The organism is Denitrobacterium detoxificans, from assembly GCF_001643775.1.
Lineage (GTDB): Bacteria > Actinomycetota > Coriobacteriia > Coriobacteriales > Eggerthellaceae > Denitrobacterium > Denitrobacterium detoxificans.
In genome coordinates, this window is record NZ_CP011402.1 from 1 (window position 1) to 57,671 (window position 57,671).

Genomic DNA, 57,671 nt, shown 5'->3' on the forward strand with positions numbered 1-57,671 from the left:
AAAACTCAACACCGAGGTACTAATACAATATGCAAGGCGAAAACATCGATGCGGTGTGGCAATCGATCACAGCGCATATAAAGACATACGACAACATGGACTCATCGCAGATCGATGCGTTCTTCACCCGTTTGCAGCCCCAGGCATTCAGCGAGGGGTATCTGATGCTCACGGCGGATACCGATTTCATCCGCAAGTGGATCGAATCCCACTACATGCAAGTTATCAAGCAGGCGCTCGAGGAAATCTATCGTGTACCGTTCACCATTCAAATCGAAGTGGACCCCACGTCGAAGTCGCCCATCGTTCCCGCCGCAGCTCCTGCCGTGCCCGCCCCGGCTCCCGCTGCGCAGCCCGTGCAGCCCGCTCCCGCACCCGTGGCCGCCGCTCCCGTGGCGCAGCCAAGCGCACCCATGCAGGCAGAATCCGCACCGGCACAGCCCACTGCAAGCGACGGCATGTTCTCGGTCTCTTCGTACTTGTTCGATAACTTCGTACGCGGAACCTCGAATCGCATGGCCTATTCCATGGCCATCGCCGTTGCGGAAACCCCCGGCTCAAATCAGCTAAACCCCCTGTTCATCTATGGCAAATCCGGTTTGGGCAAAACGCACTTACTGCGCTCTATCCAAAACTACGTTCAGGGCAACTACCCTCACATGCGCTCGGTCTACGTAGACACGATGGAACTCGTCAACGATTACACCGACGCCGCTATCAGCAACAACCCGAAGGCATTCACCGAATTCAAACAGCGTTACGAAAACGCCGACGTGCTGCTCATCGACGACGTTCAGGGTCTGCAAGGCCGCAAGGAAACGCTGAACATGGTGTTCCAGATCATGAACCGCATGATCGACAGCGGAAAGCAAGTCGTCCTTTCGGCCGACCGCGCGCCGAAGAACATCGACATCGACGAACGCTACAAGAGCCGTTTCAACATGGGCGGCACGTGCGATATCCAGCCTCCCGAGCTGGAAACGAAGATGGGCATCATTCGCAAGTTCATCGAAGAATGCAAAATGGCGGGTGGCGGGAACTTCGACATTCCCAACGACGTGCAGGAGTACATCGCCAAAAACTCCAGTTCCAACGTTCGCGAGCTGAAAAGCGCCGTTACGAAGGTCCTCTTCGAGCTCCGCAACGGTGGATGCGAGGAAATCACCATCGAAGAAGCTTCGCGCTTGCTTTCCGACCATTTCAGCGGTGGCGCCATGAAAAAGCTCACCATTGGGGAAGTGCAGGCATGCGTCGAGCGGTTCTACAACGTAAGCCATTCCGATTTGGTGGGCAAGAAGCGTTCCGCGAACATCACGCATGCACGCCAGATAGCCATTTACCTATGCAGAACCATGATTGACATCCCATTCAAGACCATTGGCGAGGAATTCAACCGCGATCACTCCACGATCATGTACTCGTACCGTTGCGTCGACGAGAAGGTAAAGGAAAGCCGCCCGGTTAACGAAGAGCTCGAATTGCTCCGCCAAATGATCCTTGATCAGTAGGTGGGAAACCGCGACGAAAGCCGTGGGAAACGTAGTGGAAAACAAAGGATGAAAAAGGAAAGATAACGTAATCAATAAAATATGGGGAAAACGATAGCAGGTTATCAACGATGGATTTGAAATAATTTCTAGCGCTTGACCTGGTATTTCCCGAGTTATCCACCAATCCACCGTGCTTATTACTATTATTAGTATTAATTAAATATATAAAAGAGGAAGGGAAGAGAACGTGAAGCTAAGCATCAACAAGAACGAACTCCAAACTGCATTGGGAGTCGTTGCAAAAGGCGCTACTACGCGCTCAACGCTTCCCATCCTCTCAGGCATTCTCCTGAAGGCATACGAAGATACGCTTACGCTGGAAGCAACCAACATGGAACTATCCGTGCGTTGCTCTTTGCCGGCACTCATTGAAGAAGAGGGTTCTACCGTTATCCCCTCTAAGCTTATTACCGACGTCGTAAAGAGCCTTCCCGATTCAGCGGTGCATATCGAAACGAAGGAAGACACGGAAGAGGCGAAGGTTCTCTGCGATACGTCCTCCTTCTCCATCAAGACGCTCAACGCAGAAGACTTCCCTGGCTTCCCAGAGGTAAACGGCGAAGATCGCATTACCATTCCCTTTTCCACGTTCTCTCATATGGTGCGTCGCGTGGCACGTATCGTCTCGAAGGATGAATCGCGTGCCATTCTTACGGGCGTGCTTATCGAAGCGGGGGATAACATTCTGCGCATGGTGGCAACCGACTCGTATCGTCTTGCCGTAACCGATACCGACTTCGAGGGGATTGTCGATTTCAATGCCGTCATTGCAAGTTCGTTCCTTTCGGAGCTTGCATCGCTGCCCGAAGGCAACGAAACCATCGACCTCGCGCTCGCCGAGAATCAGATCATTGCCACGTATGGCAATACGACATTCGTGAATCGCCGTATCGAAGGCAACTTCCCGCGTTACAACCAGCTCATTCCCGATACGCACGAAACGCGTGCGGTATACGACACCAAGCAGCTCATGGAAGCCGTTAAGCGCACGTCGGTACTTAGCAATAAGACGGCTCCGGTGAAGTTCGACCTCAATGGCGCTTCCCAGACCACGCAGATTTCCACGGCAAGCAAGGACATTGGCGCGGCAAGTGAGACCATTGTTTCCTCCATGGAGGGTGGCGACGCCGTTATCGCCTTCAACTTTGGCTATGTTATCGATGGTCTGTCGAGCGTGGAAACCGACAAGGTGTACTTGGAATTGCAGGGCTCCCAGAGGCCCGGCATCTTCAAGTCGGAGGAAACCGAGCGTTTCCTGTACCTCATCATGCCCGTTCGCCTGTAGGTAACGCATGGCGCAAGCCGAATACTCCCCATCGCAAACGCCTGGCATGAGGCTGAGCTGTCTTTCCCTGCGCGATTTCAGGAACTATCGTTCCTTCGAGCTTTCCAACATTGGGGCTCTTACCATCTTGGTGGGCCCCAATGCAGTGGGGAAGACAAGTGCCGTGGAAGGAATCAGCCTGCTTACGGCATGCTCGTCTTTCCGTACGACGCAGGCCGCCCAAATGATCAAGTGGGGTTGCGAAACCGCACAGCTGGAAGCGAAGTTTCAAAGCTCTTCGCGCGAAGTCGACATGGGCCTTACCATTTCCGCTGGTCGCCGTTCATATCGCATGAATGGAAAGCCGCGCAAGGCTGCGGATGTGCGGGGGCTTGTGCCTGCCGTATCCTTCACGCCCGATGACTTGCATCTTGCGAAGGGTGCCGCTTCCGCGCGCCGTGACGCCATCGACAGCGTGGGCGTTCAGCTCTCTAGGAACTTCTACAGCGTGTGTGTGGACTATCGCAAGCTCGTGAAGCAAAAGAACCAGGCACTGAAGGACGAGCTTCCCGATGCGTATATTGAAAGTCTGAATGATGTGCTCGTACGTGTGGGCGTGCAGGTGCTCATTCACCGACTGCAGGTGCTCGACCGTCTGCGCCCTCATTTCCAGTCGTACTATCGCGAGATAACGGGTGGGGGAGAGGAAGCGAGCGTTCTGTATGCCCCTTGCTGGGCGAAGGATGCTCCTCTGGAGCCCGGGTCTCTTACGCGCGATGATGCCCTTGCTCAGCTAACGTCCTACATGGGCTCCCGCGCCATTGCCGAACGCGCTCGCAAGCGTTGTCTGGTGGGCCCGCATGCCGATGCCGTCACGTTTACGGTGGATGGCCACGATGCGGCGCATTTTGCCAGCCAGGGGCAGCAGCGTTCAATCGTGCTTGCGTGGAAGCTTGCTGAGGCGGCGGTGATAGCTGCGGCAACTGGCAATGCTCCCTTGCTGCTGCTCGACGATGTCATGAGCGAACTCGACGATGCACGCCGCTCGTACTTCATGAATTTCATTGCGGGCGACATGCAGGCGTTCATCACCACCACGCATACCGACTATTTCACGGATGACATGCTCGCCCGAGCCGATATCATTACATTGGATGGATCCGAAGCGTTTGTGGGAGGTGCCCGTGAAGATTAATTCCGGCAGCAGGGGTTCCGCTCCCTATCGTGGTGGGATGTCGGGGTTCCTTTCTAACATCCCCGAATTTGACGAGGGCGAAATCCGCAAGGCCCAGCGCATCGCACAGGTGCGCGACATGTGGAAGGACCTCGTGGAGCCCATCATTCTCCAGCACACCAACAACGTGTACGTGTTCACCAAGGACGGCCGTCGCGAAATGCACGTGTATGTGGACGAAAGCATTTATGCCGCCGAGCTGAACAACCGTCGCGAATTGCTGAAGTGGCAATGCCGCGAGAAGTTTGGCGAGGAAATCGATCTCTTCGACATTCACATTTCGCATGGGCGCAGCAAGCGGAACCATCCCTATGCCGAGGACGCCGATGTGCAGCGTGCCGCGAAGGCTGCTGCGCCTGTGGTGCCCCTTACGGAAGAAGAACGCCAGCGCGTAGAAGAGGCCTGCGCCTCCATTCCCGACCCCGTGCTGAAAGAGAAATTCAAAAAGGCGATGATTTCCGATTTGGAGTGGAAGAAGTCGGAGTAACGGGATTTTTCCCAAAAAAGAGGCAAGATAGGGCTGAGACGCGCTCTGAATGCCCTTAAATCGTACAAATCGCTCTATTCCCATATATGTATGGTAGAATTCTACTGTTTACCGCAAGGTTGCTCCATCCAAAATCGTTGTGCAAAGGAGAAGAGCGTGGCAGATAACAAACCATCGCATTACGATGGAAAAGATATTCAGGTTCTGGAGGGTCTTGAGCCTGTTCGCAAGCGCCCTGGCATGTACATTGGCTCCACGAGCGTCCGCGGCCTCCATCACCTGGTATACGAGGTTGTCGACAATGCCGTCGACGAGGCACTTGCCGGATATTGTACCGACATTCAGGTCTGGATCTGCGAAGATGGCAGCGTGAAGGTGCGCGACAACGGTCGTGGCATTCCCGTCGACGAGCATCCGAAGGAAAAGATCCCCACGGTCGAAGTTGTTCTTACCATCCTGCATGCAGGCGGTAAGTTCGGCGGTGACGGCTATAAGGTATCCGGCGGTCTTCATGGCGTAGGCGTCTCGGTTGTAAACGCCCTTTCCACCAAGATGATCGTGCAGGTTTGCCGCGATGGCAAGGAATACGAAATCTCGTTCAGCCGCGGCAAGACCGTCGAGAAGCTTCACGAGATCGGAACTGCCGACCAAACCGGTACTACCGTGCAGTTCTGGCCCGATGCCGAAATCTTCACCGAGACCACCGTCTTCAGCTACACCACGCTTTCCGATCGCTTCCGCGAGATGGCCTTTCTGAATAAGGGTCTGAAGATCACGCTGCACGACGAACGTGAAAAGGATGCTGATGGCAACATGTTGGAAGAGACGTTCCAGTATGCCGACGGAATCAAGGACTTCGTGCGTTACCTGAACGAGGGCAAGAGCGAGATCATGAACCCGCAGCCCATCTACTTCGACGCGCAGGGTCCTGCCGGCGAAGTGGAAATCGCCATGCAGTGGACGGGTTCCTATTCCGCTAACTCGGTATTCTCGTTCGCCAATAACATCAACACCATCGAAGGTGGTACGCACCTCGACGGCTTCAAGCAGGCCGTCACGCGTACGCTGAACGACTACGCCCGCGCAAAGGGCTTGCTGAAGGAGAAGGACAGCAACCTCACCGGCGACGACTGCCGTGAGGGTCTGGCTGCCGTCATTTCCGTTAAGCTGCACGAGCCCCAGTTCGAGGGCCAGACAAAGACCAAGCTCGGCAATTCCGAGATGCGCGCTCTGGTGAGCAATGCCGTCACCAAGGGCCTGGGTGAATACCTGGAGGAAAACCCGGGGCCGGGCAAGCAGATCATCAACAAGGCTTCTCAGGCTCTGAAAGCCCGCGAAGCGGCCCGCAAGGCTCGCGAGATGACGCGCCGCAAAGGCGTTCTGGAATCCTTCGCCCTGCCTGGCAAGCTGGCCGACTGTAGCAGCAAGGATGCTGCCGAGTGCGAAATGTTCATTGTGGAGGGCGATTCCGCAGGTGGTTCGGCCAAGCAGGCCCGCGATCGCAAGTACCAGGCAATCCTTCCGCTGCGCGGCAAGATCCTGAACGTGGAACGTGCCGGCCTTCATCGTGCGCTTTCCAGCGACACCATTTCCTCGCTCATTACCGCCATTGGCACGAACATCGGCGAGGAGTTCGACGCTGAAAAGGCCCGTTACCATCGCATCATCATCATGACCGATGCTGATGTCGACGGTGCGCACATTCAGATTCTGCTGCTCACGTTCTTCTATCGCTACATGCCCGAGCTCATCAATCGTGGCTACATCTACATTGCCATGCCTCCGCTGTATGGCATCAAGGATGGCAAGAAGAAGATTCGCTACTGCTACAACGATGACGCTCTCGCCGAGGCCATGAAGGATTACCCGGCAGACAAGAAGCCTACCGTTCAGCGTTACAAGGGTCTGGGCGAAATGGACCCCGATCAGCTGTGGGAAACCACCATGGAACCCAATCTGCGCATGCTGAAGCAGGTGAGCATCGAGGATGCCGCCGCTGCCGAACGCGCGGTCAGCGAGCTCATGGGTGACCAGGTAGAGCCCCGCAAGGAATACATCCAGCGTCACGCCAAGGACGTGCGCTTCCTGGATATCTAAGCCCCGAACGCAGCTAATCTGAAAAAGGAGTTACACGGTGGCAGACGAAACCAAAGACACCGCCTCGAACGAGGAAGAGAATAACGAAGCAACCGAAACCGAGGTAGCGGAAGAAGACCGCTCCGCCGAGGAAATTGCCATGGCGGCCCAGGTTGTTCCCGCCGATCTGAGCGAGCAGATGCGCCAGTCGTTTATCGAGTATTCGATGAGCGTTATCGTGGCGCGCGCCCTGCCCGACGTTCGCGACGGCCTGAAGCCCGTTCATCGTCGTATTCTGTACGCCATGAACGAAAGCGGCATTTTGCCCACGCGTCCGCATGCCAAGTCGGCTCGTACCGTCGGTGACGTTATCGGTAAGTACCATCCCCACGGCGACTCTGCCGTATATGACACCATGGTGCGCTTGGCTCAGCCGTTCTCGATGAGCGTCCCGCTGGTCGATGGCCATGGCAACTTCGGTTCCATCGACGGTGACAGCGCCGCTGCCATGCGTTATACGGAAGCCCGTCTGGCTAAGCCGGCTATGGAGCTGCTGCGCGACCTCGATAAGGAAACGGTCGATTGGCAGCCCAACTACGACGAGAGCCTGCGTGAGCCGAAGGTTCTGCCTTCGCGTTTCCCCAACCTGCTGGTAAACGGCAGCCAGGGCATCGCCGTAGGCATGGCTACGAACATTCCGCCGCATAACCTGGGCGAAGTCATCGACGCGACGAACCTCATGATGGAAAACCCCGATGTCACCACCGAGGACCTCATGAAGGTCATGCCCGGCCCCGATTTCCCCACGGGTGCTGTCATCATGGGTCGCAAGGGCATTCGCGATGCGTATGAAACGGGTCGTGGCTCGCTGACGCTGCGCGCGAAGTGCGAGTTCGACGAAAAGAAGAATGGCCGCCAGATGATCATCGTGAAGGAAATTCCCTACATGGTGAACCGCGCCAAGCTTCTGCAGAAGATCGGCGAGCTCATTCGCGACAAGAAGCTTCCCGAAATCTCGAACGTGCACGATGGCGCCGACCGCCATGGCATCGACATCATCATCGAGCTGAAGAAGGATGCCATTCCTCAAGTGGTGCTGAACAAGCTGTTCAAGCACACCCAGCTGCAGACTACGTTTGGCGTGAACATGCTGGCCCTGGTCGATGACGTGCCGCATACCCTTTCCCTGAAGGAAGTGCTGCACTACTACATCGAGCACCAGATGGACGTCATCACTCGTCGTACGCGCTACGACCTGCAGAAGGCCGAAGAGCGTGCCCACATCGTGCGCGGCCTGCTCATCGCCCTCGACCACATCGACGAGGTCATCAAGACCATTCGCTCTTCCAAGACCGACAAGGAAGCGCGCGAACGCTTGATCGAGCAGTTCGGCCTCGACGAGATTCAGGCTAACGCCATCTTGGAGATGCGCCTGCGTCGTCTGACCGGCTTGGAATACGAAAAGCTCCAGGATGAGTTGAACGAACTGGAAGAGAAGATTGCCTACTACAAGCGCGTTCTCGAGGATGAAAACCTGGTGAAGGAAATCATCCGTGACGAGCTTCTGGAGATCAAGAAGAAATACAACACCGAGCGCAAGACGGTTATCACGGCTTCTTCCTCCACCGACATCAATGTGGAAGACCTCATCGCCGACGAGGACATGGTCGTTACGCTTACCAAGGGCGGCTACATCAAGCGCATTCCGCTTGCCACGTATCGCCAGCAGAAGCGTGGCGGCAAGGGCATGTCGGGTGTGAACCTGAAGGATGACGACTTCGTCGAGCACTTGTTCGTGGCCAGCACCCATGCGTACATGCTGTTCTTCAGCTCGCGCGGTAGGGTGTATCGCCTGAAGGTGTACGAGATTCCCGAGGCTGGCCGCCATGCGCGCGGTACCGCCATCGTGAACCTGCTGCAGCTCGACAGGCAGGCAGGCGAGACCGTGGCCAGTGTTATCGCTACGAAGGACTTCCCCGAAGAGGAATATCTGATGTTCGCCACCGCTCAAGGCATGGTGAAGAAGACTTCGATGAGCCTGTACGACCGTACGCGTCGCGACGGCCTGATTGCCATCAACCTGAAGGAGGAAGACGAGCTCATCGACGTGAAGCGCGTGGCTCCTGGCCAGAGCGTCGTCATGGTTTCCAGCGCCGGTAAGGCTATCTGCTGGGATGAGGGCGAGGTTCGCGCCATGGGTCGCGACACCATGGGCGTGCGCGGCATGACGCTTGCCGACGGTGCCCGCTTGCTGAGCATGTCGATCGTGCGCGGTGAGAGCGACCTGTTCGTCATCACCGAGCGTGGCTATGGTAAGCGTACTCCCATGAGCGAGTATCCGAATCACCACCGTGGCGGTCAGGGCGTGTTCACCATCGCTATGACCGACAAGAAGGGCCAGCTTGCTGCTGCCAAGGTCGTGAACGAGGAAGAGGAAGTCATCATCATCACCGAAGAGGGCATCCTCGTGCGTACCGCCGTTGCGGGCATCTCGCAGCTCGGCCGCAATACGCAGGGCGTGCGCGTCATGGACGTTGCCGAAAAGGACAAGGTAACGGCCGTGGGCATTGCGGACGATTCCGAGGAACGTCATCAGCAGCTCGCTGGCGGGGAAGAAGATGGCGAAGGTATAAGCCAGGAAGCTGTCAAAAGCCAGGAATCCGCTGAGCCGGTTACCGAGGAAGGCGCTGAGGAATAGCCTCTAACCCCGGTGTTTCACATGAAACATTAAGGAGCCGGCTTCGTGCCGGCTCCTTTTCTATGCGCTGTTGGATTGTCTGATTGAGAGCTTGCTATTCGAGGAAATCGTCGGGGTGAAGGTTCTTCACGAACGAGTGGAATTCCTTGATTTCCTCTTGGTCGTCTTTATCGCTGTGGAAGAGGAAGGGGAACGACGTCTTCTGCAGAACGTCCTCGTCCATGAAAATGGGCGCGCCTTGGCGTACCGCGAGCGAGATGGCATCGCTGGGGCGCGCATCGAGTTCGATGGTGCGATCCCCCTGATGCAGGATAAGGTGGGCGTAGAAGGTCTGTTCCTTCTGCGCTACGATTTCTACCCGCAAAATAGTTGCATCCAAGCTTGTGAGTGCGTTCATCATGAGGTCATGCGTCATGGGGCGTGCGAAATGTGCATTCTCCAAAGACATGCCAAGCTGCGATGCTTCCACTACGCCCAACCAAATGGGGACAATGCGGCAGTCGCGATGCTTCTCGAAATCTTCAGTGGGACAGAGGACCAAAATCGAAGGATTTGGAGCGTTCGTAACCACTAAAGTCTGTACAGACATCTGAATCATTACGGTTTACCCCCTCATAATCCCAGCATGTTATAATCAATTGTGAACTTTCTCCATACTATCAGATTTATCTTGCACAAAAGGGGTGGGGAGGGTATTCTAATCAAGCGCGTTTTCGCGGGCCCGTAGCTCAGTTGGTTAGAGCGCACGCCTGATAAGCGTGAGGTCGCTGGTTCAAATCCATTCGGGCCCACCATTTTGTCGATAAACGCTCCACCGTGAGCCGAGTTTGCCGGTGGAGCGTTTATTAATATCTAGCAGCGAAAACGACTTACATATTTGGGGCATTAGCTCAGCTGGGAGAGCGCGGGCTTTGCAAGCCTGAGGTCAGGGGTTCGATCCCCCTATGCTCCACCAAATTTATTAGGTCCAGAAATGGGCCTTTTTCTTTTATCTTCCTGGTTGCGATTAGGAGCATAGGGGGATCGAACCCCGAGAGGGCGAAAGCCGTTAAGCATTCGCCCCAGTGGGGCGAATGTAGGCTTTCGGGCGGAGCGCGTAAGCGCGGAGCCGGGATGCTGCGCCGCAGGCGCAGCATGCGCATCCCCCTATGCTCCACCAACCATTTAAAAGAGGCCATAGGCCTCTTTTTCATTATTCTGCACAGTGCACCCCATCTAGTCCCTTGTGCTCGGCCTTACGTAGCGTTAGTACGCTACGGCCTCGCGGCGGGGCTATCTGGGGCACCCTGAGCAGAATTAGGCTGAGGGGATCGAACCCCGAGAGGGGGCGAACAGTCCAGTGGACGTTTCGCAAAGGAGCGCGAAGCGCGACGTCCGCAGACGCAAGCGAAGCGCCGCGGCTGCCGCATCCCCCTATGCTCCACCAACCACCCAAGGGGTCCTTTGGGTGTGAATCTTCGGACGCATCCGTGCTCCTTGTCGAATTCCATGCCAACGATGAAGGGTACATCATCGATGATGACGTCTTTTAGCCTTCATTCCCAGATTCCTCCTCGCGGATGCGTCTTGACCTCACCTTGGGTTCAGGTTGCAAAATGAGCGTAGACTGGATGGTGGGGTAGCTAGACGGCTGGCTCTTGTGGCGTTGAGCGCATTAGGGCGGTCCGAGGAAAAGAGTGTGACATGGCTGAGAGTTTCTATGAAGACGGCAGCGAATTGACGTCCGATCAGATTTCTTACTTTCTGGAGTGCATGAATTCGGGTGAGGAAGTCGAGGCGGGAAGCGAAGTACATCGCCTCATGACGGCTGCGTCAGAACGAGCGATGCGCATTACATCGCGTATGAATGCGCAATTCACCAGTTTGTCCCATGTGCGAGAACAGCTCGAGGAGCTGTGGATGTGTGACCTGCCTGAAAGCATGGGATTGTTCCCGCCCTTTACAACTGACTGTGGGCTTAATACGCACGTAGGCGAAGGTGTATTTATCAACGCGGGATGTCGCTTTCAGGATCAGGGCGGTATCTACATCGGAGATCGCGCGCTCATTGGGCACAACTGCGTTATCACCACGCTTAACCACAATATGGATCCGGCTCTCCGTGCAAATTTGCTGCCAGCGCCTGTGCATATCGAAGCAGATGCATGGCTGGGCGCGAATGTCACGGTGCTTCCGGGTGTAACTATTGGCGAAGGCGCCGTGGTTGCCGCTGGTGCGGTTGTGACGAAAGACGTCCCCGCACGCACGGTTGTGGGTGGCGTTCCTGCAAAGGTAATTAAAGAGCTCGCGTAGCGGAGGCCATCCACCACGCATCTGCTCGGCGTGAACAAGCTTCCGTCCCTTGTTCATGGGGCTTGTCGCAGTATCGTTACGACTTGCTCGTGGTCATTGTGCGCCGTATGCGAACCCGAAATAATAATAGGCAATCGCTTTGTTCCACTTCGAATCATGCGAAGGAGCGGGCCATGGATGCTATCAAGGCGCCTAAGAGGGATTTCCTTTGGATAGTCCTGTTCCTCGTTGTGCTCATCAATGGCTTCGAAGCGGGCGGCTATCAGGCCAGCATCTGGCACATCGGAGAAGAGTTCGACCTTTCCCTTACGTCAATGGGGCTCTTCGCTGCCATGGAGCTCTTCGCCACCATGCTCGCGCCCATTCTGCTGGGCAAGTGGGCGGATAGCGTACGGAAGTCTACGAGCATCACCATTATGCTGGGCATACAGATTGCCGCCGCCCTTATTGCCGTCTTTGCGGCGTCTGACGCATTCTTCCTCTTCAGCATCTTCTTCTTGGGGCTCACGACAAGTGCCTTGCAATTCATCTCCATCGCCGCCGTCGCGGATGCGTATCCTGTTACCGGCGGAAGAAAGGTGGCGTATATCACGATGATGTACGCCCTTGGGGCCTTGCTTGCCCCCTTGGTGGTCGATTTCTATCTTCAGCAAGGTCTTGATTGGCGTACGCTGTTCGGCATTCTTGCCGTTGGCAGTGTGTGCGTGTTGGTGGGAATTGTTCGTTGCGGTGGGGAGCCGCGCGAGGCAAGGCCCGCGCAGGCTGAAGGCAAGGGGTTTGCGGGGCGCTTCGTGCTGTCGGCAATCCTCTTGCTGAGCGTCATCATGTGCATTTACGTGGGCTTCGAAAATGGATTCACCTATTTCGTCGACACGCTGTTCACCGATGTATTGCAGTCGTCAAACGGGAAGATTGCCCTGTCGATCTTCTGGGCGGTCATGATTCCATCGCGCTTCCTGGTTGGGCGATTCGATAAGCACGCGAAGAAGATTCTCATCGCCGCCATCATCACCATCCCATGCGCGATGCTGCTGCTCTCGGCGAGCACCAATCCGGCGATGGTCATGTTCATGTGCGTCCCTCTGGGGTTTGCAAGTGGCGCGATCTATCCTTGCGTGCTTACCATCATGCTTCCGTTCGCCGGGAAGCAAACAGCCACCGCAACGGGTATTATCACGGCTGCTACAGGCATTGGCGGCGTGGCATTTACGGCCCTGATGGGGTTCATGGCCGATTCGCTGGGCGTGCAAAATGCAATGCTTGCGTTGGTGAGTTTCTTCATCCTGTCGCTTGTATCGGCGCTCATCGTCATCAAGCGGAGTAACGACGTCGAGTCCGCGTAGCTCCGTATAGCCTGATTTTCCTTCATATGCCTGAAGCGAAGTGGACCTTTAGCCTGTTTGGGGCTCATTTCCGTAAATCCTTTTCGGTACAATAGGGGCGCAGGGATACGGAGGGCAACCCATGGACCAGGCTCTTATTCGACAATACAAGCTTATTTCGTCGATTCAGTCGCAGATATCGAAGTCGTCTACGCTCGAAGAGGCCTTGCATGGGGCAATGCGCCTTATTCGGGAAGCCACGAATGTCGAGTCGATTGTTATTTGGTGCGTGGACCAATTGGATGAAACGCGGCTTCGACCGCTGTTCTGGATTGCCGATCGCGATATCTCTGCTCAGGTTTGCGAAGTGGGGCAGGGCGTTGTCGGTAAGGTGTATGAGCAACAGCAGGCGGCTCGTTATCTCGATTATTCGGGTGAATTCGCTGCTTCCCACCCCCTAGCCGAATCTGATTCGTTGGGCTTCGACGTTCGATCGATGGTGGTCGTTCCCTTTTCAAGCATACGCAGCGATTTGGGCTGCATTCAATTTATCGGCCAATCGGATGGAGCCCTGTTTTCTGAAGATGATGCCGATACATTTGAGATTGCCGTTACGCTGGCATCTCTTTCGATTGACCAGAATCAGGAAATAGCCGCGCAGGAGTGGAAGCCTGGCAAGAAGCTGCTTTCCCTGCAGGGTATTACGCGCGAATTCCAGAATGGCGATACCATCACGCACGTTTTGAATGGCGTCAACTTGGATGTATACGAAGGGGAATTTCTGGCGCTTCTTGGTGAGAGTGGCTGCGGAAAAACGACGTTGCTCAACATCGTGGGAGGATTGGATACCGCAACCTCGGGAAAGGTCTTTTTTGGCGAGCAGGACCTTACGGGTGCTTCACGCCGTAAGCTCACCGCTTATCGTAGAGAGAACTTGGGGTTTGTTTTTCAGGCGTACAACCTTATGCCGAACCTTACGGCGTTGCAAAACGTGCAGCTCATCGCGGAATTGGTTGATGACCCCATGGACCCCGAAGAGGCGCTAGCCATGGTTGGGCTTTCTGAGCGCCTGCATAATTATCCGTCGCAGCTTTCTGGCGGCCAGCAACAACGCGTGTCCATTGCTCGTGCGTTGGTGAAACGCCCGCGACTTATTCTTGCAGACGAACCAACGGCGGCGCTTGACTACGCCACGAGTATCGAGGTTTTGCAGGTGTTTGAGCGAGTGATTGCAAACGGAACCACGCTCGTCATGGTGACTCACAATGAGGAAATCGCGCGCATGGCCGATCGCATTGTGCGCCTGCGCGTTGGAAAGACGTACGAAGTCACCATTAATAGGCATCGTGCCCAGGCTGCTGACCTCGTGTGGTAGGTGCCATGAAACGCGCGCGGCTCATAGATTTGCTAACTACCATTCGTTCGACCATTGTGTCGTTCGTCTCTATCGTCATCTTCGTGGCGTTGGCGGTTGCGGTCTTTTTGGGCATTGGCTGGTCTGGCGAAGCTCTTAAGCATGCCGCACAAGAGGAATTCAATAGCAATTCTCTCTACGACCTGGAAATTGAGTTTCCCTATGGACTTACCGAAAGCGACATTGATGCTCTGCGCTCGCTTGAGGGCGTAACCGATGTGGAAGCGGGGCAGGTTGCCTACCAGTTCGTCAAACATGGCGATACGACGTACCTCACGCGCATTGCCTCATGTGGCGAGCGCATTGATACGTTCACGCTCGTTTCCGGTTCGCTGCCCACAGGCGATAAAGAGATTGCTCTTGAGGCGCATGCCGCCGCTCAAAGAGGTATATCTGTCGGCGATACCGTTCACGTGCAAGTTGAGGAGGACAAGGGATATCTGAGGGAAAGCGATTTTACCGTCACGGCCCTCGTTGAATGTCCTGCGGAAATCTCGATCATGTCTACTACGTGGGGTTCCGCTCCTATTGGGGATGGCTCCATTGACTTGCTCGCCTGGGTTCCTTACGAAGCGTTCTCGTCGGATGCGTATCACGATGGGAGCACGGTCGTGAAGGTGCGTTCGAATGCCCTACGCATGGACAATGAGTTTTCCGAAGACTACACCACCGCATCCAAGGAACTGCAGACGCAGGTGGAGGAACTAGGTTCCAGGCTGGCGAAGGACCGTCATCAGAGTCTTGTTGACGAGGGTCAGTCGAAGGTGGACGAAGGCCAGCGTGCGCTTGATGATGGGTACGCCAAAATCGCAGAAGGCGAGCAGGCCATAGCGGATGCCGAGGCTCAGCTCGCAAGCGGTCAGCAACGCATCTCCAGCGGGGAAGCACAACTGGTGAGCGCAAAATCTCTGTATGCAGCCAAAAAGAGCTCGGGACGCGCTGAGTTGGATGAGGCTGCTGAAAAGCTCGATGCAGGCTGGGGCGAGTACGAGAAAAAGGCAGGGGAATTAGACGAAGCCTTCGAGGCGCGTGATGCGCTTGCCGCCCTAGTGGAGTCTATGGAAGAGGAAATAGATTCATCCGACCCGGATTATCAGGAAGAGCTCATCGAGCTGGCTGCGATGAAGGAGCAGCTAGCTGCCATGGACGAGGGGATTGACGAGGCTTCTTCGCAGTTGGACGCGGCACTTCTCGAATTAGAGGAGGGGGAGCAGCAGTACCAGGCGGGCGAAGAGGAATATGCGTCTCAAATTGCGGCGGCTCAATCCAAGATCGACTCTTCGACCGCGCAGTTGGAAAGCGGCCGTTCCGAGCTTGCCTCGGGTCAAGCTGAGCTCGACCAGAAGAAGGCCGAGCTTGAAGACGCGAAATCTCAGGTTGCCGAAAAGGATGCAGAGCTTTCCTCGGCGAAGGAGAAGCTGCAAGACCTGAAGGATGCCGAATACGATTGGGTCGTGCTTACGCGTTCGGCAAACGGAGGCGTCATATCAATTCGCGAATACGTCGACATAGTCGGTAGGCTCCGCATCAGCATGGCGCTTCTCTTTGTTTTCGTGGGCTTGTTCGTTTGTTATTCAGCCATTTCGCGCTTGGTGCTGGAAACGACGCGCCAGATTGGCGTGAAAAAGGCAATGGGCATGACATCGCGCGAGATCACCATGATGATTCTCATGTACGCGGTGTTCTCCGTTGCCATCGGCATCACGCTGGGCATTGTGCTCGCTGCCTTTGTCGTTGAAGAAATCGTGCTTCCTACGCTTACCTCGACGTTTTACGTTACGGCCGAAAGGTGGTGGTCTCCGTGGGGAGCCACCTTGTTTGGCCTGGGAGAGCTATTACTCATCGTATTTTCTGCTTGGGCTGCCTGTCGCTTCGTGCTGAAGCATGATGCCGTTCATCTGTTGAATGACTCCCTTACCAGCAGGACGTCGCGCCTGTCGATTCTGTTGAGGCACGTTGTGGGCAAGCTGCCTATTTACACCCAGATTTCCGTGAATAATCTCCTTCACGATAGCAGGCGCGTGCTAGGTACCATTGTGGGCGTTGCGGGATGCACGGCGCTGGTGGTGTGTGCTGTTACGTTGAATAATGACGTCGGCGCCGGCATTGGAATTCAGTATCGCGATATCTATCACTTCAACGAGATTGTCACGCTCGACACCTCGAAAGATAATGCGGTCCAGGATATCCAGCGGCAGGTGAACGACTGTGGATGCGATACGTCGGTTCCCGTATTTCGAAGGGCGTTGTTGTTTCGCTGTCTGATGGTACGTCCTCTTCGGCAAACATTATGGTTCCAACCGAGCCTCAGTCCTTTGGCAGTGCGGTAACGCTCTATTCCACATCAGGTGATACCAAGGGGCAGCAATTAGACCTGGGGAGTGGGGGAGCGTGGGTCTCGTGCTCGTATCAGGAACATTACGGCGCCCAAGTGGGCGATGTCATAAGCGTTGTCGCTGGCGATGGGTCATCGTTTGATATCCCCATTGCCGGTTTCTTCCGTCATTATCTGATCGGCTACCAGATCATCATGGACGCCGAAACGTACGAATCGGTTTTCGGCGAAGAGGTCGTATCGAATGCGTTGCTCGTGCAGGCTCAGGGAGAAGTGCGGGAAAGCGTGAATTCCCTGCAACATGACGAGCGCGTATTTTCGATTGTGGATGATAGGGGTAGCCAGCAGGAGCAATTCGATTCCTTCCGGCAAGTTTCGCGAATCGTCGTATTGGTATACCTGGCGCTTTCTATTGCCATGTCAATCGTGGTATTGCTCAATCTGAACATCATGTTCGTGGAGGAGAAGAAGCGCGATCTTATCACGCTCATGGTATGCGGCTATTCGCTGGGCGATGCGAAGCGCTACATCTGGCGCGATAACGTGCTGCTTACCGTCATTGGCATCGTGTTCGGTGTTGCGCTGGGCGTCGTCACGGGCGTTATGTCCGTAATCGCAACCGAGGTTTCCTACGTGAGCCTGGTGAAGACACCCGATCTTGTGGCTTGCGTTTGCGGTATTGCCGTGAGCTCCATACTCTCTGCGGTCATGACCATCGTTGCCTTGCGCAGGGTTGGCACTCTGCAGCTTTCTGACATCAATAGGACGTAACCCGGGCTTACTCCTTACGCCCTGTTTCGCCATGCGTATCGACCTGCGCCGCGCTCCTTGTGTTCCATGCGTGTGCTCACTCGTGCGGAACGTGTGGGACACCATACGATACACACGGACGCGTGGTACGATAACGCGCGTTATTTTCTAGGCTTTTCGAAAGGGGTGTGCATTGTGAATCGCGCTGAAGCGCTGCGTTTGCTCGGGCTCGATGACGATGCCACTCTGGACGAGATAAAGACCGCCTACAAGGAAACGGCTCAGATTCTGCATCCCGATAAGTTCGCGGGAAACCGCAAGCTGCAGAAGCGAGCGGAAGAGCAATTCAAGAACCTGCAGGAAGCCTACGAGGTGCTTTCGCGTGGGGGCTCGGGTTCGAAAGCGCGCAGTTCGGCGCGATCCTCTTCCCGTTCGCGCGTGGTGGAGCTGGAATCCAAGCTGCGTGGCATCGCCGCTGCGCGCGTTCAGCTGCAGCAGCAACGCGATTCCTTCATCGACCGCAGGCGCACGGGGCTCATGCTGCTCATTGGCGGAGCCGTGGCCGCGCTCTTCGCGCGCTGGCGCATTCCCTGGCTCGCTGGCCTGGGTGGCGCCGTTGCATTCTGGGGTGGCTTCGATGCCTTTACCGCGCATCGCAGCGTAGGCGACCTAACCAAGCAAATCAACAACCTCAACAACGAGAAGAAGCAGATACTGGCAGAGCTCGAAGAGCTTGAGTAAGCAAGGATTGGCAGAGGCATGAAACAGGAACACATCCGCAACGTTGCCATCATCGCGCACGTTGACCACGGTAAAACGACCCTGGTCGACCAGCTGATGAAGGCAACCAACGTCTTCCGCGAGAATCAGCAGGTGGAAGACCGCGTGCTCGACAGCAACGATCAGGAGCGCGAGCGCGGCATCACGATTCTCTCGAAGAACATCTCCATCACGTACAACGATACGAAGATCAACGTCATCGACACGCCGGGCCATGCCGACTTCGGCGGCGAGGTTGAGCGCGTGCTCAACATGGCCGATGGCGCGCTGCTCATCGTGGATGCATTCGAAGGCCCCATGCCTCAGACGCGTTTCGTGCTGCGTCATGCGCTCGACCTGGGTCTGCGCATCGTCGTGGTCGTAAACAAGATCGACCGTCCCGGCGCTCGTCCCGAAGAGGTCGTCGACGAAGTGTTCGACCTCATGGTTGAGCTTGAAGCATCCGACGAGCAGCTCGACTTCCCCGTGGTGTATGCAAGCGCCATGAACGGCTACGCCCGCTACGAGGCAACCGACGACAACGACAACATGATTCCGCTGCTCGACACCATCCTGAAGGAGATTCCGGCTCCCGACTGCGAGCCCGAAGGCCCCGTGGCCCTGCAGGTGTGCACGGTCGACCACTCCAGCTTCGTTGGCCGCATTGGCGTTGGTCGTCTGTACAGCGGTACGCTGCACAAGAACGACCAGATGCTCGTCATCAAGCGCGACGGCGTGCGTTACAACGCCAACATCAAGCAGGTCTTCACGTTCGACAAGCTGGGTAAGGTGGAAGTTCCCGAAGCTCATGCTGGCGACATCATCGCTGTGGTTGGCGTGGAAGATGCCGACATCGGAGATATGGTCACGAGCATCGACCATCCCATCGAGCTCGACCCCATCAAGATTGACGAGCCTACCATGGCCGTTGTGTTCCAGCCTTCCGACAGCCCCCTGGTGGGCGCCGATGGCGACATCGTTGGCGCACGTCAGCTGAACGAGCGCCTGGAAGCGGAAGCCGAAAGCAACGTGACCATGCGCATTCAGCCGCTGGAAGACAAGAGCGGCATCGAAGTTGCCGGTCGCGGCATTCTGCAGATCTCCGTCCTCATCGAGACCATGCGCCGCGAGGGCTTCGAGCTGCAGGTTGGCCGTCCCCGCGTGCTCATCAAGACCGATGAGAACGGACACAAGCTCGAGCCCATCGAGGAAGCAACGGTGGAAACACCCAGCGAATACGCAGGCAAGTGCATCGAGGTCTTCGGCAATGCCGGCGGCGAGATGCTCGACATGGCCAGCAAGGGCGACCAGACGCAGCTGGTGTTCCGCATTCCCACGCGCGGCACCATGGGTCTGCGCACGAAGCTGCTGAACGCTACGCGCGGCGAGGCAAACATGTTCCATCGCTTCATGGAATACGGTGCCTATCGTGGCGAGTATGCTGGCCGTAAGAACGGCGGCATGATTTCCATGAGCACCGAAAAAGCCGTTGCCTACGCTCTTGATACGCTGCAGCAGCGTGGCACGCTGTTCGTGTCTCCGGGCGACGATTGCTACGAGGGCATGATCGTGGGCGAAAGCGCCAAGGAAGGCGATATGGTCGTGAACATCGCGAAGACCAAGAACCTGGGCAACCAGCGTTCGTCTTCCGCTGACAAGGCTATTCAGCTCACTCCCCCCGTGCGCTTCACGCTGGAAGAGGCTTTGGAGTACATTCAGGACGACGAGCTGGTTGAGGTTACGCCCAAGAACATCCGCCTGCGCAAGCGCATTCTGGATACCACGGCTCGCAAGAAGGCTAACAAGAATAAGTAGCCGCATGTAACATGCTCCCAGATGGGACCCTCCTAATCACTTAGTGATTAGGAGGGTTTTTCGTTGCAATACTCCCTTTCGTGTCTCCTGCGCCCCGCGCAAAACCCCTACGTTTCACTCAGCGGACGTCAGGAGGGCGTCCGAAGGTGAAAGGGAGGATTCTTATGGGAATCGAAAACAAGTCTCCGGAAACGACGATGGGGCGCAGGGGCTTCCTGAAGGGCGCGGCACTTGCCGGTGCCGCAGCCGTCGCGGCAGCTGCCATGCCGGGTTGCTCATCGCCTAAGTCGCAGAGCCAGAGCGCCGAAGCCACCCAGGCATCGACGCATCCTTCGGGGTATATGTGCTCGGAAGATTGGCTGGGCGAGGCTCCCGCAATTGACGAGAGCAAGATCAGCGATGTCGTTAAGGCAGATGTGGTGGTATGTGGCAGTGGCCATTCCGGAACGCAGGCTGCCCTTGCCGCTGCGGAGGAAGGCGCAAGCGTCGTTGTGCTCGAGGCACGTAACGTTGACTCCGACACGGGCTACCTGCATTACTATGGCCAGGAATTTGGGCATTTCAACAGCCAGTGGCTCATCAACCAGGGATATGGTCCGTATGACACGGGCGAAATCGTGACTGAGTTCTGCCGTCGAGGTGGTAATCGTGTGAGCCCCGCGATCATCCGCGCGTTCGTGGATAACTGTGGCGAAGCATTCGACCATTTCATCGGCCTGATTCCTTCTGACAATCATATGCTTGAAATGGGCCCGAAGGGCGAGTTGGGCCTGCATATTGCCTACGGCCGCAACCCTGAGGACTATCCCATCGAAATGGGTGGGTATAAGACCTGGGTTGGCGATGCCATGTTCTGGGGCAAGTACAGCGATGAGCCGGTGAATGGCGTTGGCGCCATGTCCAATATCAGCGAGGCGGAGAGCTTCCAGGTTGCCGAGGCCGAGCGCCTGGGTGCCAAGTGGTACTACGGAACCACCGCGGTCGTCTGCACGCAGAATAGCGACGGGGACGTGACGGGCGTTATCGCCAAGGCTGACGATGGTTCGTACATCAAGTTCGAGGCCGCCAAGGGCGTCATTCTGGCTACGGGTGACATGGGCCAGAACGGCGAGATGATCTGGAACCTCATTACGGAAGTTCCCGAATGGTGCGAGCGTCAGGGCGTGGAAGCGGGTAGCGTAACCGCCATGACCATGAATGACGGCAGTGGCCTGAAGATGGGCTGCTGGGCTGGTGGCTATATCGAGCCGGGCCCGCGTCCCACGATGAGCATGGGTGGCGGTGGCGGCGGTCCATGGGGTACCGCTCCGTTCCTGTGGGTGAATGCCGAGGGTAAGCGCTACATGAACGAGGCCGTTACGGTTGGTGCGTTTTCCGCCACCCTTAGGCAGCCCATTGGCACTATCGCCACGATTACCGACTCGAAGTGGCTCACTACCGTTCAGCGCGCGAGCATCGACCATGGTGCCCCGAACTATACGCGTCCGCAGTACTACGACGACCTGGTAACCGACATGTCAACTGTGGTTGCGGCGGGAGCGCAGGGTGGATTGGTCCGTACGTGCACCATTGCCGAGCGCATGCAGTCGACGGTCTATGGCGCCGACGATCTGGAAACGGCTTTGAAGTACGCTGGCTACGAGGGCGATGCACTGAAGGAGGCGCTGGCAACCGTCGCGCGTTACAACGAGCTGTGCTATGCCGGGTCCGATGCCGACTTCGGCAAGGATGCGGAAGTGATGATTCCCATCGACGAGCCGCCCTTCTACGTGGCGCCTTCCTCCAATAGCGGTAAGGGCGTAGCGGGCTTGGTTACCCTTGCCGGCTTGATGACTGACGAGAACCTGAATGTCATTCGCCCTGACTACACGCGCATCAAGGGCCTGTATGCCGTTGGCAATTGCCTTGGCCAGCGCTTCGGCAATGCATATAGCACGCCTACGGCTGGCGTCTCCATCGGCATGGCGATGACCCATGGTCGCGTCTGCGGTAAGACGGTGGCTAACCTGTAAATTCGAAGCACTTAGGCTCGACGACACCCTCCCCGTCGAGCATCGCTCGAGTGCCCCGCTTGCGTCATACATGCAAGCGGGGCATTTGCGTTGATGCTATTCGTTTTCGATGAGGTCGATGATTTCCTGCCGCGAGCCAATCCCCAGCTTTTCGTGGATGTGGCGGGTGTGGGTTTTCACGGTGTGGGGCGATATGCAGAGCGTGTCGGCTATGTACGTGGACGATCTGCCGCGCGCAATGTAGGACAGCACTTCGCCTTCTCGGGGCGTGAGATTGTACTGCTGTGCGATGGCGAGGCAATGCTCTTCGATTCCGGCATTGAATGCCGCTGGTTGGCTTGCGGTGGGGCGCAAGACGAGGATTGCGTAGTTGGCAAGCAAGAACAGCATGGTGCAGAGGGGTGCGACATTGCGGGCGATGTCGTCTCCCAGATACGTGAAGGTCGCAAACCCCAACGGCACGCTGATGAGGATGGCGGCAAGCGTTATGCCGCAAAGGGGTATGGCCAAATCGCGTTCCGCACGAATGGCGGTGGTCACGTAGAGCCACGATGTAATCATGCAGCTGCTAAAGCATGCTCCACCGCCAAAGGCGAAGAAGGCGTTTGCCGGCGTGCTGCCACTTTGGGGGAAGAGCATCCAGGGGAGCAGCAAAAGCGCAGCTCCAGCGGGTAAGACGGCTTGCAGGATGATATTCAGGCTGAATTGCCGAGGCGGATGCAGGGCAAGCAAAATGGGCGGAATGGCGCAGACGGCTCGAAACGTGATTTCCAGGAGGCTGTGGTTTGCGGAAACGATCGGCGTATCAACGAATTGGGATGCTCGGGCCGAACCAGTGATGAGATAGAAGATGAACAGGCCCGCAATGGGGAAAGCGATGTCGGCGATGGCCGTAATGATGCGGGGCAGTGTGTCATGCGCGTTTGCGGGCGCAATGGCGCTTTCCTTCGGCGTCTCGTCGTTGCTCGCGAGGATGGGAAAGCAGCCAACGACGAATAGGAGCGATGTATAGGCGAAGAGCAGAGCTTCGGGGATGGCGAATGCGATGAGCTCCAGGCAGGAAGAAGTGATAACGCCAATGGATATCCCGACCGCAGCGTCTTGAAAGTCGTGTCGAGCGTATTTGGCGGCCCATTTGCATATGCTTGGGAAGAAGGCAATGGCGCAGCCTACGGCGGTGATGATGGTGATAGGCGTGGTGGTGGGCGCAAAGTGCGAGATGGCAAGGCAACAGGGAAGCAGTATCACGGGTGCGATGGGGGATGCCTTCGTAATCGCGGATGGTGCGAGATGCCACAGTGCGATCGCCGCGCACGATACGAGGACGAGCGCGCAAATGAAGGCGAAGGAGAACGAAAGCGAGGCTCCTCGTAATTCGGGCAGGTAATCAATGATGGTGAGAAAGGACGCCAGGAACGCGCCCCAGAGCAGATGCTCTGCGGCAAAAGCGGTCTTTTCGCGAGATAGTATGCGCATCCAACACCCCTATAGCAATTGATGGCCCGCACGATTATACGTTAGAAACCGTGCGGGGCATCGATTAGGAGGATGCTATCTGGTGATTGTCGACTGCTAGTCGATGGATGTCAGGTTGGAAAGCTCTGCTGCTTCCTGCGCCTGTCGCTGCATCTTCATGATCGTTACGATAACGCGATTGAGCTGGGTGAATGTAATCATGTGTCCTTCGCCCAGCCTATCCCAGAAGAACTTTGACCCGGCATAGTTGATGATATTCACCACGCGCAGAGCTTCGCGCTCGCCCCGTTCGGTAAGGGCGATGTATACCGCCTTGTTGTCGTGGGGATGCGCAAGCCGCTGGATGAGCCCCTTTTCATGCAGGGCCTTCGTAGTGCGCGTGGCCGTTGCGTTCGTGAGCATGAGCTGATTGGCCACAACGCCAATGCGCATGGGCATATGCGTTTCGTAGAGGCGCTGCATGACTCGGCATTCGGGGATGGGGTAGCCGCTTTGGGTCTTCGTCTCCTCTTCAATGGGGCGTGCGATGGATTCCAGCGCAGCAATGAGATGCGTGGTTGGGTGCGTCGCCGAAATCACGGGCGGGATGTTCTTGTCGATGGAGTGGCCTACGTGGGTAATGGCCCGAAAGAGTCGCTGGTAATTCTCGTTGCGTGGTGGCCAGGTGATCCTGAATTGCGTGACGAGCGTCTTCTCGCTTTCGTTGACGTAGGCGATCCCCTGCGGCGTGATGGCGGCAATGCGTGCGCGCGCATCTTGCTCGCTTTCTCGGCGATGCGTGAACATGAGCGTGTCGAGTTGGGGGAACGCGTTTGCTATCACGTTTGGTTTCACGTGAAGCAGCGTGCTGAGCTCCGATTGGGGAATGGTTCCCGGATGCGCGAAGAAGAGCTCGATGAGCATGCGATACTGCGTTGCGCTCAGTACGCCTTCGGCTTCCAAAACCTGGCGTAGCGCATTGCGCTCCATGGAAAACGGGATGAAATACGTTGATGTAAATGCCGCCTGTTCGGCCTGCTGAGCCATTGCTGCGTGTGCCATGCTGATACCCCTACCCGTCGTTCAGCTATGCAAGTATTTTATTGCGGGGGCATAGCATGGGCGCACGTCATTCAGGTATTGTTGATGTTTGGAAACTAAATGTAACCGTTCTGGTGTCTTTTGAATTTCGCGACTTCCTTGCGGCTAAATTGACGCATGCTCACACATTTTTACTAATTCGTCACATCGGAGTGGGGGAACAGGGCTACACTGTTAGCAAAGAGGAAGGACACGCCAAATCGAAAGGAGCACGGTATGTGCCAGAATGGTGTCAACACGGGTCAGTACAAGATGATGCTCGAGCAGATCGACGACCAGATCGCTTTGAATCGCAGGTGGGCTCACAAGCTGGGTCATGTTGCCGGTGATGCGGGCTACGAAAAGACCTGCGAGCTGATGCATCAGGTGCAGCATCTGCTCGATGACGCCCGTGCGCTTATCACCGACGCTCAGGATGCTTTGGAAGAAGACGCCGAAGCCGTGGCCAACGTTTCGGTTAAGCTTGTATAGATTCGCTAGTTGGTAAGAAAGAGGCGTTATGTCCAACGATCTCATGCGCTTTTCAGTGGCTATGCCGGAAGATCTGCTGATTGAGTTCGATCAGCTGGTGGCGCGCCGTGGCTTGGCAAAGAATCGCAGCGAGGTAATACGCGATTTGGTGCGCGAGGCGCTGATTAGCGAGCAATGCGGCACGTTGGGCATGGAAGTCATGGGGACGCTTACCATCGTGTACGATCACCATGTAAACGACCTGCGTGACAAGATCGACGGCGTACAGCATGAGTACCTGGAGAACGTTATCTCGAGCACTCATGTGCATATCGATCACCATGCCTGCCTGGAGGTAATCATCATTCGGGGAGAGACGGGCTTGGTGCAAGGCATCGCCGACCTCATTTTGGGGTTGAAGGGCGTGCAGACGGGGCGCCTGGTTCTCACGTCAACAGGTGGGCGCATCTACTAGCTTCTAGCGCCGGCAACTATACATATATATGTAAGGCGCCGCACAGGCGCCTTATTTGCGAAAGGGAACACTATGGACGAAAAGGTCCTGCTAGGTCATGGTAGCGGCGGCACGATGATGCGCCGCATTATCGACGAGGTATTCTTCGATGCCTATGGTGGGGAAGAGCTTGCAGCTGGCAATGATGCGGCCGATTTGCCGCTTCCCGCAGAGGGCGAACGCCTGGCGTATTCTACCGACAGCTTCGTGGTGACCCCTCATTTCTTCCCGGGCGGCGATATCGGGCATTTGGCCGTGTGCGGTACCGTGAACGATGTGGCTACCAGTGGCGCCGCGCCGAAGTACCTTTCGTGCGGCTTCATTTTGGAAGAAGGCTTCCCCATGGAAGACCTGAAGCGCATTTGCCAAAGCATGGCGGATGTAGCCAAGGAAGCTGGCGTGCGCATCGTAACGGGCGACACGAAGGTCGTAAATCGCGGCCATGGCGATGGCGTGTACATCAACACGAGCGGTGTGGGCTTCATTCCCGCCGGACGAGTGCTCGGCGGTCAGTACTGCAAGCCGGGCGATAAGGTGCTTGTGTCGGGTACGTTGGGCGATCATGGCATCACGATTATGAGCTGTCGAGAGGAGCTGAGCTTCCGCGCCGACCTGAAAAGCGATGCCGCTCCCTTGAACCATTTGATCGCGGAAGTGCTCGAAGCGGCGCCTCATACGCGTTGCTTCCGCGACCCCACGCGCGGTGGTTTGGCAAGCACGCTCAATGAACTTGCGGAGCAGAGTGGCGTCGATATGGTTGTCGACGAAATGAACGTTCCGGTGAAGGATGCCGTTCGTGGTGCGTGCGAAATGTTGGGCTACGATGTCTTCCAGGTTGCCAATGAGGGCAAGATGGTTTGCGTGGTTCCCGCGGAAGAATCTGAACTTGCGTTGGAAGCCATGCGTGCGAATGAGTACGGAACCGATGCGGCGATTATCGGAGAGGTTCTTCCGTGTCCCGACGACCGTTCGCCGCGCGTGAGCATTAGAACCGGGTTCGGAAGCATGCGCATCCTCGATATGTTGGTGGGGGAGCAGCTCCCTCGTATCTGCTAAATAATAAACTCTGGCGGTCGCACGAGCGCGAAAAGAGAACCATGGGAGCCCTCGCGGCTTGAACCCATAGGGCTGAAGATTTCGTGAAAGTTGAACCGCGAGCGTGAAAAATGAACGCGGCAATGGATGAGATTTCGTTGCCGCAAGGGTATGGAGGAGTCGCGTCTGCGGGCGCGGCTCCTTTCGCTTTGGCGTTGCTGTCGAATCGTGTGTAAGGCTGCTTTGGATGGCTTGGTGGATGGCCGTCGATGGGCGCGGCGGGCACCGCGCGAAGGATGCCTGGAGCGTCCTCGGCGCCGAGGGCTCATCTTCGCCACATCGCTCCGTCTGACTATCCTTGGACGGATGCTTTGGCGTGCATTCGAAAGCGACTCGGATGCGCGACGGATGTGACGGCCGCGCGACCGATGATTCCTTGGGTGCCATCGATGGAGAGCACGGTTGGATTGCGCTCATTTCGGTGGGCGATTCACGCGACGTAGAGCTTGCGCATGCGCGCTTGGGGTGCACAAGATATAGGGTCTCGCTACATTATTCACCGTGAGGGGCAATTGCTCCTTCGCGTATCTTTTCGCATACGAACAGGGATTATGACCCCAAGGTAACGCATGTAGACTGTTTGGAGAAAGGGTATAGCGGAAGTTGCAAATAGCTGATAGTATCAAGTGATACCAGGAGTGTAGCAATGGGTGAATTATGCGCTGCGCGCCTGGAGGGCATCAACTTGAGCGGGCCAAGTATCGCGGATAGTACCGTATTCTCACTTGACCTGGCAATTCAAGGGTATGTTGCCCGGGGGTTGTTATACGAGGAGTGCGTTTGCAGTGGAGTGCGCTACTGCAAATATGCGATTCGCTGGGGTCGAGAGGAAAACCTCCGCTAAGGTAGCGGTGGCTCTTGTCCTTGTGACGCTGTGCGCCTTCCTGGCTTTCGCCGCCCCCAATCTGGCATTCGCCGCAGATATCGAATCCAATACGCAAGACGATGCCGCAGCTACGGTATCCGCCCAGGTCGTGAACGACGACGAGGCTGTAGTCGAGGAAACCAACAATCCCCTTTCCTCCGATGAGCCCGCCGCCGTTTCTTCTGTGCAGGAAATCGCAGATGAGGCTGTGGAACTTGAAGGCGTCGAAACCCCCGTGGAGGGGGATGACGCGAATGCATCCGCAACGGAGGTTACCGACGAGCAGGCCCTCGAAAGCGAGGAGCCTACCGAGGAGGAAGCTTCCGACGAAGCGGATGATCCCGCCGAAACTGACGGCGTTTCCGATACCGCGTCATATGACGAAGACCTTCCGCAAGGGGAGGGAATCGAACAGGATGCGCCCTCGGTCGAGCAGACCGATAGCGGTCAAGACGACACCTCCGCAGAGACCATTGAGGCTCGCTCGGCATCCGCCGCAGCGAGCTCGTTCGTTTCGGAAAGCAACGAAGGAGCGACTACTTATATAAGTAATAGTGTAGAGGGCAGCGACGCGCAGAGCATCTGTGGCGTCACCGCCACCGCCGCCGCGAACGCCTTCGGCATGAACGCTCAGGGCGCCACCGACGAAGCCGCGGCCGCCGATGCCTCCGCTACGCTTTCCGATGCGAGCGAAAACGAAACCGAACTCTCCACCCTCGGTGCCGACGATGCAACCGCCGCCGCTGCCGAAAATGGAACGAACGAAAATGAAACCGCCGCCGCTTCCGAAAACGGAACCGACGGAGTGGATGCTCCCGGCAACGAAAATGGAACCAACGCCGTCGACGCTTCCGGTTCTGAAAATGGAACCGCGGACGCCAATCCTTCCGCTGCCGAAAATGGAACCGATGGTTCGAATTCTTCCGATGGTGAAAACGGAACCGAAAACGAAACCAACGGCTCCGACGAAAATGGCTCCGCCGAAAACGGAACCGCGACGGATGCCGACGGCTCCGCGACGGAAAACGGAACCGCTTCGACGGTTGCCGAAAACGGAACTAACGCCGCAACCGGAACCGACTCCTCCGCGAAGCAGAATGAAACTCGCGGTGCTCAGTCCGACCGCGCGGCAGGCATGGGAATTGCATCCGACGACGGCATAACCGGTTTGATTCCGATGGCCACGAGTGGCAGCTTCAGTGGAACCGGCAGCGATGTTTATTGGAGCGTTTCCGGAACCACGCTGACCCTCACCGCTTCCGGCACGGGCAATTGGACGGTCGTGGAATTCGGTACCTCGCTTCCGTGGAAGAGCTCCTACGGCAAGAGCTCCATCACGCGCGTGGTCATCGACTCCCGCATCGTTCCCACTAATTTCAAGGAATGGTTCCTTGGCTACGATCAGTTGGTGTCGGTGGAAATCGTCACCAACGGCAACGTCTCCTTCAATGTCTCGGGCGTCTCGAGCTTCGAGAGCATGTTTAGCGGATGCACCAACCTGACCACGATCACGGGAACGAATGGTTGGGCAACGAGCGCTACCGCTACCTATACTAATATGTTCTACAACTGCTCGAGCCTGCGCGCGCTGGACATGACCGGCTGGAGCATCTACGAGACGACGGCACGCGGCGGCATGTTTAATGGTCTTTCCTCCATCGTGCAGCTGATCGTTCCCAAGAGCGTGGTGCTCGATGGCACCGGCCTTACGGTTGCCCCCAGCCGCGGCACCACCGCCGGTACGTGGTCGGGCGGCAGCTTCAGCGGAAGCACTCAGGATCTGGTCGACCTCTACACGACGGCGACCACCGCCACGACGGACACCACTACATATAACTTCGCCTACACGTCTTACTTCGCGAGCAACGCCGACCACAATGTTATTTGGAGCTTCGACTCCAGCACGGGCGCGCTTACGCTTTCCGTGCTTGACGCGAGCAAGAGCACGACGGTTACCGAAACGGCTGCCGCTCTTCCGTGGCTCGCCTCCGTAGACTACAAGGCGATCACCACCGTGACCGTGGATGGCAGCGTTGCCAAGATTGCCCCCGCCACCCTGGAAGCTTGGTTTAAGGATTACGTCGACCTGACCGCATTCGACGGCTCGGGCTTCAACGTTTCCTCCACCACGAGCTTCGCGAGCTTGTTCGAGGGAGCCACCTATCTGGCCAACGTGAATCTGACTGGCTGGGAGATGCCTGCCAGCTCTGCTCGTACCTATATGTTCGCGGGTTGCTCGGGTCTGGCGCGCCTCGTACTTACTAATAAAGTAATCCTGGCGAATACCTCGCTGGGCAACACGCTTACCAAGCACGCCGCAAGCGCTGGCTCGTGGGATGTCGAAAATGGCGTGTGGTTCGGCACCACCGACAACGTGGTTACGCGCTATCCCGCCGACACTACCTTCGATGCCGAATTGGGCACCGACCCCATTACCTACGTCTGGCACGCCAATCAAATTGGCGGCCGCTTCGCCAACGACAACGCATGGTGGAAGTTCGCGGATAATACGCTCACCCTGGGCGTGGATGACGCCACGGGCACCGTGACGGTTACCGAGCTTGCGGCCGAGCAGCCGTGGCAGAAGGATGCAAGCGGCACGACCATCGTAACCAAGAGCAAGATTCGCTACGTGGTTACCACCAACGGCATCGCTCCCACCAATCTGGAAGATTGGTTCTATGGCTACACCAACCTGATTAGCTTCGATGGCTCGGGTATGGACGTCTCGCATGTTACGACCTTCGCGGGCATGTTCCGCAGCCTTACCCAATTCACCACCATGAATCTGACCGATTGGGAAATGCCTGATGTGACGCGTGGCAACATGTTCTATGGCTGCAGTGGCTTGGCAACGCTTACGCTCACTGATGGCGTTATTCTCGCTGGCACGGGGTTTGACGACACGCTTGCTGCTCATACGACGAGCAACGGCTCGTGGCAAACCTCCGATAGTATGTGGTTCGGCAGCACCGCAAACCTTGCGGCGCGCTACCCTGCCAGCTCGGCCACCTCGGGCAATGCGACCGGTACGTTCGTGTACGTCTGGTCCACGGGATTGAAGTCGGGCCGCTTCATTTCCAACGACAATGCCTGGTGGAAATTTAACGCCGACGATGGCACGCTGACGATTGGCGTTACCACCACGGCTGAGAATTCCAGCAAGGTAGTGACCGAGGTGGCCACGCTGCCAGCCAGCGGTGACCGCACGAAGCTGCTTCCCTGGCTCAACGTGCTCTCCTCGGTAACGAGCGTGCAGAAGGTCATCGTCCTGGGTGGCTTGCAGCCCACCAATCCCGAGGGCTGGTTCGCGGGCTACTCCAAGATGACGTCCTTCCAGAGCGCCGACTCCATCAACGCTGATGGCACGCTGAATGATGGCCTTGGCCTGGACGTGAGCGCTGCGACTGCCAATCAGTCGCTGGCCAACTTCTTCAAGGGCTGCTCCATCCTGGGTTCCGTGAAGGGTCTGGAATACTGGGATGTGAAGGACATCACCTCGCTGGCCTACTTCTTCTACAACTGCCCGCTGCTGCTGCTCGTTCCCGAGGTGCAGAATTGGGATACGGGCGAGGTGGAAGACTTCAGCTTCATGTTCTACAACACCCCCGACCTCACCGACATTTCCGCCTTGGCGAATTGGAATGTCACGAAGGCGACCACCTTCGAGAGCATGTTCGACAATGCGCGCTACGTGGTTACGCTCGACTTGAGCGGTTGGCAGATGCCTGCTGATGCGGTGCGCACGAACATGATGCACGAAATGGGCTCGCTGCGTACGCTCATCATTGGCCCGGGCGTGATTCTGGAAGACGCCGATTTTGAAAACGTGAGCTCCCGAGCCGCCGTTTCCGGCAGCTGGGATCGTACCGATGGGGGAGAGGCCGACCCGTGGTTCGGCACAACGAAGAATGTGGTTGATCGTTATCCCGCGGCGGGCAATTCCCTTCCCGGCACGGTGCACACCTATGTGTGGGCCGACGGTAGCCAGCGCGGTCGATTCCCCAGCAACGACAATGCGTGGTGGACCTACGACAGCACTACCAAGCAGCTGCTTATTGGCACGACGTTCCAGGATGCATCGCATAGCACCACGGTAACCGAGACCGCATACACTGCCTTCTTGGATGAGGTGCCCGAAGGCACCACCGAGCAGCCGTGGCTGGATGTCATCGAAGGTGGCAATGGCCGCTTCAACGTGAAGTCGATCGTGGTGAAGGCGGGCTCGAACTTCTACGCGACTAACCTTTATAAGTGGTTCCACCACTATGAGGCAGTTACCTCCATTACCGTGACGGGCCTGAAGCTGGCGGGAACCGAAAATCTGGAGAGCCTGTTCGAGGGATGCTACGAGCTGACGAGCATCAGTGGTCTTGCCAGTTTGGACGTTTCGGGCGCGACGAGCCTTGCCCGCATGTTCGCCGAGGATCGTAAGCTCACCGAGATTACGGGCGTGGGCGCATGGGATACGAGCTCGGTAACCGACCTTTCCGACCTGTGCTACAACGACTACAGCATGCTGCGCTTGGTGGATCTGGGCAACTGGAATACGTCCGCAGTGACTGACTTCTCGAATGCCTTCTACAACAACAGCAGCCTAACCACCCTGGACTTGCATAACTGGGATATGCGCGCGAGCGTCGAGCCGGCATCGCCGGCGGCGGGCGTAACCTATTCGCGCGCCCACATGCTGAAGCTGTGCGATGGCTCTTCGTTCACCACCGTTGCGCTGACGAGCCTGAAGCTTGGCCCGAACGCCATTCTGGCGGATACCGATTTCGACGACACGTTGCTCACGCGCAAGCCCACCGATGGATCGTGGGATGCTAGCGATGGCGTGTGGTTCGGCACCACGAGCAACATCAATTGCCGCTACCCCGCGGATAAGTCGGGTACGGTCAATGGCGTTGCCGGTGCCACGCTTCCGTCGGCTGAGCTCGAGTACACGTGGGCTGCGGGCCTGCTGCGCGGTCGCTTCCTGAACGATAACGCCTGGTGGACGTTCACCTGGACGAATAGCAACAAGGCTGGCACGCTTACCATTGGCGCCGACGGTGGCACCAACAAGCTGATTACGGAAGTCGAAGATATCACGGATCGCTCGATGCCGTGGCTGCCCGTCATTGGCGGACAGGCCAAGGTGACCAAGGTCGAGACCGACGCCTCGTACATGTTCCAGGCGCAGGACCCGACGGCGTGGTTCGCCGGCTATACCGCCCTTGCGAGCTTCAATGGCGTGGGCATGGACACCTCGAATCTGACCAGCTTGGCAAACATGTTCCAGAATTGCGCCGCCCTGCAGACGTTCACGGGCGTGGATGCCTGGGATGTCACGGGCGTGACCACCTTGGCTGAGATGTTCAGCGGTTGCGAGAACCTGGTCACGGTAAGCGGCACCAATAGCTGGGATACCCAGTCGCTGGAAAGCCTGTACCGCACCTTCTATCATTGCTACAAGCTGCAGACGCTCACTTCGGTTTCCGCGTGGGATACGTCTGAAGTCACCGACTTCCGCGAGACGTTCGCCGACGACTATCGCCTGGCCACGTTGAGCCTGGAAGAGTGGGACATGACCGCCGATAGTGCTGTATACACCAACATGCTCGCCGGCGATTACGCGTTGGCAACCGTGACCTTCGGTCCGATGGTGGTGCTGGATGGCACGGGCTTCGACAATACGCTGCAGCATGGCAATTCGTACACGCGCGAGGCAGCCGATGGCTCTTGGAATGCCGACACGGGTTGGTTCGGCAGCACGAACAACATCGCCTGCCGTTATCCTACGAGCAAGGCTGGCACGGTGAATGACATTCCCAACGCCACGCTTCCCGCGCAGGCCATTACCTACACCTGGGCGCAGGGCCAGCTAGCCGGGCGCTTCATCAACGACAACACCTGGTGGAGCTATTCGAATTACGCGCTTACCATCGGCGCCGATGATGGCGTGAACAAGATTGTGTACGAGACGGCAGCCGAGCTTCCGTGGAGCAGCAGCCTTTCCGGCGATGCCCACGTGGCCATTCCCACGCTGTACAACAGCGGCAGGGTTTCCAGCGGTGCCGCGCTGCGTGCGTACTTCAATATTCGCTCGATCTACACGCAGAATGGCGTCGCCCCGCAGACGCTCGAGGGCTGGTTCCAGAATTACAAGATGCTCGGCTACGGCACGGGCAATTCCTCGTCGAATTACGGACGCTTCGACGGTACGGGCATGGATGTCTCGGCTACGACGAGCTTCGAAAACCTCTTCAATGGCGATGACTACCTGCGCATCGTGGATATCTCCACGTGGCAGATGCCCGAGGCTTCGAGCCGCGAGGGCATGTTCGCGGGATGCGTCAACCTGGGCGACCCCACGGTTGGCAGTCTGACGCTGGGCCAGGGCGTGGTGCTGGAAGGCAGCGGCATCGACGGCCTGTCCACGCGCGGCATTACGCAGGGCCGTTGGCTGCTGATGGACGGCGAAGACGAGCTGTGGTTCGACTCTTCCGCCGAGCTGGAGAATCGCTATGGCACCATCGCCACGGTTACCGCGCGTTACGTAGACAACGCCATTACGACGCGCCCCGCCGATACCTATACCTATGTATGGGATAGCTCGAAGTTGGGCGGACGCTTCTATAGCAACCAGGATGCCTGGTGGACGTTTACTCCCACGTCGGGTAACGTTGCCACGCTTACCACGAAGGGCACGCTGGCCATTGGCGCCGACGTCGCCGGTGCCGAGGTAACCGAGGATGCCACCACGGCAAGCCCCTACGTGCTTCCGTGGATTGCGCCCCTGGGTGGCAGCAACTACCTGAATCGCGTGACGGCCGTGACCACGACGGGGCGCCTTGCTCCGACCACGCTGCATGGCTGGTTCCAGGATATGACCTCGCTGGTGAGCTTCGACGGCAATGGCCTGAATCCCACCAACGCGACGTCCATGGAAAAGCTCTTCTACAACTGCACGAGCCTTACCACGATCACGCATATCGACTTCGACACGAGTAGCGTCGAGAGCTTCGCGTATGCCTTCGCGAACTGCAAGTCGCTTTCCAGCCTGGACCTTTCCAAGTGGGATGTTTCCGCGGCCAGCGACTTCAGCCACATGTTCAGCATGAGCGACGCATACAAGGACAACAACAGTCTGACCTCCATCACGCTGGCTTCCACCACCAATTCCTGGAACATGCGCACCAACGCCAAGCGCGGCACGCCCACCTTGACGGGCATGTTCGAGAACCTGCGTTACCTGACCACGCTGGTGCTGCACGATAACGTGGTGCTCATTGGCTCGGGCATTGACAACGACATGTACTACCACAAGCCAAACGCCGGTTCCTGGGGCATTGGCTCCTCCGATAACCTGGTGGGTAACACGCTCAGCTTGGCCAACCGCTATGCCGACGACGACATCGGCCAGTATTGGCGCACCACCTACACCTGGTTCCCCGGCGTGTTCGTGGGTAACTTCGCCAGCAACCCGAATGCGTGGTGGCGCTATGACAACGGCCTGATCACTGTTGGCCTTACCGACAAGACGGGCGAGGCTCACGTGAGCGAATTCGAGGGTACGTACAACGGTGTCGAGTCGTCGCTGCCGTGGCGCGACCTTATCGTCGACCCGAATACGGCAACGGGCGAGGGCGCCACGCCGGTGTACACCTTCAGCTCCTCCGTGGATGACGGCGTGCTCATTCCCACGAATCTGCTGGGATGGTTTAAGGACTACACCGAGCTCACCACATTCGTGGGCGACGGCTTGAATTTCAGCGAAGCGGTTACGCTGGAGAACATGTTCTACAACTGCCAGAAGCTGGAATCGGTAACGGGCATTGGCACTTCGGGTGCCCCTTCCGCCACGAACACCAGCCTGGCGGGCATGTTCTACAACAACCTGCTGCTGGAGACGCTCACCGACCTGACTACGTGGAACACCACCAACGTGGGCGATTACACGGGCATGTTCCAGAACGATGAAACGTTGGCCAGCCTGGATCTTTCTAGCTGGAATATGCAGAAGGTCTCGAGCGACCTTTCGAAGGTATCCAACATGCTGGCTGGCTGCACGGGCCTGCGTTCCATGACGCTCGATGACGGCGTGATCCTGGTGAGCACGGGCTTCAACAACACGCTTACGAGCCTGACGGACACCGATGGCATGTGGCTGAACGTGAATGCCAGCGGTGACGAGGTGTGGTTCGATACCACTACGAATCTTGCGAAGCTGTACGATCCGGCCAATCCCACGCGTGCTGGACCCACGGGCCATCAGCTATGGACCTGGGACGATAGCCGCCTGGGTGGACGCTTCCCCAGCAATCCGAATGCTTGGTGGAAGTATACGAAGGACCCCGAGAGCGAAAACTTCGGCCTGCTCGAGCTGGGCGCCGATGGTGGTGCTTCGGGCGACAAGTGGGTGTACGAGACCGCTGCTGGCGGGTATGTGCATGATGGCGAGACGTGGGGCACGCTGCCTTGGCGTTCGGTCATCCTGAAGACGAACGGTACCTTCGACAATACGGCTATCACCGACGTTACCTCCATGGGCCACATTTCCCCCGTGGACCTTTCCCAGTGGTTTATCAACCATACTGCTCTGGAGACCTTCGCTGGTGCGGGCTTCGATACCGACAACGTGACCAGCATGGCGCGTATGTTCGAGGGTTGCTCGTCGCTTTCCAGCGTAACGGGCACCACCAGCTGGAACACTTCCAACGTGACCAGCTTGGCCAGCATGTTCAAGGGGTGCTCGAGCATCGTGACGCTGCCGAGCTTCTCCAACTTCGACGTTTCGAAGGTCACCGATTTCAGCAGCATGTTCGAAGGTGCGTCGAGCCTGACGTATGCCACGGGCATCTCTGGCTGGACGACTACGGCTGGCACCACCTTCAAGAATATGTTCAAGGATGCGCGCAGCTTGCTGTCGCTCGACTTCAGCAACTGGAATATGCGCGCTGATGAGCGCACCTACGGCGGAGTCCTCGCCAATGATTATGCGCAGGATATGATGTTTGGCTGCAGCAGTCTGCAGACTGTGGTGCTGGGTGCCAAGTTCGGCAATTCCACGTTGGACAATAGCAAGGAAGCTCCCGACGAGGCGGCTCCCACGCGTAAGCTCGAGTACGACAGTGGCTATTACACGTACGCCGACAATAAATATGCCAACAAGGAATACGAATTCTACGCTCCGGGCTCTACCTATCTTACGTTTGTGTTCGACAGCGAGATGTACCTGGGCTATCACGGCGGTATTTCCTATTACCATGGCGCGCATTCTGACACGCTGACGCTCTACAATGGCGCTGGCCAGGTGCTCAAGGCGTATAACGATGCGGGCCAGGAAGTCGAGCTTGCATGGGGCAATATGCGCAATGCTCATGTGACCTCGAACGATGGTTTCCTGCGTATCGTTATTAATTGGTGCGACTCTGGCTCGGGCTATCATTCGGGCAACATCAAGGGCATTGCCTACAGCGATAGCCCCATCTACTTCCTGGGTCGTTCTTCCGCAGATGCGGCAACGGCCTCGACGGGCGTGCAGAGTTCGGGCTATTGGACGCGCGCAACCGATGGTTGGCTGGGCTCGTGGGAAGAGCTCATGGCGAGCTACGACGAATTCGGTGGCGCTAGCATGGCGGGCACCTACACCTGGAGCGCTGGATCGTTCGGTGGCCGTTTCCCGAGCAACCTGAAGACGTGGTGGACCTACGACACGGGCGAGCTGGGTCTTCATGGTACGGGCGTTGCCGCTAACAGTCGCGTAACCGAAACCGCGAATACCAATCTGATTGATGCTGCCGATCGGGTTGCTGGCACCGAAATCTTCCCGTTTGAGTTCCTGCGTTTGTGGGTGACTCGCAGCTACGGAGGCCAGACGTACATCGATTCCATCGTTACCGATGGCAACATCGCCCCCGAGAATATGGAGAGCTGGTTTAACGGCTACGGCCTGCTTACTAGCTTCGACGGCAGTGGCATCGACACCAGCTATGCGACGCGCTTCAAGAACCTGTTCGCGAATAATGGTGAAGTGAAGAGCGGCAATACGGTTACGCATACCGGCCTTACCAGCGTGACGGGCATCTCCAATTGGGACACCGATAGCGTGGTAACCTTCGAGCGCTGCTTCTATGGCGATTCCGGCTTGGATACCATCACATCGCTTTCCGGTTGGGACGTGGAGGCTTCCACCTCGTTCGCCCATATGTTCTACAACGTGGATGGCCTTACCAGCTTGGATGACCTGCAGTTGTGGACCATCAACACTACCGACGACGTGGATATGCAGTACATGTTCTACGGCACGCGTTTCACGTCGCTTGACCGCATCGCCGGTTGGGATACCTCGAAGGTCACTTCCTTCAGCTACATGTTCGCCACGAACACCGCCCTGGCCCATGCGATGGCCATTGGCGCCAGCGGCACGAACTGGGCTATCGATGGTGCCGACCTGAGCTATCTGTTCTACAACTGCACGAGTCTGGAAGACGTTGACTTCAGCGAGTGGAACATGAAGGCGGCGGGCACCGTGTATACGAACATGCTGCTCATCGATTCCAATAAGACGTGCTCGCTGGTAACCGTGCGTGCGGGCGATAACACCATCCTGTATGGCACGGGCCTTACCAATAGCCTGAATGATCGCGACATCGCCGATGGCATGTGGATGCGCGAGGATCGCGCTTGGTTCGACAGCACCACCAAGCTTGCCAAGCTGTATCAGAGCGATTCGACCCGCTACAGCGGCACTTGGGCGTATACCTGGCAGGCCGACCTGCCTGGTGGTCGCCTCATCAAGGAGCGCACGGTCACTACCGTGGATGGCTCCACCGTGGTTACCGATGTCGATAACGACTACGTGTGGTGGCGCTACCTTCCCAACGAAGACCCCACGACCGGCGGCACGCTGGCCATTGGTACCGATTACGAAGGTGCGACCCCCGACCTTACCGTCATCAATGCCTATGACGAGCTGCCTTGGCTGCCGCTGGTTACCAATGGCCTGAAGATCACCGCCATCTCCTTCAATGGCGGCGTGAAGATCATCAATCCGAAGGACTGGTTCAAGGGTTACCAGTATGTGGTTACCTTCGATGGCTCGGGCATCGACTTCAGCGGTGCCGATCCCTTGACGACGTACGTGGCGGCTGACGGCACCACGAAGACCGCAACGGGTACCCTGGAGGGCTTCCTGCAGGATTGCTCCAACCTGACGACGGTTTCCGGTGTGGCCAACTGGCTGAAGCCGAACATCGTCTCGCTCAAGAACCTGTTTGCCAACGACGGCAGCCTGTCTACCATCGACGGCATACGCTACTGGACGGTGGGCAACATCACCGACATGTCGGGCCTGTTCCAGGGCGTATCTCAGATTTCCAGCCTGTCGTTCCTGCTTAACTGGGACGTGAGCAACGTCGAGCACTTCGACAACATGTTTAATGGCGCGACGAGCCTGGGCAATCTGGATTACATCCGCGGTTGGAACACCGCTTCCGCCACCACGATGTCGGGCATGTTCCGCGGCGATACGAGCTTGACCAGCGTTGACCTTACCGGTTGGGACGTAAGCAACGTCACCGACTTCAGCTACATGTTCTACGGCGACAGCGGCGTGACCACGATGGATATCAATACGTGGGATATGACGTCGAGCACTAACCGCGCCTACATGTTCGCTGGCCTTACCCAGCTGGGCACGATCACGCTGGGTGAAAAGGTCGTTCTGACGTCTGCGGGCTTCGCGGGAACCACCTCGAACACCACGGGCATTTCCACGCGCCAGGCATCGCGGGGTCGTTGGCAGCTGCGTGGTGGCCTGTGGTACGACGGTACCGACCGCTTGGCCGAGCGCTATGCGGCGGGCGTGCAGCCTTCCGAGGTTTCCACGTACGATTGGCAGGGCGGTAAGCCGGGTGGCCACTTCAGCAGTAACCAGAATGCATGGTGGACGTACGACCCGACCACCTACACGCTGACCTTCGGTCTGGACGAGGGCACCACGGGCGAGGCGAACATGCAGGTGAGCGAGACGCGCACCGCGCAGACGTGGGTCAACGACACCACGGGTACCGTGCTGAAGGGCGATACGCTGCTGAATGGCACGAGCACGTACGTGCTTCCGTGGCTGACGGTGGCAACGCCTTCCAACACCAGGTACGTGGTGGCCCGCAACAACATCATCGTGCTCAATCCCGCAAGCTGGTTCAGCGGGTATGGCGAGCTGTTGGGCTTCACGGGCTCGGCTATGGATGCCAGCCATGCCAAGGACTTCAACTCGATGTTCTACAATTGCTACAAGCTGGGCACGCTCACGGGCGTGGTTGGCTGGGACGTGAGCAGCGCTACGAACATGAGCTACATGTTCTACGACGATAATGCGCTGACCGATCTCTCTGGCCTGGCTGGCTGGCAGACGGGTAACGTCACCAACTTCAGCTACATGTTCTATCATGCGAGCGCTCTTACCGATGCTACCGCGATCAGCGATTGGGATACCTCTTCGGCTACGAGCATGTCGCACATGTTCTGCTACGATTCGCTGCTTACCGACGTGGACTTCCAAGATTGGGATATGCGCACCAGTGGCGATGGCGTGACGCGCACGAGCCTGGATCTCACGAACTTCTTCTACGGCACGGGTGTCGTTCGCATCACGCTGGGCAATCAGTCGTGCCTGGATGGCAGCTACCTGATCAGCCTGCATCCCGACAGCTATGGTCGTTGGTGCCTGCCGAGCGATACGTGGTTCGGCAACACCTCGGCGCTGTTGGCTCGCTATCCGAAGGCGGGCAACAGCCTGGCCGACCCGCTGACGTATACGTGGGATGGCCTGCACCTGGGTGGCCGCTTCGAGAACGAAAATACCTGGTGGGTGTACACCATTTCCAGCCACCTGCTGACCATCGGCAGCGATTCGGGCGACGACAAGGTCATCACTGAAACCTCCGACGACCTGCCGTGGGATGACCTGCGCGTGTACAACAGCTCGTATGTGGGACGCGCGCTCATCCAGTCCATCAACACCGACGGCGCTCCCATTCTGGAAAGCCCTGCTGGTTGGTTCCAGGGCTATGCGTATCTGACGAGCTTCGACGGCACGTACCTTTCCGTGACGGGCGCCGAGGACCTTTCGGATATGTTCGCGGACAACCCGCGCCTTACGAGCATCACGAACGTGGCCGGTTGGGACACCAGCAGTGCCACCAATATGTCGGGCATGTTTGCCAATGATTACGGCCTGCAGAACAACGATGCGCTCACCAGCTGGAACACCAGTAACGTGGAAGACTTCAGCAACATGTTCAGCATGGCTACGAGCACGTCCTTCACCACGCAGCTCACCAGCCTGGACCTTACGGGTTGGGATATGACGAATGCCACCACCGTGGATGGCATGCTTTCGGGATGCAAGGCGCTTACGAGCCTGCTGCTCGACAAGCAGAGCGTGCTCGCGGGCAGTGGCCTGGACGACACGCTGGCCAATCGTTCTTCGCGCGATGGCCGCTGGGTGCTGGGCCAGAAGGTCAACGGCGTGTGGAATTACGGTCGCACGGCCATCGATGCCACGCACGACACGGCCAATACCTGGTGGGGCGGTAGCCCGCAGCTTTCCGCCATGTACAAGCTGGGTGGCAACACGCGCGGCGACGCGATGCTGTACACGTGGGATGGCACGACGCTAGGCGGCCGCTTCGAAAGCGACGAGCGCGCTTGGTGGACGTACGTGATTGCCACGACGACGCTCGACCTTGGCACGCAGGACGACGATCGCATCGAGGTTTCCGAAACCTACGATATCCTCCCGTGGATTAACATCGTTCCGCTGTATGCAGTGACCACGATCACCAGCCATGGGCAGTTGGTGCTTCCCGCTGATTCCAACCAGTGGTTTGCCAGCAGTCCGTTTGAAAACAGGGATATGATCCCCGACAATCATGACCTGAATACCTGGTCGAAGAACGCGCTTGATAGCTGCGTGTACGATCCCAAGACGGGCAACCTTACCTTCCACGGTGGCGGTGGCAACGGTACCGTGTACATGCCCGTGTACCTGGATGAAGGCGACTATGCCATGAGCCTGGATTACCAGGTGCCCTACTATAGCGGCAATCAGTCGTACATGGGTCTGGAATTGGATACCGCCCTTTACCATGCTCCTTCCGGAAACAGTGGCGGCGGTTATCGCCTTGCATTCATCCAGTTCGCAATTGGCGCGAGCTCCATCACCAAGGCTGCGGTTGGATTCTCCATTACGACTCCTGGTACGTACTATCTCATTTTCCAGTTGGATGGCCTGAGCGACTCCGCAAGCATGACGGCGCTGTTCCGCAACGTCCAGCTGGTGAAGAATCCCGGCTACATCATTCTCTCGTCGTTTGATGGTAGCGGCATCGATACGTCGCGCGTGGAAAACGCCTCGAAGATGTTCGCCGAAGATGGCAGGCTTGCCACCGTAAAGGGCGTTATCGGCTGGAATACGAGCAATTTCGAGAACATGAGCGGCATGTTCCAGGATGATGAGAGCCTCGCGAACATTACGCTTATGCGCAATTGGGATACCTCGGGCGTTACCGACATGAGCTACGCGTTCGCGGGCTGCACGTCGCTCGTTGACAATGCGGGCATCGCCGGTTGGGATACCAGCAGCGTGCGGAACTTCAGCCACATGTTCTATGGCGACACTGCGCTCGAGACGCTCGACGTGAGCAAGTGGAACATGCAGGCCGCTACCGACCTGACCGACATGATCGGCGTCGACGAGGGCGACACCAATTCGCTGACCACCATCATCGCAAGCCCCACTTCGGTGTTGCTGAACAGCGGCATGGATGATGACCTGGTCGACCGCAAGCCGCAGGATGGCTGCTGGGTGCTGCAGAACGGCACGTGGTTCGACAGCTCGAGCCGCCTGGCAATGCGCTATCCCGTAACCAACAACAATACGCATCCGGGCGTGCTTACCTACGTATGGGATGACACCATCCTGGGTGGTTGCTTCACGCCCGATAGTGGCACCTGGTGGAAGTACGTGAAGGCCGACGAGGAACTCATCATCGGCGCCAGCAGCACCACCGACAACACGGTCGACGTGCTTGCCGACGACCTGCCCTGGATTCCCGCTCTGGGCTATGCGGAGGTTGACGGCGATGAAGAGGCCACGGCTGCCAGCCTGAAGGCCGCCAAGGATCGCATTACCACCATCAGCTCGCAGGGTGGCATCATCGTGCACAACCCGGCTCACTGGTTCGAGGATTACGACAATCTGACCGCCTTCGATGGTAGTGGCATGGACGTGCAGCAGGCCACGAGCATGTCGCACATGTTCGCCGGCAACGAGCAGCTTTCGAGCTTCACGGGTGCCGACGCGTGGAACACCTCGAAGGTGCAGGACTTCAGCTGCATGTTCATGGGCGACGTGGCCATGGAAGATGACGACCTTGCGTGCATGCTCAACTGGGATACCAGCGAGGGCGTCACCATGGCGAGCATGTTCGAGGGGTGCGAGGGAATTACCACCCTCACCGCGCTGCGCAAGTGGGACACCAGCGACGTGACCTCGTTCGCGCGCATGTTCTACGGCTGCACGTCGCTGACCGACCAGAGCGGCATCCGCAACTGGGATGTGACGGGTGCCGACCTGACCGAGATGTTCGCCGCATGCAGCGCGCTGGAAACGGTCGACTTCAGCAAGTGGACGATGAATGGCACCGTTACCGATATGCTTGCGGGTGATTCGGCGCTTCTGCACGTAACCACGGGCACGGGCACGGTGCTTGCCGGCACGGGTCTGGATGACACGCTGGCGAACCGCACGCCCGACAATGGTAGTTGGAGCCGCGATACGTCCGCTGGTGGCGCAACGTGGGCCGACAGCTCCTCGAAGCTGGCCGAGCTCTACACGCTCACTAACAACGCGGGCGCCTTCACCTACAACTGGGAAGAGATCATCCGCGGCCGCTTCAACAGCAACGACAACGTTTGGTGGGAATACAACGTACAGACCAAGACGCTCACCATTGGCTACGACGGCCCCAACGGCGGCGACTACAACGTTACCGAGCTGGCTGGCGATCTGCCCTGGCGTGCGCTTGCCCCACCCGCTGGCCATGAGGGAGAAGAAGGCTACACCAACGTCATGGAGCATGTCGTGTTCCAGAACACGGTGCGCGTGGACAACCCGGCTAGCTGGTTTGCGGGTCACACGGCGCTCCAGGATGTGGAAGCAACGTACCTGGATGTTTCCGAAGCTACCTCCCTTGCATCCATGTTCCAGGGTTGCACCAGCCTGACCACCATCGAGGGTACCGAGAACTGGAATCCCGCGAAGGTGACCGATTTCAGCAACATGTTCAGCGGCGCCCGCAAGCTCGAGGAGCTCGACCTTACCGGTTGGCATATGCGCGGCGACAACGTAGCCAACATGTTTGCAGGCGCGGCTTCGCTCTACACCATCACGCTCGAAAGCGATGCCGTGCTTCAGGGCGCTGGCCTTGAGGATGTTCCCTCCTTCGCTCTGCATGCAGGCGTTTGGAAAGCCAACGGCACCATCGTTCCCGCAGCGACTTCCTCCAACGAAGCCGGCGACACGTCGTCGTTCGTATCGCTCTATCCCGCTTCTGGCGGCAGCGTTTCCGGCGTAGTGACCTACACATGGTCGCTCGAGGGCGTTTTCGACAGCAATCCCAATGCGTGGTGGCGCTACGACGCCGATACCAAGACCCTGTATGTGGGCGCGAATGGCGCTGACAAGGTAGTCACCGAATATGGCGACTACGACGGCCATGCAAGCGACCTGCCGTGGCGTGACTCCCTGAATCCCTCTCGTGTGGAGCATATCGTGATGCAGGATGGCATTGCTCCTGCAAATCTCTCCGCATGGTTCAGCGGCTATGACAGCGCGACCTTTGAGGAAACGCTCACCTACGACAATCTGAAGTCCTTCAACGCCGCCGGCTACACCGACGACAACGGTGTCGTGCATGAGGGCGCGAACGTGACCGCCACCTCGAGCTTCGCCGACATGTTCCGTGATGACGCTTCGCTCGAGGCCGTAGATATCCACACCTGGAACATGCTTCCCAACGCAAGCCGCGATGGCGGTTCCGGAAGCGGTGCTCCCGTGCTTGACGACATGTTCACGGGTACGGGCCTCACCATGATCACGCTGGGCAACGAGACGGTGCTCGATGGCACGGGCTTCGCCGCCAACTTGAACGATCGCACCACTGCCGATGGCATGTGGATGACTGACCCCGAGAAGGATGGCACCGCCACCGTCGAGAACGAAGAGTGGTTCGACACCACGGCGCATCTGGCTGGTCGTTACACCGCCAGTGGCAATGACATTGGCTCTGAGACAACCTTCACGTGGGTTCCGGGCAAGGGCGGCTTGTTCGGTACGAGCGGGGACGCCGAAGATGCCTGGTGGGCGTACGAGGAAGCCACCAATACGCTGTGGATTGGTTCCGCGCGCAACCAGAAGAAAGTTGTGAGCGTGGACGGTGCTGCAGTGCCGTGGGCGAAGATTATCGATACCGATGAGGTGCGTCACATCGAGACGCGCGGCCAGCTCGCCCCGACTACGCTGCGTGGCTGGTTCGCCAGCAACGAGCTCACGTCTACGAATTTGGACTACAGCACGTGGACTCCCTCCGGTGGCGTTCAGGGCAATAACTACAAGGTCAGCGGCAATACCATGAGCATTACGGGTGGTAGTGGCAATGGCTTGGTTACCACGCCGGTGTACCTGCTTCCCGGAACCTATACCCTGTCCACCGATTACACGTTGTCTGACTGCACGAGTTGGTATGTCAATCGTGGCCTGTGGCTGACCATGGCCACGCGTCGTGCGGAAACCGCATCGGGCACTTCCGGTTACGACCTCGGCTACGTCTTCCTTCCCGCCGCGAGCAGCGGGCCCGCTTCCTTCTCGTTCACCATCACTACCGCGGGTACCTATTACCTCTCGTTGCACTGCAATGAGGTCAACGATGGCCACACTGCTCGTCTGACGCTCGATAACCTGATCGTTTCCGCATCGGGCAAGTCATATGACAGCCTGGTGAGCTTCAATGGGTCGAACTTGGATGTGTCTGGCACGGCTACGGCTGCCGGCATGTTCAGGGCAGATCATGCGCTTGAGACGGTGGATATGAGCAATTGGGAGCTCTCCACCACGGCCGATGTTTCCTACATGCTCGACGGATGCGAGGGCGTCACCACCATCACCTTGAATAGCGGCTCCATCTTGGAGACGAGCCAGCTTCCGCAGAAGGACGAGCTGGGATCCTGGGTGAACGTGACTCCTGGTAGTGCCGATGAGGGCTGGTTCGGTACTAACCAGAATCTGATTGACCGTTACCCGAAGGCCCAGGACGCAAAGGGGAACACCTTCACCAACCAGACCTACGTGTGGGATACCAGCGTCATCGGTGGCCGCTTCCCGAGCAACGACAATGCCTGGTGGCGTTACTTCGACGAAGACACGACCTTCAACGGCACGCCGGTGAAGGCGGGTACGTTGATGTTCGGCATGGATGGCTTCGCCAACCAGACCACGTGCGTGGTAACCGACAGCGGCACTGATATGCCGTGGCGCGACGTGCTCGAGCCGGGCAGCGTGCGTTACGTAACCGCCGATGCCACCAATGGCAAGGTGAACCCCACCAACTTTACCAGCTGGTTCTACAACACCGATGGCTTCTACGACAACCTGGAGACTTTCGATGGCACCAACCTGCAGGTGACCGCGACCACCACGAGCTTCGACAACATGTTCCGCAACTGCGATAATCTGACCACCCTGAACTTCACGGGCTGGTATATGAGCGCCGCTTCCACGCGCGCCAATATGCTGGCGGGCGCTACGGCCCTCAACGACCTGACCATCGATGAGGGTACGTTGCTGGCAGACGCTGGTCTGGATCCCACCGTCTTCAAGGATGCCCAGGCCGCGCGTTGGCGCGTTGAGGACTTCGTGGCAACCGAAACGTCGGACAAGACGTTTGCGGTGGGCGACTACTTCACCACCAGCGAACTGAAGGCGCTGTACCCCGATGCTTCTCGCAGCAACTACCGCACGGTGCACTACCACTGGTATCCGGGCACCGTCGTGACCTTCAAGAAGAACAGCTCCGCCGCGACTGGCGAGATGGCCGACGTGTTCCTGCCCTTCGGCTTCGAGTACACCATGCCGGTGTATTCGCAGGATGCCGTGGTGAAGGTGTTCGAGTGGACGGGCTATCGTCTGCGTTGGTGGAACACCGCGGCCAACGGCACGGGCGACGAATACGAGGCGGGCAAGACCTATACGCCTACCGACGAGATGTTTGGCGAGTACACTACGCTGTATGCTCAGTGGGCCCCCATCCAGCATTCGAAGATCATCTACGACCCGAACAATCCCTCCGCGCATCTGCGCAGCGGCCACGATAGCTATAACAGCTACCTGGGCGACGCGGGTGACGATATCGAGATTCCGGCGCTCAATGACTGGTACTACGCACGTGGCTACGACATCGTGGGTTGGTACACCAAGCCCGACGGCACGGGCGACTACTACGAGGCTGGGACGATCTATCGTCTGCGTTGGCTGAACGATGGCATTAGCCCCGCCTGCACCGAAGGCGAGACGTACGAGTCGGGCGGCAACATCTACACCACCGCCGTTCAGACGCTGTATGCCCACTGGGCGCCGCGCGGCAACTTCATCATCAACTACGACACCGACGGCGGCACGCCCGCCATCGCGGCTGGCACGGGCATCAAGTGGGATCAGGACAACCTGTTCCCCAAGGTTGATGGCACCGTGGTGGAGCCCAGCAAACCTGGTTACGTGTTCCAGGGCTGGTACTACACCATCGATGGCACCAACTACGATGTGAAGCTGGAAGAGGATACGCAGTACATGGCACTGCGCGCCTTCCTGCTGGACGTCGACGAGGGCGAAGGTTACGACGACAACGCCGTTGCCGTGAAACTCATTGCCAAGTGGGTTGCCGGCTACGTTGACATCACCTACGTGGCAGGCACCAACGGCCAGGTGGCTCGCAACTACACGGGTGCGGAATCGGGTACGTCGGTTTCCGAGAGCATCTACGCGCTGAATCCCACGCATAGCGAGGATGGCCAGGGCATTGGCGGCATGGCCATTCCCGATACGGGCTATCACGTAGCGTACTGGATCAACAACGTGAATGACACGATCATCAGCAACCAGGATTACATTGGTGCGAACGACCTGTACAACATCGCGTTCTGGGATGGCACGTACCATGCGGTTACCTTCACGGCCATCTTCGAGCCCAATTCCAACACCATCGCCTACGTGGGCAACACCACGGCGGCCGATATCGTGCAGGCGCAGGGCTCCATCGCCAATGGCCAGGCCACGCGTGGCGTTTACTACCAGATTGCAAGCGGCGGCACGACCACGGGCATTTACCGTCCCGGCTATAGCTTCCTGTATTGGACGCTCAACGCCGACGGTTCTGGCCGTAGGTTCTACTCGGGCGACCTGGTGAACGACTTCGCCGCGAGCAATGGCATTCCCATTACCCTGTTCGCCAACTGGCAGGAGCTGGAAACCAAGGTAAGCTTCGGCGTGCAGACCGGCGGCTCGTTCACGCATGATGACACGGGCGCCACCTCGTGGACCACCACCATCGCGCGCGTTACGGGCGAAGCTCCCACGGTCACCGCAGTGGCTGCAAACGGATACCACTTCGTGGCATGGCTCGACGCCGCTTCGGGTGCCCAGGTGAGCTCGGAGGCCGAGTTCACGCCTACGCGCACGGGCAACTTCTGGCCCGCGACCATGAGCTTCATTGCCACGTTTGCCCCGAACACTTATACGGTGAGCTTCGACATGGGCGAGGGCGCGGGTAGCGTAGACGACCTGACCGCCACGTACGGCACGGCGTTCCGCCTGCCCATGGCTACCAATGCATCGCGTACGGGCTATACGTTCGGCGGCTGGACCACCGGCCCCAACGGCACGGGCACGCTGTATGCTGATGGCGACCTGGTGGAAGATAACCTGGCGTACGAGCAGGATGCAGTGGCTACGCTGTATGCCAAGTGGATTCCCACTACGTATCAGGTTGCTTTCCGCTCGGGTGCTGCGGAAGCCACGGGCACCATGGCGAACCAGACGCACACCTACGACAGCGCCAAGGCGCTTTCCGACAACGCATTCGCCTATGCGGGCCATACCTTCGCCGGTTGGGCGATTACTCCCGGTGGCGAAGCGGTGTACACCGACGCTGCGGACGGTACGGTGGATGGCAAGATCACCGTCATGAACCTTTCCAGCGATGGCACCACGGTTACGCTTTATGCGACGTGGGTGCCCACGCAGTACGCCGTGACGTTCGTCGCGGGCGATCATGGATCCATGAGCGGGTACACTGGTCCGTATTCCGTGGCTTATGGCGATGTGCTTGATGGATCGCTCGTTCCCTCCACCTCGCCGGCTGCCGGATACAAGTTCTCGCATTGGGCATACGTGATGACCGTGGACGGCACTCCCGTGAAGGTTGACATCACGCAGGATCCTACGCGCGTGCATGTGTGGGGCAATACGGTGTTCACGGCCGTCTGGCTTTCCACGAGCACCTACCTGGTGCGCTACTCGCCGGGCGACCATGGCGCGTTTGGCGAAGTGGAGAACGTGACGTATTGGACGGGCGTGGCAAATGGCGCCAGCATGAGCGACTATCCGTTCCCCGGCAATACGGGCACCAGCATCTACATCGACACCATCGAGACGAATCCGCGTAACTTTGGCAACCCCGCAGCCGATCCCGGCTGGAAGTTCCTGGGTTGGAAGTGGACCGTGGATGGCGTGACCTACGCCACCTACGCCAATTCCAATGGCTGGACGGTTTCCGAGCTGCCCACCATCGTTACCTCCGACCTGAACTTCTCGGCTCAGTGGGAACAGAGCCAGCAGGTGCTCACGTTCGATGCCAACGGCGGCACCGCGCTTACCTCGAACCTGTCGGCACGCGCCGTTACCACGAGCGATAGCGTCGTGCTCCCCGACGCAACCGACGTTGCGCGCGCGGGTTACACGCTCGCTGGTTGGGGCTTGTCCTCTACGGGCGCAGCGGCCTACGCTCCTGGCGCAACCGCCACGTCGATTACGGGCAACATGACGCTGTACGCCATTTGGGAAGCCAACACCTATACGCTCGTGTACGACACCCAGGGCGGTAGCGTCATCGCGAACCGCACGGGCGTTGGCTGGACACAGTCCGACCTGCTCAATGGTATTGCCGATCCCACCAAGCCTGGCTTCTCGTTCGTGGGCTGGTACGTTGGCACTTCCGAGGATTCCTCGCTGGTAAGCTCCACCACGCAGTTCTCGGCTGTGGCCAGCGGCAGTGCCAATGGATCCATCGGCACCATCTACGCATGGTGGCGTGAGGACGTTGGCAAGATTACCTATACGGCAGTTACGCGCAATGCGACTACGGGTGCGATGACCGTTACCACGGGTGGCTATGTCAACCGTACGTCCGAGACGATCGCGGCCGTTTCCGACAACGAGGCTACGGGCTCCGCGGCGTACTCGCGCACGGGCTATAGCTTCCTGTACTGGATGGATGCCGCGGGCAATATCGTGGCAACTACCTCGTCGTTCAAGCCCACCAAGGATGCCTACGATGCCGCCAACGGCGTGTACTCGATCTGGGGTAACCCGACGGCATTCTACGCGGTCTTCACGGCGCATGACTTCACCGTGAGCTTCGACGTGAATGGCGGCACGGGTGCGCTGGATGACATCGTGTTCACCTACGACGTGCCTCAGAACATCCCCACGGCTGCGGCTGGCGGCATTACGCGCGCGGGCTACACGTTCGGCGGCTGGACCACCGGTAGCGATGGCTCGGGTACGCTCATCGGCGACGGTGAAAGCGTGAAGAACCTCACGGGTGCTGCCGGCGGCAAGGTGACCCTGTACGCATACTGGGAGGTTGCGGCATACACGCTGACCATCAACGGCAACGGCGGCGCCTACAACACCGCTTCCGCCTATGGTTCCAACCTGAAGCCCGACGGCACGCTGCAGTTCCCGCTGAACGCCTTCGCCACCATGCACCTGCCGGCGGCCAATGCGTTCCTGCGCACGGGCTACGTGCTCGATGGCTGGTCGGAGCTGGCCGAGGGCGCCGTTACCTACATTCCCGGCGCAACGTACACCATGCCCACGGGCAACGCTACGCTGTACGCTCACTGGACGCCCATCACCTACACCGTGAGCTTCAGCCCGAATTCCAATGACACGACGGGCTCCATGACGAGCGTGACCTTCACCTACGACGTGGAGCAGGCGCTTCCCGGCAACGGCTTCTCGCGCGTGGGATACGACTTCGCCGGTTGGAAGACGGCTACGGGCACCACGGTCTACGGCGACCGCGCCTCGCTTTCCAACCTGACGTCTCAGGCTGGCGCCGACGTGCTGCTGTATGCACAGTGGACCCCGGTTGGTTACTCGGTGTCGTTCGGCACGAGCGACACGGGCAAGGGCACGGTTTCCGCTGACGCGCTAACGGTGCTCTACGGCGACAAGGTGTCCACGGCTGCGGTTACCGTGAATGCGGCTCCCGATTACACGCTCGATGTCTGGACCTACGTGATGACGCGCAACGGCGTGGAAATCGCCTCGGGCGAAACGCCCAACCCCGCACAGATCGCCATCCTGGGCGACACGGTATTCACCGCCCAGTGGACCAAGGTGCTTTCCGTGACGTTCCTGCCTGGCGAACATGGCGACTGGGCGTACCGCGATGAGGGCACCTACTTCGAGAGCAAGACGGTGGGCACTGACGTGACCTTCGCTGGCCCCGTTGAGGGCGGCGCGCCGCGTTCCGTGGTGGATGCCGATGGCGTGCGCTGGACCTTCGTGGCATGGGTCGACGGCAATGGCAACACCATGACGGGCCTGGATTACACGTTCGGCGACTCGAGCGTGGTATACACGGCCCATTGGATGCGCGACATCGTCATCACGTACTCCTTCGAGGATGCCACGGGTACGGTGCAGGGTGGATGGAGCGACGCCTCCATGGCCGACGTCGAAACGCGCACCAACTACACGCAGAACGACAATCCCTACACGCTGCGCGGCACGGCCGATGTGGAGCGCGCGGGCTATCGCTTCGACGGCTGGGCGCTCGACCAGGCGGGTACCGTAAGCTACGCGCCGGGCGAGGAAATCGAGCTCTTCGATGCGAACGTCACGCTCTACGCGCGCTGGACGCAGCTGCACTACACCGTGATCTACGATACGGGCGAGGGCACCTACGTTCCCACCCGCTACGACGTGACGTGGGATAGCAACGATATCGTTCCCACCGATGACCCCGAGCATGTGGGCTACTACTTCATTGGCTGGTACTACTCCAACGAGTTCGACCAGAGCGATCTGTCGAAGTATCGTGCACGCGAGGGCGATAGCTTCTCTACGCTGGCCACCGCCATGGGCTATGGCTACGACGAGATCACGACCCTCATCCTGTATGCATGGTTCACGCCCGAAGAGGCCGTGCTCCATTACGCCGTGAAGGAAGGCAGCGGCACCATCGAGCCCGATTCCGAAACGGTTAACGCGGGCGACGGCAAGCCGCTGGGCGCCACCGCAAGCGCGCGTGCTGGCTATAAGTTCGCTGGCTGGCGCGATGCTTCCGGCGTCCTGGTGAGCCGCAACGAGGTGTTTGCTCCCACGAAGCACGCTGATGACGTGTGGTTCACGGGTACTACCTGGTACGCATACTTCGTGCCCATCAGCTACACCATTACCTTCAACGGCAATGGCGCCGATAGCGTGTCTGCGGGCATTCAGCCGCTCGATGCGACCTACGATGAGCCCGTGGCCCTTACGCCGGTGGCGGGTGGCTTTGAGCGCGAGGGCTACACGTTCTCTGGTTGGAATACGTCGGCTTCCGGCACGGGCACCACCTACGCTGATGCCGAAACGGTCATCAACCTGGCCAACGTCGACGGCACCGTGGTTCCCCTGTATGCCATGTGGACCGAGATTGGCCACGTGGTCACGTACGATCCGAACAATACCATTCGCGGTAGCGTGAACACGCCTCCTTCCGGCGCACTGTACAAGACGGGCGAGACGGTGACCACCGCCAGCTCGAGCGACACCACCAATCTGTGGCGCTACGGCTACGCGTTCGACGGTTGGGCGCTCACGCCCAACGGCGCGAAGGTGTATGGCTTCGGCGATACCTTCGTGATGCCCAACTACGACGTGACGCTCTATGCGCATTGGACGCCCTACACCTACACCGTGGAATTCCATGGCAACGTGTGGGATGCCTATTACGACACCTCGAGCGGCCTGCCGCAGAGCGTCACCGTTTCCTATGGCGAGCAGGTGAACATCGCCAACCGCTTCAAGCGCGAGGGCAACCACTGGGTAGGCTGGATCATCGAGGGCGCTTCCGACAGCACGCTCACCAGCACCACTTCCCAGGGTTACATGGAGAACCTGAATTACCATGACGGCGCAACCGTGCACTTCTACGCGGTGTGGGAAGCCGAGCGCGTGACGGTTACGTTCGCCAGCAGCGATATGGCGAAGGGCACCATCAGCGGCAGCGATAGCCAGACCGTCTGGTATGGCGACACCGCCGATTACGACAGCGTGGTCATTACGCCTGCCAACGACTACTTCCTGGCTGGCTGGACCGTCTACTACGAGAGCCAGGGCACCACGACGAGCCGCGACTTGACGATCGAAGAGGCGAAGGCCTGGACGGTCATCGGTCCTACGGTCTTCCTGGCCAAGTGGGCTGCCGGCTACACGGTGAGCTACCGCACGGGCGATTACGGTGACTTCGAAGAGGGCGTGGAAGGCACGAGCTACTTTGGCCACGTGCAGCCTGGCGACAAGGTTCCCACGTTCGGTGGCTATCCCGCCTCCACCGACGCCACCAAGACGTTCGGCGGTTGGGAGCTTGCCGACGAGAACGGTAACGGCACGGGCGTCATTTACAAGCAGGTCGACCTTTCGAAGGTTGATGGCCTGACGGTCGATTCCGCGCTCATCTTCATCGCGCGCTGGGTCAACCTGGACTTCAGCATCACCTTCGATGCGAACGAGCCCACGGGCGCCGATGCCCATACCGGCACGATGCCCGTTCAGGGATTCCAGTACGGCTATGGCATGCAGCTTGCTCCGAACGCCTACGAGGTGAACGGCTATCGCTTCGATGGCTGGAACACCAAGGCCGATGGCACGGGCACCGACTATAGCGACATGCAGGCCATCACGCTGGCCAGTCCGACTGCCTCCTTCACGTTGTATGCGAAGTGGGTTGCCAAGACCTACGACCTGATCGTGGATGGCGGCGACGAAACGGGTGGCACGCTCGGCGAGGGTACGGGCTTCACGCATGATACGCGTACGAGTGGTTCGGTGACGCAGGACATCTACGTTGCCACCGTTACGTACGGTCAGGGCGTTTCGCAGATCATCGGCGTGACCGAGAATGCTGGCTGGCGCCTGAAGGGCTGGAAGTGGACGAGCGTGAAGGATGACGGCACCACGCTTTCCGGCACCATTACCTGGAACGGCACCGATGCCGATTACGGCTTGGCGCAGCTCATTCCCTATGGCGCATCTACTGCGACGGCCATTTGGGAACAGCTCGTAAGCGTTGTGTACAACCCCGGCGACCATGGCGACTTCGCCACTCAGACGGTTCCCGGCCAGCGCGTGGGCGCTGCGGTTCCCGCATTCACGGGTGCGACCATCACCGTTGATGGCGTGGACCTGCCCAAGGGCACGGGCACCGAGCAGTGGCTCTTCCTTGGCTGGCGCGCAGGCGACGGCACCGTCTATAGCGTGAGCGACCTTTCCACCCTGACCATTCCGGCGGGCGGCCTGGTGCTCACGGCCACGTGGACCGCGTGGTATCACACCATCACGTTTGATGGCAATAACGGCACCATCAATGGCAGCGTAACGAATCCGGTTACGCAGCGCACTGGTTCCACCGTGGTTCTGCCCGCCTCGGGCGATGCGGTGCGCGCGGGCTACGTGCTCGACGGCTGGTCGCTCACGGCGGATGGTGCGGTGGCCTATGCTGCGGGCGCTTCCATTCCGATGCCTACCGCGAACGTGACGCTGTTCGCTCACTGGGCGCAGGACGCCGTGCAGATCAACTATGGCGTGCGCACTATTGGCAGCTGGTCGTACGGCAAGCTGGAGGGTGCGGAAGGCGCCACGGGCCTTACCTGGACGGACAACACGGTTACCGACCCGCGTAACTACTACGTACCTTCCTTCAACGACACCTACACGGTGCACCAGGGCGCAAGCCAGTGGGTGAGCTCCATCTACGGTGAAGTGCTGGTTTGGGATGCCGCCAACGGCGTGTACGTGCAGACGGGCGTTGGCTATCCGTACATCATCACAGCCACTCCGTTTACGGGCTATAAGTTCCTGTACTGGGTGGACGAGAACGGCAACGTGGTTTCTCGCAGCGCTTCCTGGCGCGTGTCGCCCAGCAGCGAGGATGCTCGCTACCATACGGCCACCTACTACGCGGTATTCGCCGAGGAAGATAAGGTAACCTTCACTTACGGCGTCGAGAATTCCCAGACGGCATGGGTCAATCGTTCCACGGAAAGCATCAACCCGCTTTCTGGCACGCCCGCTGGCAGTGAAGGCCACATCTCCGATGGCTATACCATCCTTGGATGGTATGACGAGAACGGTACGTTGGTCTCCACCGACCTGACGTTCGTGCCTTCGCGCAACGCCGCCAACGGCATGTTCGAATCGCATACCTACACGCTGAAGACCAAGCCCGCCACCGATACGGGTTACACCATCAAGCACGTGTTCCAGAATTCCGACGGCACCTTCTCGGCTGCTAGCGGATACGCCGACATGGCCGCCACCGGCACGACCGGCTGGACCGTGACGGTGGTTTCCAGCGGCAGCAACTACGTGGTTGCCAACTCCGGCGACTCCACCACGTGGACGCCTTCCGGCCAGAGCACGGTGCTCTACACGCGTAGCGGCTGGACGTATTCGCCCACGCTTTCCGCGTCGAGCGCAACGGGCGTCATCGCCGCTGATGGCAGCCTGGTGCTCACGCTGTACTATGTGAGCAATTCCAACCTGGTCACCATCGTGTACCAGGCTGGCGTGGGTGGCACCGTCACGCCGGGCTCCGAGACGCTCACCACGGTGAACGACGACAATGCGCAGGGCGCTACCGCCACGCCGCTTCCGGGCTACTACTTCGTGGGCTGGAAGGACGCCTCGGGCGTTACGGTGGGTTCCACGGAAACCTGGGCTCCCACGTTCAGTGGCCTTTCCATCACGCAGTGGAATCAGGTACAGGCATTCACCGCCGTCTTTGCCGAGCTGGGCAACGTGACCATCAATTACACGGCTGGCATGGGTGGTACCGTGAGCAAGGCGAGCGAGACCGTTGCCCCGGCATCGGGCACGCCCACCGGCTCGCTGGCCACCGCCGATGAGGGCTACGAATTCCTGTACTGGATTAATGCGGCTACCAAGCAGATCGTGCTCTACGCCGATGGCAACCGCGCGCCCGAGCACATCACGCCGCAGAAGAACCCGACGACCGGCGTATTTGAAAACATCACCTACCAGGCCGTCTTCGGCGCCCTCTCCGACGTGGCCTACGCCGTCGAGCACTACAAGGTGGACGGCCAGGGCAACGTGACCGTATATGCGACCGAGCACCTGACGGGCACGACGGGGCGCGCTGTCACCGCAACCCCGATTGACACCGCGACCGCGCTTGGCTGGGAAGGTTACGAATACGCTCCCAAGTACAAGGGCGACGGCATCGGCGAGATTGCCGAGGGCACCGTTGCGGGCGACGGCTCTACGGTGCTGCGTCTGTTCTACACCGCCACCGACATGGCATACACCGTTCTGCGTTACCAGCTGAATGGCGATGGCACCATTACCATTCTCGATCCGCTGAATCTTGCGGCGCCCACTGATAGCGTCGTAACCGCCCCGACCGATGACATTCCTACCGGCTACGTTGCCGTTGCTAACGGCGGCACCATCACGGGCAAGGTCTCGGGCGTGACCACCACGTACACGGCCGACCTCACGGGCACGGTTACCGGCTTCGTGCTGAACGAAGATGGCGTGACCATCGCCCACGGCTCGAAGCTGGTGCTGGTGCAGCTCTTCACGGCCGAAGAGGTCACCTACACCATCAACTACTGGAGGATTCCCGGTCAGTATCACGATGTGGCCAATCCGTTCTCGTATGCCACGCTGGTGCAGACCGATACGCCCACGGCCCTTACGGGCGCCAAGGTAACGGCTTCGCCCATTACCATCGCTGGTTACACCTACGTGCCTCCCGAGATCAAGGAAGCCTATCCCAGCGTTATCACCGGCACGGTTGCAGGTGACGGTAGCCTGGTGCTGAACCTGTACTACGAAGCCAATACGGGCCGCAAGCTAGTGCTGGTGGTCAATCCCACCAATGCTCCCGGCGCTGAGTGGGCGAGTGGCTACGCGCACCTGGCTTCCACGAGCTATCGTAGTGACACCAAGACGTACCTGCCCACCGCCGTGAACGTGAGCTATCCTGGCTACACCTTCCTGGGTTGGGACACCAGCGAAGCCGCCACCACTGCGGTGTACAACCCGGGTGTGGAGTACACGGTTGGTACGGCCGCGGAAACGAAGCTGTACGCGGTATGGCAGGCCAATACCCAAACGCCGTATAGCGTGGTGCGCTTCCAGGTGAACGGCGATGGCACCATCACGCAGCTCGAGACCCTGACCTACAAGGGCACCACGGGCACGAGCGTTACCCCGACGCCGGTTCCGCCTACGGGCTTCGAGCTGAACAGCAGCATGGAGATTACGTACAACGGCACGACCTACAAGACCGTCGAGACGGGCACCATCGCGGGCGACGGCTCGCTCGAGCTGGTGCACGTGTTCACCGCCAAGGAAGTTGCCTACAAGATCTACGTGTACACGTTGGCTGGCGACGGCACGCTTACCAACATCAACACCATCAACACCACGGCCGCCACGGGCACGCATATCGTGGCCGACGCCGCGGCGGGTGCCGTGGCCCCCACGGGCTATGTGTACTACAACCTGACCACCAGCCTGCCCGATGGCTATGAGTACCTGGGCAACCTGGTGGCGGTAAC

General features: G+C 58.5%; 21 protein-coding genes and 2 tRNA genes (1 of these 23 running past the window's edge). 20 read left to right on the forward strand and 3 right to left on the reverse strand.

The window, feature by feature from the left end; all coding sequences use genetic code 11:
* The first annotated feature begins 29 nt into the window (after positions 1 to 29).
* The 6 genes from dnaA (at position 30) to gyrA (ending at position 9,309) form a co-directional block, all read left to right on the forward strand.
* The gene (gene dnaA / locus AAY81_RS00005; RefSeq protein WP_066659806.1) at positions 30 to 1,508 is read left to right on the forward strand and encodes a chromosomal replication initiator protein DnaA; all 1,479 of its coding nucleotides are present in this window, start codon (positions 30 to 32) and stop codon (positions 1,506 to 1,508) included.
* Positions 1,509 to 1,737: 229 nt separating this feature from the next.
* Positions 1,738 to 2,835 carry a DNA polymerase III subunit beta gene (gene dnaN / locus AAY81_RS00010; protein WP_066659811.1) on the forward strand — a complete coding sequence of 366 codons (1,098 nt, stop codon included), beginning with the start codon at positions 1,738 to 1,740 and terminating at the stop codon, positions 2,833 to 2,835.
* A 7-nt stretch (positions 2,836 to 2,842) separates the two neighbouring features.
* Complete coding sequence (gene recF, locus AAY81_RS00015) at positions 2,843 to 4,009, forward strand: DNA replication/repair protein RecF (protein ID WP_082867750.1); 1,167 nt, start codon at positions 2,843 to 2,845, stop codon at positions 4,007 to 4,009.
* Positions 3,999 to 4,535, forward strand: a complete 537-nt coding sequence (locus tag AAY81_RS00020; RefSeq protein WP_240480594.1) for a DciA family protein — start codon at positions 3,999 to 4,001, stop codon at positions 4,533 to 4,535. Before recF ends, AAY81_RS00020 begins: the two co-directional genes overlap by 11 nt.
* A gap of 156 nt (positions 4,536 to 4,691) precedes the next feature.
* Positions 4,692 to 6,632, forward strand: coding sequence for a DNA topoisomerase (ATP-hydrolyzing) subunit B (gene gyrB / locus AAY81_RS00025; RefSeq protein ID WP_066659816.1), 1,941 nt, complete (start codon positions 4,692 to 4,694; stop codon positions 6,630 to 6,632).
* Between the two features lie 139 nt (positions 6,633 to 6,771).
* Entirely contained in the window at positions 6,772 to 9,309 is a 2,538-nt protein-coding gene (gene gyrA, locus AAY81_RS00030) for a DNA gyrase subunit A (RefSeq protein ID WP_066664646.1), read from the forward strand.
* A 94-nt stretch (positions 9,310 to 9,403) separates the two neighbouring features.
* Here gyrA and AAY81_RS00035 read toward each other — a convergent pair whose 3' ends face one another.
* Positions 9,404 to 9,907 (reverse strand): bifunctional nuclease family protein, encoded by a 504-nt coding sequence (locus AAY81_RS00035; RefSeq protein ID WP_066659819.1) that lies wholly within the window; start codon positions 9,905 to 9,907, stop codon positions 9,404 to 9,406.
* Positions 9,908 to 10,026: 119 nt separating this feature from the next.
* Here AAY81_RS00035 and AAY81_RS00040 point away from each other — a divergent pair.
* From AAY81_RS00040 to AAY81_RS00085, 10 genes are all read left to right on the forward strand, one after another.
* Positions 10,027 to 10,103 (forward strand) — tRNA-Ile (locus AAY81_RS00040).
* An 85-nt stretch (positions 10,104 to 10,188) separates the two neighbouring features.
* A tRNA-Ala gene (locus tag AAY81_RS00045) sits at positions 10,189 to 10,264 on the forward strand.
* Between the two features lie 728 nt (positions 10,265 to 10,992).
* Entirely contained in the window at positions 10,993 to 11,601 is a 609-nt protein-coding gene (locus tag AAY81_RS10750) for a DapH/DapD/GlmU-related protein (protein ID WP_066659821.1), read from the forward strand.
* Between the two features lie 173 nt (positions 11,602 to 11,774).
* Positions 11,775 to 12,944, forward strand: a complete 1,170-nt coding sequence (locus AAY81_RS00055) for an MFS transporter (RefSeq protein ID WP_066659824.1) — start codon at positions 11,775 to 11,777, stop codon at positions 12,942 to 12,944.
* Between the two features lie 121 nt (positions 12,945 to 13,065).
* Positions 13,066 to 14,298: an ATP-binding cassette domain-containing protein gene (locus AAY81_RS00060; RefSeq protein ID WP_143117295.1), complete on the forward strand. Its 1,233-nt coding sequence runs from the start codon at positions 13,066 to 13,068 to the stop codon at positions 14,296 to 14,298.
* A gap of 56 nt (positions 14,299 to 14,354) precedes the next feature.
* Positions 14,355 to 16,667, forward strand: a complete 2,313-nt coding sequence (locus tag AAY81_RS00065; protein ID WP_169815761.1) for an ABC transporter permease — start codon at positions 14,355 to 14,357, stop codon at positions 16,665 to 16,667.
* Positions 16,628 to 17,443, forward strand: a complete 816-nt coding sequence (locus AAY81_RS00070) for an ABC transporter permease (protein WP_169815762.1) — start codon at positions 16,628 to 16,630, stop codon at positions 17,441 to 17,443. The genes AAY81_RS00065 and AAY81_RS00070 overlap by 40 nt, the downstream gene beginning before the upstream one ends.
* A gap of 174 nt (positions 17,444 to 17,617) precedes the next feature.
* On the forward strand, positions 17,618 to 18,163 hold the full coding sequence (locus AAY81_RS00075; protein WP_066664651.1) for a J domain-containing protein: 546 nt from the start codon (positions 17,618 to 17,620) through the stop codon (positions 18,161 to 18,163).
* An 18-nt stretch (positions 18,164 to 18,181) separates the two neighbouring features.
* Positions 18,182 to 19,996 carry a translational GTPase TypA gene (gene typA, locus AAY81_RS00080; protein WP_066659834.1) on the forward strand — a complete coding sequence of 605 codons (1,815 nt, stop codon included), beginning with the start codon at positions 18,182 to 18,184 and terminating at the stop codon, positions 19,994 to 19,996.
* A 164-nt stretch (positions 19,997 to 20,160) separates the two neighbouring features.
* Entirely contained in the window at positions 20,161 to 22,008 is a 1,848-nt protein-coding gene (locus AAY81_RS00085; RefSeq protein WP_143117306.1) for an FAD-binding protein, read from the forward strand.
* Between the two features lie 96 nt (positions 22,009 to 22,104).
* Here AAY81_RS00085 and AAY81_RS00090 read toward each other — a convergent pair whose 3' ends face one another.
* Entirely contained in the window at positions 22,105 to 23,484 is a 1,380-nt protein-coding gene (locus AAY81_RS00090) for a response regulator transcription factor (protein ID WP_066659838.1), read from the reverse strand.
* Between the two features lie 96 nt (positions 23,485 to 23,580).
* Positions 23,581 to 24,525 (reverse strand): MarR family winged helix-turn-helix transcriptional regulator, encoded by a 945-nt coding sequence (locus AAY81_RS00095; RefSeq protein ID WP_082867755.1) that lies wholly within the window; start codon positions 24,523 to 24,525, stop codon positions 23,581 to 23,583.
* 255 nt (positions 24,526 to 24,780) lie between these two features.
* Between AAY81_RS00095 and AAY81_RS00100 the strand changes: the two genes are divergently transcribed.
* From AAY81_RS00100 to AAY81_RS10325, 4 genes are all read left to right on the forward strand, one after another.
* On the forward strand, positions 24,781 to 25,035 hold the full coding sequence (locus tag AAY81_RS00100; RefSeq protein WP_066659845.1) for a dynein gamma chain protein: 255 nt from the start codon (positions 24,781 to 24,783) through the stop codon (positions 25,033 to 25,035).
* 28 nt (positions 25,036 to 25,063) lie between these two features.
* Positions 25,064 to 25,489, forward strand: a complete 426-nt coding sequence (gene nikR / locus AAY81_RS00105) for a nickel-responsive transcriptional regulator NikR (RefSeq protein ID WP_066659848.1) — start codon at positions 25,064 to 25,066, stop codon at positions 25,487 to 25,489.
* Between the two features lie 72 nt (positions 25,490 to 25,561).
* Entirely contained in the window at positions 25,562 to 26,584 is a 1,023-nt protein-coding gene (gene hypE, locus AAY81_RS00110) for a hydrogenase expression/formation protein HypE (protein WP_066659850.1), read from the forward strand.
* Between the two features lie 890 nt (positions 26,585 to 27,474).
* A protein-coding gene (locus AAY81_RS10325; protein WP_066659853.1) for a BspA family leucine-rich repeat surface protein crosses the window boundary here: on the forward strand, positions 27,475 to 57,671 show its 5' portion. 15,325 nt of this gene lie beyond the right edge of the window; 30,197 of the gene's 45,522 nt are visible here — the first part of the coding sequence; the start codon lies at positions 27,475 to 27,477; its stop codon lies off the right edge, out of view.

What these genes read in the sequence shown, in the direction of transcription:
- dnaA (WP_066659806.1), top strand. Translation starts at nt 30, where the DNA reads ATGCAAGGCGAAAACATCGATGCGGTGTGGCAATCGATCACAGCGCAT.
- recF (WP_082867750.1), top strand. Translation starts at nt 2,843, where the DNA reads ATGGCGCAAGCCGAATACTCCCCATCGCAAACGCCTGGCATGAGGCTG.
- gyrA (WP_066664646.1), top strand. Translation starts at nt 6,772, where the DNA reads ATGGCGGCCCAGGTTGTTCCCGCCGATCTGAGCGAGCAGATGCGCCAG.
- AAY81_RS00035 (WP_066659819.1), bottom strand. Translation starts at nt 9,907, where the DNA reads ATGATTCAGATGTCTGTACAGACTTTAGTGGTTACGAACGCTCCAAAT.
- AAY81_RS10750 (WP_066659821.1), top strand. Translation starts at nt 10,993, where the DNA reads ATGGCTGAGAGTTTCTATGAAGACGGCAGCGAATTGACGTCCGATCAG.
- AAY81_RS00055 (WP_066659824.1), top strand. Translation starts at nt 11,775, where the DNA reads ATGGATGCTATCAAGGCGCCTAAGAGGGATTTCCTTTGGATAGTCCTG.
- AAY81_RS00060 (WP_143117295.1), top strand. Translation starts at nt 13,066, where the DNA reads ATGGACCAGGCTCTTATTCGACAATACAAGCTTATTTCGTCGATTCAG.
- AAY81_RS00070 (WP_169815762.1), top strand. Translation starts at nt 16,628, where the DNA reads ATGGTTCCAACCGAGCCTCAGTCCTTTGGCAGTGCGGTAACGCTCTAT.
- typA (WP_066659834.1), top strand. Translation starts at nt 18,182, where the DNA reads ATGAAACAGGAACACATCCGCAACGTTGCCATCATCGCGCACGTTGAC.
- AAY81_RS00085 (WP_143117306.1), top strand. Translation starts at nt 20,161, where the DNA reads ATGGGAATCGAAAACAAGTCTCCGGAAACGACGATGGGGCGCAGGGGC.
- AAY81_RS00090 (WP_066659838.1), bottom strand. Translation starts at nt 23,484, where the DNA reads ATGCGCATACTATCTCGCGAAAAGACCGCTTTTGCCGCAGAGCATCTG.
- AAY81_RS00095 (WP_082867755.1), bottom strand. Translation starts at nt 24,525, where the DNA reads ATGGCACACGCAGCAATGGCTCAGCAGGCCGAACAGGCGGCATTTACA.
- AAY81_RS00100 (WP_066659845.1), top strand. Translation starts at nt 24,781, where the DNA reads ATGTGCCAGAATGGTGTCAACACGGGTCAGTACAAGATGATGCTCGAG.
- nikR (WP_066659848.1), top strand. Translation starts at nt 25,064, where the DNA reads ATGTCCAACGATCTCATGCGCTTTTCAGTGGCTATGCCGGAAGATCTG.
- hypE (WP_066659850.1), top strand. Translation starts at nt 25,562, where the DNA reads ATGGACGAAAAGGTCCTGCTAGGTCATGGTAGCGGCGGCACGATGATG.